Here is a 49,648-nt window from a genome sequence, read left to right on the forward strand (position 1 = left end):
ATCAGTTATACTAGTAGACATGGGTAAGGTCTCCTCTTCTTAGTTTTTGTCGTGATTAACTAAAGGGTAGGATAACCTTACCTTTCCTATTTATTCATCTTACACAGACTATTGTACGTCATCTTTTCCTGAGCGGATTTGGCTAGGCTGGAGCGCTTTTTCCCATTTCCGAGCGGATTTAGCTGGGCTGGAGCGCTTTTTCCTTTTTCCGAGCGGATTTGGCTTTGGCTGGAGCGCTTTTTCCCATTTTCGAGCGGATTCAGCCTAGGTTGGAGCGCTTTTTCCCATTTTCGAGCGGATTTAGCTGGGCTGGAGCGCTTTTTCCCATTTCCGAGCGGATTTAGCTTAGGTTGGAGCGCGTTTCTTCCTTTTTTCCATATTAAAAGATGCATCTCCAGGAGATGCATCTTTTAATATAACTATTAGTCTATTATTCTGTTACAAATTCCGTTAATTCGACATTTTCCTCAACGCCTAATGGCTGAATTACGACACCATTTTCATCTACGCGTCTAATGTCTGCGCCTAGGTTGGCTAATTTGGATACAATGTCAACGTATCCGCGGTCTAGGTGTTTTAATTCTGTAACACGTGTATAACCTTCACTTACAAGTCCTGCTAAAATAAGTGCTGCCGCTGCACGTAAATCTGTAGCTGCTACTTCTGCACCTTGTAATTTAGAAAGTCCTTCAATAATTACGCTACGGCCTTCAATTTTGATATTTGCATTCATACGGCGGAATTCTTCTACGTGCATGAAGCGATTTTCAAATACTGTTTCCGTAATAACACTTGTTCCTTTAGCACAAAGCATTAATGCCATCATTTGCGATTGCATATCTGTCGGGAAGCCAGGATGTGGTAATGTCTTAATGTCTGTGGATTGAATCGAATCGGAACCAATAACGCGTAAACCGCCATCCTCATCAATGACTCGAACATGCATTTCCTCTAGTTTTGAAATAACTGAGCTTAAATGTTCACGTACTGCATTTTCTATTAGAATGTTTCCATTCGTTATCGCAGCTGCTACCATAAATGTTCCTGCTTCGATACGGTCTGGAATCATAATATGCTCCGTTCCGTATAGCTTTTCCACCCCGTTGATACGAATTGTCTCTGTTCCAGCTCCTACAATTCTTGCGCCCATTTTATTCAGGTAGTTTGCTAAGTCAACAATTTCAGGCTCTTTTGCTGCATTTTCAATAACTGTTTTTCCTTCTGCTAATGCAGCTGCCATCATAATGTTTTCTGTAGCTCCTACACTTGGCATATCTAAATATATTTTCGCACCTTGCAGGCGACCATTTGATTTTGCTTCTACAAAACCATTGCCAACATGAATGTCAGCTCCCATTGCTTCAAAGCCTTTTAAGTGTAAGTCAATTGGACGTGATCCGATTGCACAGCCACCAGGCATAGCTACCTTTGCGTGTCCATAGCGGGCTAATAATGGTCCCAACACAAGCACGGACGCACGCATTTTTCTTACATATTCAAATGGGGCATGTGTTTCTAATGTTTCAGAAGCATCTATCGTTACTTCTTTTTTTGTTGAATCAAATTCCACATTGGCATTTAAATTGCGAAGTACTTCATTAATTGTGTAGACGTCTGCTAATACTGGCACTTCTTTGATAATGCTTTTTCCTTCGCTAGCGATTAAGCTAGCAGCAAGTACAGGTAGGACTGCGTTTTTAGCACCTTCTACGCGAACAGTGCCTTCTAACTTCCGTCCCCCACCAACGATGATTTTTTCCATGTCATAAATCCCCTTCAGAATCTAATTTCCCTATTATTAATATTCATTGATCAGGATAGGTGTTCCAATCATATAATTCATTTTCCCATGACGATCAGCAACAGCGGCAATTTGCACATTTTTTGGGTCATCTTCCATGTAATAAAATTGCTTCCATGTCTTCGTGTACCCGTATGTACTTTTTTTAATCGTGGAATTCTTTATATTGTCATAATTAGTCGATATATGCTTTATATTGAAATACGTTTTTGCTTTATTTATGAATACATCGTGATTCATTATACCACTATCTTGGACAGAGAGACAAGTATATAAATGTGACTCTTTTGTTAAATAGTTCCTTAGTATATTTGTTTTTTCTTCGCGATACTTTTGGCTTATATGATTATCCCAATCCGTTCCATGCATAACGATAATTACTTCTGCTGATTCACGCTTATCTATAGGAAGGATCACCTTATATAATACGTCAAAGGTATCTTTTTTGTGACGACTCTCAAAGGTGTGCTTTATACGGTTCTCATCCTTCTCCTCATGGGATATATGCGTTTCTTGCAGACCTTGTACAATCTCTTCTGCTCGCTGGCTATCCATCTGTTCTTTCATGGTAACTTCCCAGAAATTCATTTCTAGGTCATATTCATTCGCAAACGCAGCCAAGTCTTCCATTTCATCATTCTGAATAGGCTGGCTAAACGCTTGGTTTACAAAGAAAGAAATAATAAGCAGCAAACAAATAGCTTGCTTCCTCAATGCAATAGGCTTTTGTTCAGGGCTAGGGGATTGTTGCGTAAAGGGAATTTGAAAACTTGTAAGGAATCTATGAAACATGAAAAAAACCTCCTATCAAATCTATTAATCTTAGTTTTGACAGAAGTTTTTATATCAATACATCCTTATAGAAGAAAAAAGATATGTTAAATCGCCTGACCATTGTAATATATCTAGAAAAAATCTGCTGACTCCTGTACCAATAACAATTGTTATAAATAAAAGAAAAACTCTCGCTTCGGCTGCTCTTCCCTTTTTAAAAATTGATTCAATGCGGATCGCGGTGACGACTTTCCACGTAAGATATATAAACATGATATGTGAAAATATACTAATCAATGCCATTTGTTCCATTGAAAACATAGCAATCTCCTTTCTGCATACGTTGGTTTGAAAATAAATTTTAACGTCCTTTGCGTAGCTGCATAGCTAATATCCATTACGAATAGTAGTGTGGAGCCATATTCTTTATAAGTAATCAAACAGCACTGTGTCTTTTGATTTTCTTACATGTATGAAGAAACGTATGAATGCTGTCTTTTATTGTTGAATTATATTATCATGTTATAATTTCCCGGGAAATTATAACATGATTCGTTCTATTTCTGCTTTAAGAAACGCATTTTAGAAATCTTGATTCTGTCACAACTAAAATAAACTCCCTATCCATCATTTGGGCAGGGAGTTTATTGCGTATTTTTATTTTCAGCTTATTTCTTATGAATTTGCGACATCTAGACGGTTGATTGCTCGTTTTAATGCAAGTTCAGCACGAACTCTGTCTATTGTATCGCTATTATCCTGAAGACGTTTCTCTGCACGCTCTTTTGCATTCTTTGCACGAAGAACGTCAATATGATCAGCAGTTTCAGCAGACTGTGCTAGGATTGTAACTTTATCAGGCTGCACTTCCATAAAACCTCCACTGATTGCAACTAGCTGTGTATCATCGCCTTTTTTTAAACGAGCGATACTAATCTGTAATGGAGAGACAAGCGGAATGTGTTTTGGGAGAATACCAATTTCACCGGATTCCGCTTTACAGACAACCATATCAAAGTTATCTTCTAGAATCGGACCTTCAGGAGTGACGACACTTACTGCTAATGTACTCAATGTTTACCCCTCCTACAGCTGGCTAAAAAGCTGAAAGGATGATACATCTTAGATGATGTTAAAAATTCCATCAAACACCCATTCTTTATGAATCATCCTCAGCTGTCAATTATTCCGAAGCTTTTGCTTTTTCAACTACTTCCTCAATTCGTCCAACAAGACGGAAGGCATCTTCTGGAAGGTCATCGTACTTTCCTTCAAGAATTTCTTTAAAGCCTTTAACCGTTTCTTTTACCGGAACATACGAACCAGGTTGCCCAGTGAATTGCTCTGCAACGTGGAAGTTTTGCGATAAGAAGAATTGGATACGACGTGCTCGAGAAACAACTAACTTGTCTTCATCACTTAATTCATCCATACCAAGAATTGCGATAATGTCTTGCAATTCACGGTATTTTTGAAGTGTTTGTTGTACTTCTGTCGCAACTTGATAATGTTCTTCTCCAACTACTTCTGGATCAAGTGCACGAGAAGTGGATGCTAATGGATCCACGGCAGGATAGATTCCTTGCTCAGAAAGCTTACGATCTAAGTTTGTCGTTGCATCTAAGTGAGCGAATGTAGTTGCCGGTGCTGGATCTGTATAGTCATCGGCAGGAACATAAATTGCTTGAATCGATGTTACGGAGCCTTTATCTGTAGATGTGATACGCTCCTGTAATTGTCCCATCTCCGTAGCAAGTGTCGGCTGATAACCAACGGCTGACGGCATACGTCCAAGAAGTGCGGAAACTTCAGAACCAGCTTGCGTGAAACGGAAAATGTTATCGATAAACAATAGTACGTCTTGTCCTTGTTCATCACGGAAATATTCTGCCATAGTAAGACCGGTTAATGCAACGCGCATACGCGCACCAGGCGGCTCGTTCATCTGACCGAATACCATCGCTGTTTTTGCAATAACTCCGGAGTCACTCATTTCATAGTAAAGGTCGTTTCCTTCACGAGTACGCTCTCCTACACCTGCGAATACTGAGATACCGCCATGCTCTTGAGCGATGTTATTGATTAATTCCTGAATTAGTACGGTTTTACCTACTCCTGCTCCACCGAACAGACCGATTTTACCACCCTTGATATATGGTGCCAGTAAGTCTACAACCTTAATTCCAGTTTCCAAAATTTCAGTTTCTGTAGAAAGATTCTCAAATTTTGGCGCTTCACGGTGGATTGGATCTAAACGAGTACCAGCTGGAAGCGGCTCATCTAAATCAATTTTTTCACCTAAAACGTTAAATACTCGTCCTAATGTAACATCTCCAACCGGAACAGAAATTGGTCGACCCAAATCTTCTACTTCTGCTCCACGCTGGAAACCATCTGTTGAGGACATAGCAATTGTACGAACACTATTATCACCAAGGTGAAGTGCTACTTCTAGTGTTAAATCTCCAGCTTCACCATGGACTACTAATGCATTATTTACAGCAGGGAGCTGGCCGTCTTCAAAACGTACGTCAACAACCGGTCCCATAAGCTGTGTTACGCGTCCTTTCGTCATCTGTTTCCCTCCTGACTTACTCTACCTGTACTATTCAAGCGCTGCTACGCCACCAACAATCTCTGTGATTTCTTGGGTAATAGCTGCTTGACGTGCACGGTTATATGAAAGTTCTAAATCACCAATTAACTCATTTGCATTATCTGTTGCACTGCGCATTGCTGTCATACTTGCAGCATGCTCACTGGCCTTCCCATCAAGCAATGCACCAAAAATCAAGCTTTCTGCATATTGCGGTAAAAGTACTTCTAGGATTTCCTCCTGATTTGGTTCAAATTCATAATTGGAAGTGGATGCCCCTTGTTCACCTAAATCTGCAATTGGTAAAAGCTGTTTATTTGTGACTACCTGTGAAATGGCGCTTACGTAATGGTTATAAATAATATGAAGTTCATCAATTTCTTGATTGATATACATTTGTACAGTTTCAGAAGCAAGGTTTTTCACATCTGCGAATGTAGGGTGGTCCGGCATTCCTAATATACTTTGAGTAACTGGAAGACCACGTTTACGGCAGAAGTCATACCCTTTTCTCCCAATAACAATAATCGTATATTCGTCTTTACTCGTATGTTTCGCTTCAATGTTATTTACAAGACTTTTTAAAATATGACTATTATATGCACCAACCAAACCGCGGTCAGAGGTAACAATTAAATAGCCCGTTTTCTTTACTTCCCGTTTAACAAGCATTGGATGTTGTGCGCCTGTATTGGAATTCGCAATACTGCTCACTACTTCCTGCAGCTTATCAGCATAAGGAACAAACCCGCGGGCATTCTGTTCTGCCTTGGACATTTTGGATGCTGATACAAGCTCCATTGCTCCGGTGATTTGTTTTGTTTTTTTCGTCGAGTCAATTCTTCCTTTTAAATCTCTAAGTGATGCCAAGCTTTTCACCACACTTTCCTATAAGGAATGCGGGCCGAGTATTCTTTCGGCCCATCTCATTTATTCACGGACATCTTATTGATTAGATGGTAAGAATGTTTTCTTGAAGCTTTCGATTGCTCCACTGAACTCTTTTTCATCCGGCAAGTTTCCTGTTTCACGGATTGTTGTGAAAATATCATTTTGATTATTTTCAATCCAAATATTCATTTCTTCTTCAAAGCGCTGAATATCTTCTACAGGAATATCATCTAAGAATCCTCTTGTTAATGCATAGATAATCGCAACTTGTTTTTCTACGGCCATTGGTTTATGCAGGCCTTGTTTCAATATTTCAACCGTGCGTTGTCCACGATTAAGTTTTGCTTGTGTTGCTTTATCAAGATCGGAACCGAATTGCGAGAATGCCTCAAGTTCACGGAATGACGCTAAATCTAGACGCAGTGTACCAGCAACTTTTTTCATTGCTTTAATCTGTGCGGATCCACCTACACGAGATACAGATAAACCTGCGTTAATCGCTGGACGTACCCCTGAGAAGAATAGATCGGATTGTAAGAAAATCTGACCATCTGTAATAGAGATAACGTTGGTAGGGATATACGCTGCGATATCTCCTGCTTGTGTCTCAACAAAAGGTAATGCCGTTAAAGAACCGCCGCCTTTTGCGTCACTTAATTTAGCTGCACGCTCTAATAAACGTGAATGCAGATAGAATACATCCCCTGGGAATGCTTCACGGCCTGGCGGACGGCGTAATAGTAAGGAAAGTTCACGGTAAGCTACTGCTTGTTTAGATAAATCATCATAAACAACAAGAACATGCTTCCCGTTATACATGAATTCTTCCCCCATAGCTACACCTGCATATGGTGCTAAGTAAAGTAATGGAGCTGGGTCAGATGCACCTGCAGTTACAACAATTGTGTAATCTAATGCACCATGTTTACGGAATGTTTCAACTGTAGCACGGACAGTCGACTCTTTTTGACCAATCGCTACATAAATACAAATCATATCTTGGTCGCCTTGGTTCAAAATCGTATCCACGGCAACGGTTGTTTTTCCTGTTTGACGGTCACCGATGATTAATTCACGTTGTCCGCGTCCAATCGGTACAAGGGCATCAATCGCTTTAATACCTGTTTGTAATGGCTCATCAACGGATTTACGATCCATTACACCTGGTGCTGGAGCTTCAATTGGTCTCGATTTAGAGGTTTCAATCGCTCCTCTTCCGTCAATTGGCTGTCCAAGCGGGTTCACCACACGACCTAAAAGTTCCTCACCAACTGGCACTTGCATAATACGGCCTGTACGACGAACTTCGTCACCTTCTTTAATATCTTGGTAAGGCCCAAGAATAACGATACCTACATTGCTTTCCTCTAAGTTCTGAGCTAAGCCCATTACCCCATTGGAAAACTCAAGCAACTCACCAGCCATTGCATTGTCAAGTCCGTGTGCACGTGCAATCCCGTCCCCAACTTCAATAACTGTTCCAACATCAGTAACTTCTATGTCTGAATCAAAATTTTCAATTTGCTTTTTTATCAGCGTACTAATTTCTTCAGCATTAATGCTCATACCATTTCACCCCTATCATCATTAATTAGCAGACACAATACTACGGGAGATTCGATCTAGCTTCCCTTTCACCGTACCGTCATAAATCGTATTTCCTACTCTGATTTTTATCCCGCCAAGAATGGCCGGATCAACGATATTGGTGAGTTGAACTGCATTTTTTCCTAACCGGACGGCAAAAGAACGCTCTAAATGTTTCTTTTCATCATCCGATAATTTTCGCGTCGAATAAACTGTAGCATCTGCCATTCCTTTTGCATCATTTACTAAAGAAATGAATTCGTCGATAATGGTTGGAATGATCGATATCCGATGGCGATCGATAAGTAATTGAAGTGTATTCAAAATGGGCTTGTCTAACCCTTTAAATGCATCAACTACAAGTTCTTTCTTTTTCGCATTATCAAACTTTGGATGCGCTAGGAATTTAGCTAATTTCTTATCATTTTGAAAAACAGGCTGTACGACTTTCAACTCATCGACAAACTGTTCTAGCTTTTGTTGTTCTAATCCGAGGCTGAAAAGAGCATCTGCATAACGTTTAGCAACTACTACATCACTCATCGCTCTTCTCCTACCTCTTTAATGTACTCGTTGATTAATTTCTCTTGATCTTGCTCATTTAATTCTTTCTCAATAACTTTGCTTGCAATCAATACAGATAGAGATGCCACTTTATCTTGTAAAGCTTGAATTGCTCTTTCTTTCTCGTTTTGGATATCTGCTTGAGCAGCTTCCTTAATACGGTTTGCTTCCTTCTTGGCGGATTCAATAATCTGCTCCTCTTGCTTGATACCAGCAGACTTTGCATCTTCAATCATTTTTTGAGCTTCTGCCCTGACCTGATTTAGCTGTTCAGCTGCTTCTTTAGAAGCTTTTTCAGCCTCAGCTCTGCTTTTTTCCGCTTCTTCGATTTCACTCGCCACATATTGCTCGCGTTCTTCCATTTTATTCATTAATGGACCCCAAGCGAATTTTTTCAATAAGGCAAGAAGTACAATAAAGAAAAATAGCTGAACTACCATATCTGGCCAACGCAATCCGCCGACACTTGCACCAACTGCTAATAAATCAATGTATGAATGCACGAATTCCACTCCTTTCGCTAAGACATTATCCTGAAATAGAGACAACTCTATTTCATTTATTAAACACGAAAACTCGTATTACTTGCTTGTTTGCATAAAGGAATGGCGAAGATTCTCTCTGAGATGAACTTCGCCATTATATTTTTGGGGAATCAGACGCCCATTACATGACCATAAATGCTATAACTACCGCAAGGATTGGTACAGCCTCAACAAGTGCTACCCCGACAAACATTGTACCCATAAGCGGACCTCTTAATTCTGGTTGACGTGCGATTCCCTCCACTGTTCTACCTACGATTAAACCGTTACCTACACCAGCACCTAGTGCCGCTAAACCTATTGCTATACCTGCTGCTAAAGCTCCCATGAATAATTTCCTCCTTTTTTATGTGTAAAAACAACTTATATTATTTATTTAATGGTCTGCACTCACTTTATGAGACATATAAACCATTGTTAACATAACAAATACAAACGATTGAATGGCGCCGATAAACACACTGAATCCTTGCCATGCGAGCATTGGTATTGCTGCTCCAAGAAAACCGAATGCACTGGTAGTTGCCCAGCCTACCAATAGACCTAAAAGAACTTCACCTGCATAGATATTACCAAACAGACGAAGACCTAATGTTAAGGTGTTTGTGAATTCTTCGACAATTTTAAATGGCAACATAAACGGCACCGGACTTACATATGTCTTTAAGTATTCTTTTGTACCTCGAACTTTTATACCGTAGTAATGTGTCAATAAAATAATCATTGTTGACAGTGTTAGTGTAAGACCCGCATCTGCAGTAGGAGATTTCCACCATAAATCGTGTCCAACCACTCCAACAGTAGCTACTCCGACAAGGTTACTCACTAGGATATAAAAGATGAGTGTTAGTCCAAGCGGAAGAAAAACTTTTCCTGTTTTCCAATCCATATTGTCTTTTACAATGCCCCGCACAAACTCTACTGCCCATTCCATAAAGTTTTGCATCCCTTTGGGTTTCATTTGCAGTTTTCTGCTTCCCCATACACAAAAAACGAAAACAATAAGGGACACCATAAAAGTCATAAACACATTTGATAGATTTAAATCAGCACCCGGTATCCCAAAGATATCATGTACTATTGGATTTTCATGATCCAAGATTATCACCCCTTTACTAAAACTATTTGTAAGTAAAAATGGAATACTGGAAGGACTAGTCTTCTTTTCGGTTACGTATGACGAATTGATAAACGATGATATCTATTGTCATAATCAAGTAAGAAGAAACAATCCCAAAAATTACAGCATACAGATGAAAATACGCATCAAAACGTATAGCAACGACAACTGCTAAAACTGCGGCAGCCATCCTGGAAAAAGTACCTAAACCAGTTCTAGGTTTTTCGCCTGCTGCAATTGTTCTGCCAAGTTTTTCTGACTTGTATTGCAGTAACCACAAGTTATAAAGACTAATACTACTACCTAGGATTAAACCGAGAAAGATTCGGGTATAGGGTAGAAATCCAGCGCAAAGTACTAAAATTGCTAACCAATAAAGCATCCATTTTCGCTGACGGGTAATCATACTATCAAAATTAGACATCAATGCTGTTTCACTCCTAATGCTGCCCGTCAACTAGATACATTACTATTAGAACCATAGACTTGCATCCGTTTTCAATCAAGTTGGGGAATTTCTTGCTAGGCAATACTACTTGTAGTCTTAGATGCGGAGGTGTTCCATACTATTTGCATCTATGTATAGAAGGCAGAGAAATGCACATAGCATATTTCCAAAAAATCTGCAAATATAAATGGGCTCTATCTGCTCTTTCCTTTGCTCCACACTAAGTAAGTGTACAATACGCCTGTAAGAGTTGTCAACGAGTATAAGACAATCTATAAAGTATTTCTAAACCCGTAATAAATTGCTTCAAATCAGGCTTTAGCCTTATTAAATAAGCATTTGTGAAGCCGTTTTCTAATCAACAGCTTCACAAATGCTTCCAGTTCAATTTGACATTTTTGTGAACTCAGCATTATTGCTAGAAAAAAGTGTCAAATTTAAGGTTTTTTACTCTATAAAGACTATCGTTTCCAATTGATCAAACTCCCCATTCTCAAGCTCGACTGTGATGAGGGCAAGATAGTATCCAGAGGGCCCTGCTTCTTCCTTGCTGAGAACTCCTTCACGCATTCCTTCTTCAAGCTTCCCTTCCTCTAGCAGCTTTCGTTCAAATAATAACGTTTCCGGATGATACAAATTTACTTCAAGGCTCTTCACAGGTTCTGTCACATAATATTGGTACTTATATTTCCCATCTTCAAAAGGTTCCATATAGAATTCAAAGCCTGCTGTTTTAGGCTGGTCTGCTTCTTGGTTCACAATAATGTATGGTAATGCATAGCTTTGATCCGCTTGTACAAGATTTAGCCAGCCTTCATGAACACCTTCTTCCAACCTCTCTCGATTCACGGATAGCTTTAAAGGGATTTCCTTTTGTTCATTCGGTTGGATTGTGAAAGATTGCGGAAGGTTCCAAATTAATCCGTCTTTCCGCTCAGGCGTCTCAAAATGATAGGTTTGAGCAGTTTCTGTCTTATTTTCAATGGTCACAGTTTCGGTAAACTCCTGTTGATAACGATCCAGTTTGCCGAATTCTAATTGGGGATCATAAATAATTGCAGGCGTATCCATAGCAGCATCTATTTGCAGGAGACCCATCCCTTGAATCGTTGCGTTTAAGCGATCACCGTTTTCTTCAAAAGGCTTTGCGGTTGTTTTAAGTGCACCGATAAGTTGTTCATTATTCCAGTTTGGGCGGGCTTCTTTCAACACTGCAAAGGCTCCTGCGATATGAGGTGCGGCCATACTTGTGCCATTCATTGCTTGATATCCACCCGGAACTGTACTCCAGATTGCCGTACCCGGGGCTGAGATATCCGGTTTGATTCCCCACTGGACTGTCACCGGACCACGAGAACTAAATGGAGCGATAGTCAACGCAACCTCTTTTTGAGCCGAATCCATATAGTAAGACCCTTGAGTGATATTTGACTGTATCCATTCTCCTTCTTTTTGCTGTATGGAGGCAACTGGAATAGTTATAGGCTGCCGATTATTTTCCACAGATGCTTGGATTGGGCCAGGCTCCGAATTATAAATTATTAAAGCTTCCGCACCTAATTCTTCCGCTTGGATTGCCTTTTCAAAAAAAGGGATGTCGCTGCGTTTTGTTATCGCAATTTTTCCATGTAAAGAGCTTCCTTGTTCTGCATTGTCCATATCTACTAGTTGATAGGAATTATCCAATTCCCAAGGAGGTGCTCCTATCGCTTCTATCAAAGGAATTTCTTTCTCTTCAAACGTGTCACGAAGAACCGGTTCATCTTGAGCTGTCGTTGCTGCTCCTACCGATACGGACTTATTCGCTGTAGCAGGAGAGCCAACTGTCCATGCACCCGGTCCACTATTTCCATTAGCTATCACGACAATCGTTCCGAGTTCACTCGCACGATTAACGGCAATACTCGTCGGATAATCTGGAACGTTCACGTTATTTCCTAATGAGAGGTTAATGATGTCCATCCCATCTTCCATTGCCTTTTCCATTGCAGCCAATACTTGAACGGTTGAGCCTGATCCTCCTGGACCCAATGCACGATACGCATAAATTTCTGCATCCGGGGCTACTCCTTTGATATCTCCATCGGCAGCAATGATTCCCGCCACATGGGTTCCGTGTGAAGTGGGATGTCCTTCCTCTGGCGTGGTCTCCATCGGCTCTTCATCAAAATCAACCACATCATAGCCACTTTGATAATTCTTTTGTAAATCTGGGTGGTTATAATCTACACCTGTATCAATAACGCCTACTTTTACACCTTTTCCCGTATAGGATGTTGTGTTCAAATCATACGGTTCAGGCTGAGAGGAATCCTTTTTTTCAATAACATCTGCAGTATGTTTCGAAAGAGGTAAACTTTCATAGGTCTGAACCTGGTGGAATGTCTTCACTTGTTCTATCGATCCCAGCTTGCTTAATTGTTCCATCTTCCCCTCTACTGCTAATCCTTTAAAGAGAAGGTCATAGACAGCCACAATTTCGATAAACGGATGATAGGTCTCTATTTCTTCTTTTACATCCTCAGGGTCTCCTTCTACTTCAATAATGAGTGTCTGTTTTTCATCTTGTGCATAAGTAGTCTCCTCTACTTGAATAGGCAAAATTACTCCACAGATGATAACCGTGCATAGCAACTTTTTCCACATAACATCCCCACCTTTGTAGAGTAGTTTTCGAGGATACCAGTTATTTTATGCAAATGATGTTGGTTTGAAAAAAATATCCACAGCTTTCGTATAAAATGTCTGTTGTTTGATGGCGGCGGGTTATCCACAACAGAAGAATTGGAAAGAAGAGGACTCGCTCTTATTACATAAAAAAACAGACTGATTATATATCCAGCCTGTTTTTTTATCTTCTTTATTTCGTTCCAAATAGACGGTCTCCTGCGTCCCCAAGACCAGGGATAATATAGGCATGTTCGTCTAAACGCTCATCTAAGGCAGCTAAGTAAATATCCACATCTGGATGCTCTTCTTTTACTGCTTCCACGCCTTCTGGTGCTGCAATAAGACACATTAAACGAATGTTTTTCGCACCTCGTTTTTTTAGAGCACCAATCGCATCATTTGCAGATCCGCCAGTCGCTAACATTGGATCAATCACAATTAGTTCGCGTTCTGCAATATCATTTGGTAATTTTACATAATATTCTACTGGTTTTAACGTTTCTGGGTCACGGTATAAACCAACATGTCCAACTTTTGCCGCCGGGATTAATTTACGTACTCCGTCAACCATTCCTAAGCCTGCACGAAGAATTGGTACAAGTCCAAGCTTTTTACCAGCCAACACCTTTGATTTTGAGGTTGTTACTGGTGTTTCTACCTCAACCTCTGTTGTTGGTAAATCTCTTGTAATTTCAAACGCCATTAGCATTGCAACTTCGTCTACAAGCTCGCGAAATTCTTTTGTTCCCGTATTTTTATCACGAATATACGTTAATTTATGTTGAATTAACGGATGATCAAATACAAAGACATTTCCCATGTCAGATCACTCCTTAAATTATATATCGTTCAAATTGTACTGAAAATCAAGTATGCTTTCAAGTCAATCCTCTTATGGAATTATTAATAGTTTATTTCAAAAATTATAATTTTCCTTGTGGGGGGAAGATTTTTGAGGATACGTTGGATGGGAGCGGCCTGTATTTGATCGGGGACTTGGATGAAGTGGAGCGGTTTAACCTTATTTTCGAGCGGGGGCTGGATGGAGTGGAGCGCTTTTTCTTGTTTTCGAGCGGATTCTAGGATGGGTGGAGCGCTTATCCTTGTTTTTGAGCGCATTCTAGGGTAGGTGGAGCGGGTATTCTTGTTTTCGAGCGGAGGCTGGATGGAGTGGAGCGCTTATTTTTATTTTCGAGCGGACTCTAGGCTGGACGGATTGCTTTTTCTTTTGAGAGGATTCTAGGCTGGGCGGAGCGCTTTTTCTTGTTTTCGAGCGCATTCTGGCTGCATGGAGCGCTTATCCTCGTTTTCGAGCGGACTCTAGGCTGGACGGAGCGCTTATCCTCGTTTTCGAGCGGACTCTAGGCTGGACGGAGCGCTTTTTCTTTTGAGAGGATTCTAGGATGGGTGGAGCGCTTATCCTTGTTTTCGAGCGCATTCTAGGTTGGGTGGAGCGCTTTTTCTTCTTTTGGAGCGGATTCTAGGATGGGTGGAGCGCTTTTTCTTCTTTTGGAGCGGATTCTAGGATGAGTGGAGCGCTTATCCTTGTTTTCGAGCGCATTCTAGGATGGGTGGAGCGCTTATCCTTGTTTTCGAGCGCATTCTGGCTGCATGGAGCGCTTTGATCTGTTTTCGAGCGGGGGTTTTGACTAGCTATATTAAAATCCACAGAGTGCTTGGCTCTGTGGATTTAGGTTATTGTGAGAACTTATTTATATAGTGGGAATTTCTCTGTTAATGCTTGGACGCGTTCTTTTGCTTCTTTCAGTTTAGCTTCATCTTCGTGGTTTTTTAATGTCAGTGAGATGATGGCTGCTATTTCCTTCATTTCTTCTATACCAAATCCGCGCGTTGTTACTGCAGCTGTTCCAATACGAATTCCGCTTGTTACAAATGGGCTTTCGGTATCAAAAGGAATTGTATTTTTGTTTGTTGTTACGCCAACGTCATCTAATGCTTTTTCTGCTACTTTTCCTGTAAGGTTTAGTGGTGTTACGTCTAAGAGCAGCAGGTGATTGTCTGTTCCGCCTGAGACAATGCGGATACCTTCTTCTTTTAAAGCTTCTCCAAGCGCTTTGGCGTTTTCAATGATGTTAGCTGAATAAGTCTTAAAATCATCTGATAGGACTTCTTTAAAGGAAACTGCTTTTGCTGCAATGATATGCATTAAAGGTCCGCCTTGGATTCCTGGGAAGATTGCTTTATCGATTTTTTTCGCATATTCTTCTTTACAAAGAATCATACCGCCGCGGGGGCCACGTAATGTTTTATGCGTTGTTGTTGTTACAAAATCAGCATATGGTACTGGGTTTTCATGATGCCCTGTAGCAACTAACCCTGCGATATGCGCCATATCCACCATTAAATAAGCACCTACAGCATCGGCAATTTCTCTGAACTTTTTAAAATCAATGCTTCTTGAATAAGCACTTGCACCGGCAACAATCAGTTTTGGTTTTACTTCTTTTGCTTTTTCAAGAACAGCATCATAATCTAGTTTTTCTGTCTCTTTATCCACACCGTAATCAGCAAAATTATATAAACCACCGCTAAAGTTAACCGGGCTTCCATGCGTTAAATGACCACCGTGGTTTAAATTCATTCCTAATACAGTATCTCCTGGTTCTAGGAAGGTAAAATAGATTGCCATATTCGCTTGTGAACCGGAGTGAGGCTGTACATTCGCATGGTCCGCTCCAAATATTTTTTTCGCACGTTCTCTAGCAAGATTCTCTACAATATCAACATATTCACAACCGCCATAATAACGTTTATCCGGGTAACCTTCTGCATATTTATTCGTAAGTATGGAGCCCATTGCATCCATTACCGCTTTCGATACAAAGTTTTCGGATGCAATCAGTTCGATTTTATTCTGCTGACGATCCTTCTCCTGCTGCATTGCCTGAAAAACTTCATTGTCTGCTTGTTTTACATATTCCATCATTGTGCACAGCCTCCTATTTTAAGGTAAAATGTGAAGATTTATTATTATTTGTTGTCTTTTAAGGAATAAAGAATCCAATCTATTATCTAGACGGATTCTCCCCATAAAATGCTCGATGACCGCCAATTAATTTTGGACGGGTTCGGGCAGCTCGAATTCTGGCATGACCAATTGTACGTTGTTCTAATTTTAACGGAACTGCAACGGCTTTTAAGTGCATGCCAATCATTGTTTCACCAATGTCTATTCCAGCATGCGCGCTGATATTTTCAACAACGACAGGGTTTTCCATTTGCTTATATGCATAGCTTGCCATCGACCCTCCAGCTTCTGGAACAGGAACGACCGCTACTTCTTCCAGGCCATACCGTACTGCTGTCTGGCGCTCTACGACAAGGGAGCGATTTAAGTGCTCACAGCATTGAAAAGCAAGATGGACACCTGTTTGTTTTTGAAGCTTTGCTAGCTGCTCATAAATGTTTTTGGCAATTCGGGTACTGCCGCTTGTTCCAATTGGATGCCCTGCTACTTCACTTGTAGAACAACCAATTACAACAATTTCATCTTTATGCAAGCAGTCCGTATCCAGCCATTGATTCATCACTTTCTCTATATCATTGGTTATCATCACGACACCTCTACTAGTAATCCTTTAGATTCGTTCGGCACAACAAATAATAGAACTATCTATAGCATACCACGATTTTTGAGAATTTACGATACATCTTGTTGATAGGTTTTGTGATTTTTATTAGAAATCTTCATGGTAGGAACACTTGCAATTTCCTTGTTTTGCTTCACCTTAAATTGTCTGATCTGCTGCCTTAAACTTCCTGCATGTTCTTCCATCTGCCGAGCTAATTGATCCACTTGTTCCATTGTCACGACTTGTTCTTGAATAGCTGCATTCACCTCTTGCGTACCAGCGGATGTTTCCTGAGCAATGGCAGCTACTTCTTGAGATTGATAGGCCGTATTTTGAATGGATTGCATCTGTTGTTCTACTAATCCATAGATTGTATCAATTTGGGTAGCTGTCTCTTTCACCGTCGCACCCATTTTCGCAATCGTGCGGTTCGTATTTTCTCCACGATTAACTTCTTCCCGTGAGGACTTCACATTCGTATTAATTTTTGCTGCAACCTGCTTCACATCATTTTGAATAGAAAGTAATAGCTCGGAAATGTCTTTCACAGCTTTTCCACTTTGATCCGCCAGTTTCCGGACCTCTTCCGCAACCACTGCAAATCCTTTTCCATGTTCCCCGGCACGAGCCGCTTCAATAGACGCATTTAGCGCTAATAAGTTGGTTTGTTCTGCTATTTCACCGACTAATGTGATAATTCCTTCCACTTCCATCGTGCTCTGGCGTAAATGATTCATATCTTCTAAAGAGACCTCTTGCTCCACTGCGATACGCCCAATCCCTTCCACTAATTGTTTCACTACACTTTGTCCCTCTTCTAACATGTTAATCATAGCATTGGATTGTTCCTTGGATGCTTCTGCTTTATTCTGAACTTCTCCAGCTAATTCCGTTGCTATTTCAATCGATTCCACTGTTTCCTGCGTAGCGCGTGATGAATTCTCTGCTCCGTTAGAAATTTCGCTGATTGATTCTCCAATAGCTGTTGCATGCTGTGTTGCCTTATTTGACGCTTTCTTCAATTGGTTAACCGTTTCATTCGTCTCTTCAAAATGCTGGTCAATATTTGTGACCATTTTATTTAAACTTTGCAGCATACTGTTTACAGCGACAGATAACGATTTAATTTCATCATCCGATTTCGGGATTTCTACTTGTATCTCCAGATTACCTTTGGCAGCCTCCCCGGTTACTTCCTCTAATTTTTGCAAAGGCTTCGTAATCCATCTTGCTGCAAAGAAGGCAAGGATTCCAGACCATATGATGCCTAATAGTAATGTGATAATCACAAAGACTTGCTGCGATATATTGGACCACGACTGTATGTAGCCAAATAAAACATAGATAAAAATCGCACTTGTTGAGTAGGTAATAACCGCTAAAATGGTTGTAAACACAACAAGTTTTAACCGTAGACTAAACCGATATTTGTTCCCCATTAAACCTTCCACTCCCTTAGTAACCTTTTCGCTTCATTGCAAGTGATTATACGACTTCAGCCTTTAAGCAGCGGAAAATAACCTTTAGCGGGCGGAAAACATTCCAACGTGAAAGCACTCCCTGCATAAGCGTTTTCAAAACATGCGCTTGTACTGCTCGCACTTCCTTCCACTCCGATATGGAATGTTAACGCTGGGAGGACAACCATTTGTCAAGACACGCTTCAATTTCTTCCTTCGTCTCTAGATAATACGCTATCGGTCCGCCGAATGGATCTGCAATATCCGAATGTATCAGCTGTCTTTTTAAATAATTAATTTTTTCAAACTCTGGTTGACATAACTCGAACAGGAGCTGATTACGTTTTCCTGGATCCAAGTCTGCATCGTATTTTTGTAAACATTGCTCTCTTTTTTCTTCCAAATCTGCATAGGCCATTTCTAATTGATTCCATATTTCTATATCGGCACCTAGTGCAAATTCTTTAAGTGTATATGTTTTCTTTCTATGTTTTGGGTAGTCTGTCCACAGCCTTTCCTTATGGGAAACTGTCATGGTAAGGATAAGATCAGCCCATTGCACTAATTCTTCACTGATTGGGGAAGCTTGATGATTTATTTCAATACCTTGTTGTTTTAAGACTTCCGTGGTTTGATCGCTTGCTGGGGCGCCTGGTATAGCCGTCATTCCACAGGACTTAACGTTTATATCTGCTGGTGCGCGATGTTTTAATAATGCCTCTGCCATTGGGCTGCGACAAGTATTTCCCGTGCATACGAATAGTACATTCATAGGTATATCCTCCTGTTTGTTTATCTTGTTCCATTTCTAGTATGGAAAAAATCATTTTTCTTATCATATCATGGTTTTTGATAAACAATCCACAAGCGTTTCTAGCTGGAAGTTATGTTCTTACCAGTAAGAATCGTGCAGGCTGGACAGTTGTTATTCTTTTTATAGGTTATCCACAGACTTTGGTATTGACCCTAAAAAATAGCCAAGCTTTACGCCTGACTTGTTAAAGGAGCTATTTTTCATTAGCTGAATAGCATATATATCCCGAAGCTGCATAGAATGCTTCCCCCGAGGATTTCGCTGTAGGTTCCAAGGAATCTTTGCAATCGTCTTCCCAGTAATAGGCCGATCCATGTAAAAAAACAACTTACGATGCCAAAGATAATCAAGGTAATGATAATCGTTACGCCAGAGATTCCTAAGCTGAATCCGACCGTAAAACTGTCCAGGCTGACGCTGAATGCAAGCATCCATAGTCCGAAGCCAACAGGCTGCCACCGGAAGTCATCGGATGTATGAAAAGCTGAAAAAAACATGTGTGCTCCGATAAAGAATAACAGTATTCCGGATGCAAAGGCTGTCCATTGTCCAACTTGTTCAGATAAAGCGTGCCCAAGCAACATGCCAACCATCGGAAAGAGCATATGGAAGCTACCGATTACCAACCCAATGATAGCAATCCGTCTCAATCGCATCTTATTCATTCCCAGGCCTAAGCTTATGGAGAACGCATCCATGCTTAAACCAATTGCGAGCAAAGCTAGTGAAAGTAATTCGGTAGAAAAAAACATCCATACATCCCCCTCTGAAGCATGCTTGTACAATTTATGCTTCACCTGCAGATAATATGAATGTGTTTTCTCATTTCTAAAAAAATATCAACACAGCCAGCGAAATCCTGCGCCTTTATTATCCTTCAATGACACGGTCCGCGGCTTTTCGCAAGCGATTCATTACGGCCTGGCCAATTCCTTTTTCGGAAAATGTTTCGCAAATAATTTTATCCACATTTGCTTGCTTAAAAAATCTTAACCCATCGTATAGAGAGGAAGCAATTTCTTCTATGGATTCCCCGAGTAAATGAATAGGTGCATTTGCTTGGAATAATTCAGCTGTTTGATTGGAAAGAAGCAGACCAACTCTATTTCCAGCTTGTTTTTCTTTATCCACAAACTCTTTCATTGCTTCTCCAGAGCCTGTAAATAAATAGAGCGGAACTTCTGGTGCATAGTGTTTATATTTCATTCCGGGAGCTTTTGGGCGATTTACCGAAGCCGTTGCAAGGCCTGGATCCATCATTACCGTACCAACCTCTAGCTCTAATTGTTCTTTTGTAACACCGCCAGGACGCAAAATAATCGGCACGTCTCCTGTGCAATCAATAACCGTTGACTCTAAACCAACACCAGTTTGTCCACCATCAATTAATCCAGCAATGCGACCATTTAAATCCTCATACACATGGTTCGCTGTAGTCGGACTTGGTTTTCCTGAAACATTTGCACTCGGAGCCGCAACTGGACGTCCGATTGTCTCTAGTAAATGAAGGGCAATCGGATGACTGGGAATTCGTACACCAATCGTTGACAGGCCTGCTTTTACATTATCAGCACAGGAATCATTTGCCGGTAAAATATATGTTAAAGGACCAGGTGAAAAGGCCTCTATTAATGTATACACATAATCCGGGATATTTGTGACAATTCCCTCTAGCTGCGCCACTGATGCCACATGGGCAATCAACGGATTATCTTGCGGGCGCCCTTTTGCTTCAAAAATTTTACGGACAGCTGACGCATTGGTAGCATCCGCCCCAAGTCCATAAACTGTTTCTGTCGGAAATGCAACCACATCCCCTTCCTTTAACATGTCTGCTGCCTCTTGGATATCTTTTTTTATTATATTGATTGAATTTATTTTCCATACTTTTGTGTGCATAACGTTCCCTCTTTTCTACGTTACTATTTTAGTTGATGCACACAAGAAACGCAAAGAAGGGGATAATTCACCACATTTATACACATTATCCACAGTTTTTATCCACAAAAATGATATTGCTCACAAACACCCTCTATTTATACACAGCAAGTTGTGAATAGTGTGTATAATTTTATCTTGACAAATGCAAAAATAATCGATTGTTGTTATATCAAGTGTTTTCGTTTCTGATTACTTATCCATATTTTAAGAAACCTGATACGCCCACCAATTCCCTGTTTTTTCTGACTTTATCCCTTTAAAAGTGACATCGCTTTCTCTTTTGAATTGTAGAGACTCTAGGAGGATATCCACAACTGGGCTCTGGTTATGCACATATACACATTTTATGTTGTTTTTTCGGGCAATAATGAGGACAGACTCAAAAACAACGAATAACTTTTGCACATGTTCCTTGTTTAAATGCAGCTGTTTAAGCCAGTAAGTCGACTCATCCAGCCTTTCCAGATCAAAACAGCCCTCAATTCTACCGTTTATCTCTATCACATAGCTTTGACCTGTTAATTTTTTGCCGATAGCCATTTCATTATTGTGAATAAATTCCTCAACCAACTCTAGTTTTGCTTCCTTCACTTGATAGATTTGCATATTCTTATCCTCCATTCATCGAGTTTTAAGGGGTTACCCGTATGCGTGACCATCATTCCCTCTCCAGAAAATCTATTCATGCCGGGAAAATAATGGTCACTACATTTTCCTGATTAAATCAAGCTAGATTTAGCCAGAAATACATCCCGCTAAATTAGATTCGTTTCCCTATAAGGATATGCCTCTATGAAATAAACTATGACAACCCTAACCATTTAAATAAAAAGAATTCTACTTTTACTTCTTCCTCTTCTACTTTTTCTTCTTTTTCTTCTTTCTCTGCTTTTTCATCATCACTTGCTACAGATGTTCCGTTAAAGAAGTCTAAAAAGCATAGCGGCGGGAACAATACACACCACCAGTTAGAGCCAGTTCCTTCACCTATGGTTACTAGAATCGCTTCATATTCACCCGCTGGATAAAGATAGTTTCCATATAATTTCGCTGGAAATGATATATTTTCTCCATATTCTAGTTCAAAATCTTCCTGGCTATTCTCTTTTTCCAGTGTGTCTTGGACCACTTCTTCCAGTTCTGGAAGCCGGTCTTGAATCAGCTGTCTTGCCTCTTCAATATCATCAATATCTTTCACCCATTCCGTAATGACTTCATTCACCTCGTCACGGACCTTATGTTTTAAATTTTGGTCTTTATCGCTATCACTATTTGCCAGAATACGCAGTCGGATTGCTTCATCCGGGATGACCTGATAGTCTAACTCTTTATTCTGCAGCTCTTTCGCTGTACTAATCACAGGAATAATCGATAATAATAAAAATAAAAGTGCTAATGTGCCCCATAATTTTTTCATTAAAAAAATCTCCCTTCCACCTATCTAGAAGATAGTGTGGACAAGGAGATTTCTACTTATACAAGTTTCATAGAAATATATATTTAAAATCAAGGTATATTTTCTTGCATTTTTGGAAAGGTGCTAGCTTAAATTCGTTGCAAGCACCATCCGATTTTTTCCGTTAATATCCTGCTTGATTTCCACATGACTAGCAGGAAATACTTGCTGAATACATTTTTTAACAAGCTCACCTTGTGTATAACCAATTTCAAACGCTAGTAAAGTTTCTTTTGTTAAAGGCATCTGTTTCATTTGGTCGATAATCCGATGATAAGCCGCCATTCCATCCGCTTCTGCAAATAATGCTAACGCTGGATCAAAATCACGAACCGTATCACTCAGCTCAGATGCCTCTGATTTTGCAATATAGGGCGGATTTGAGACAATCACATCAAACGGCGTCATTTCATTCATAAGCGGGGATAAGAAGTTACCTTGCAAAAAGGAAACAGCTGCATCTAATTTTTCCGCATTTTGTTTAGCAACCTGCAGTGCTTCATCAGAAATATCTGTAGCAAATACCTCCGCATTATCCACTTCCAATGCTAGTGTAATGGCAATAACTCCACTGCCCGTTCCTATATCCGCAATCCGTACGTGTTCTTTTTTCCGCGTGAGATACTCCTTCACCGCAAGTACAAGCTCTTCCGTTTCTGGTCTTGGGATTAATACATGCTCGTTAACCTGAAAGGACCGGCCATAAAATTCTTCATAACCCGTCAAATGTTGGACCGGGATTCCCGTTTCTGCATGCTTTTTTATATCTGCTTTTATAATTTCGAGTTTATCCTCAGGGACCGGTTCCCGCAAAGAAACGAGCCATTCCTGTTTGGATAATCCCAAATGATGTTTGATTAAAATCTCAGCGACTTTCGGTTCTCTATTTGCTTCTTGTAAAAAAAGAGAAGCCCAGTTAAGGACTTCATAAATTTTGGTTTGGTTCATGAATTATTCACCAATCTGTTCTAATTTTTTAGCCTGTTCTTCCATCACAAGCGCATCGATAAATTCATCGAGCTTTCCTTGCATAATCTGGTCCAGCTTCTGAATGGTTAAGCCAATACGATGGTCAGTTACGCGATTTTGCGGGTAATTATACGTCCGTATCCGCTCTGAGCGATCTCCTGTACCAACCGCTGATTTACGATTTTCATCATATTCTGCCTGTGCTTCTTGTTGGAATTTATCATATATACGAGCACGTAATACCTTCATCGCTTTTTCTTTATTTTTTATTTGTGATTTTTCATCCTGAATCGATACGACAATCCCTGTAGGTTCATGCGTTAAACGAACCGCAGACATGGTGGTATTTACACTTTGCCCGCCCGGCCCGCTGGAGGCAAATGTATCAACACGGATATCCTTCTCATGAACATCTATCTCTACTTCTTCTGCTTCAGGGAGCACAGCAACTGTTGCAGTCGAAGTATGGATACGTCCGCCAGATTCTGTTTCTGGAACACGTTGGACACGATGTGCACCATTTTCATACTTCAGTTTAGAATAAACATCTGAACCATTAATCATAAAGATAATCTCTTTATAACCGCCAACCCCTGTGGAGCTTGCTTCCATCACGTCTATTTTCCAACCTTGACTCTCTGCATATCGGGAATACATTCGATATAAGTCGCCGGCAAATAAAGCAGCCTCATCTCCACCAGCGGCACCGCGAATTTCCATAATAACGTTCTTATCATCGTTTGGATCTTTTGGAAGCAGGAGAATCTTCATTTCGTCTTCTAATTCTTCTTTTCTCGAAGATAATTCAGATACCTCCATTTTTGCCATTTCCAGCATTTCATCATCCAAATCGTCTTCCATCATTTCTTTCGCATCTGAAAGTTGTGAGGTAACTTCTTTATACGCACGATAAGCTTGAACAACGTCCTCTAATCCAGCTTGTTCTTTCGAATATTCACGCAGTTTTTTTGTATCGCTAATAATTTCCGGGTCACTTAACATTTCATTTAATTTATTATACCGATCTTCTAGTGCTTGCAAACGATCTAACACAAGAATACACCTCTTTCTCCATAACAGTCTTATTATATTATAAGGGGAGAACTGGGTCAATTGCACCTTTCCCATGCCTCAGGTTTAAAGAACTTTTTTACCGCTAATAAAAAGGCTCTTCACCAAAACCTATTGTTGACAAACTAAGCTAAATTGATAATGGCAGCCGCTGCGACGGGTTTTTCTGCGGGGTCTCCACACTGGGACTGGGACTGCGATTACTCGTCCCATAGAACACTGTTGCTAGCTAGTTTTCCACTACTATATTTATTCATATCTTTCAACCATTAATTTTGATGTTGATCCAATAAAAATGATTCCTTATCGTTATTTATTATTTCACTTAATAAGACAAGTTATCATCTAACGCTAGCAGTCTAATTCTCTAATCTGAATAAAAAACAAATAGCAAGGTGTTACAGGCATATTTTCACTTATCGATCTATGCGTAGGCTTCGTTTGCCAAATTACCTTTCCCTACAGTGGCGGATTAGCATGGCATTTACGACAGACTGGATAATAGGAATCGTTTCCACCTATATGGATTTGTTCACCTGAATAGACAGGGGTTCCATTTTCATCTACACGTAAGTTCATGATCGCTTTTTTCGCGCAAAACCAGCAAATCGTTTTCATCTCTTCAATTTTGTCTGCATAAAGTAAAAAATACTTACTTCCCTCAAATAATTCATTTTGGAAGTCATTTTTAAGCCCGAATCCCATCACAGGAATATCAAGTTTATCCACAATATTAGCTAACTGTAAAACATGTTCTTTCTCTAAAAATTGTGCCTCATCTACTAAAACACAATAGGGCTTCTTTTCGCATTTATTTACAACATCGTATATGTTTGTTTCTTCAAAAATCGGAAGTGCTTTTCTTTTAATTCCTATTCTGCTTGAAACATAACCCACTTCATCTCTATCATCAATGCCTGGAGTAAAAATTAAAACGGATTTATTCTGTTCTTCATAGTTATGAGCTACCTTTAATATTTCTACCGATTTCCCGCTATTCATAGCTCCGTATTTAAAATATAACTGTGCCACAAGCATCCTCCCCTTTATCTTTTTGTTTCAATAAGTATATAGCTCTTCACCAAAATCTTAGGTTAACAAATTAAGTTTGATAAATAGCGACCGCTACGTAAAAACACTACGCTTTCCGTGGGCTTGTCCTCAGCCTCCTCGAAAAAGAAGACCGCTTTTTCTGCGGGGTCTTCACACTGCGCATTCCCACAGGAGTCTCCGTATTTTTCCTTCGCTAGCTAGTTTTCACAACCGTATTTATTCATGTATTTCAACCATAGATTTTAGTGTTGACTCAAGTATATTAAGTTACATTTTTTTGAATGGGAAACGAATTGCGTCCCCATCTGTCCGTTGTAATACAGCAGATAATTTTCACAATAAAAACGGACATTTTATTCTTTATGTCAAATGAAAAACATATCTATTTTTTCATACCAGATGGCCTTTAAAAGTAAAAAAACAGGCAACATTTTGCCTGTTTTTTTAAGATTCAATTCCTTACAAAAAACCTCTTTATACGGCATAGTTCCGATAAAACGGATATTGCTGTAATAAGTCAGATTATTAGTTAAGGTTATATTTTTTCTTAAAGCGATCCACACGTCCACCGACTTTGTCAGCTTTTTGCTTACCAGTGTAGAATGGATGTGAATCAGAGCTGATTTCAACTTTTAATAGAGGGTATGTGTTACCATCTTCCCACTCAATTGTTTCGTCTGATCCTTTTGTTGATCCGCTTAAGAACTTGTAATTCGTGCTAGTATCTAGAAAAACAACTTTTCTGTACTCTGGATGAATATCCTTTTTCATGTTCTTCCACTCCTTTTTGCCCTGAGTCCCTTGGAAACAGAGTTATTGCAAGAGTCGTCAGAGATGCTTGTGCATCCTATCTAAACTCACACAGAAAGATTATAACAGTCTATAGAATGAAATGCAATAGCAGTTATTAACAAAAGACCAAATCACGTTGCATCTTTTACGAACGGTTTATCCCTTTTCTTTTCATTTCTTCTTCCATTTGTTGTAAAAATTCTTCATTATTCTTAGAGCTCTTCAGACGTTTTAAGAAACGATCCAAGAAGTCGTTCGAATCTTGCATGGTTTTACGAAGCAGCCACATTTTATCTAAATGTGATTTTTCTACTAGCAGCTCTTCTTTCCTTGTTCCTGAACGCAGGATATCAATAGCTGGGAAGATTCGACGGTCAGCTAGGTGACGATTTAAGTGAAGCTCCATATTCCCAGTTCCTTTAAATTCTTCATAAATGACGTCATCCATACGTGAACCTGTATCTACCAATGCTGTTGCTAAGATTGTGAAGCTGCCACCTTCTTCAATATTCCTCGCTGCTCCAAAGAAACGTTTTGGACGATGGAAAGCTGCTGGGTCAATACCACCAGATAATGTACGTCCGCTTGGAGGAATAACTAGGTTATAAGCACGAGCTAGACGTGTAATACTATCCATTAAAACGATGACATCGCGTTTATGCTCTACCAGTCGCATCGCACGTTCTAAAACAAGTTCAGATACTTTAATATGACTCTCTGGCACTTCATCAAATGTTGAAGAAACGACATCTACATCTTTAGCTACAGAACGTTCAATATCTGTTACTTCCTCTGGACGTTCATCTACTAGCAGGATAATCAGTTTGGCATGCGGATGGTTTTTGGAGATACTGTTTGCAATTTCCTTAATCAGCATGGTTTTACCTGCTTTTGGCGGAGCAACAATTAAACCACGCTGCCCAAAGCCAACTGGTGTCATTAAATCCATGATTCGTGTCGATAATTGTTTTGTTTCTGTCTCTAATTTAATTGGACGGTTTGGATAAAGTGCCGTTAATGCAGGAAAATGCACACGTTCTTTTGACGAATCGGGATCTTCATCATTTACAGCATCTACATGCAAGAGACCGTAGTAACGCTCATTTTCTTTTGGAGGACGGACCTTTCCTGATACCTTATCTCCATTCCTTAAATCAAAACGGCGGATTTGAGAAGCAGAGATATAGATGTCCTCTGCACTCGGAGAATAATTAATCGGGCGCAGGAATCCAAATCCTTCAGAAGGAATAATTTCTAAGATTCCATCCATAAATAAAAACCCGTCTTTTTCTGCTTGCGCTTTTAATATTGCAAATATTAACTCTTTCTTTGTCAGCTTTGCATAATAAGAAATCTTATAATCTTTTGCAAGTGCATAAATTTCTTTTAATGTCATTGTCTCTAAGCTAGAGATTGTCAGTGTTGCCATTAAATCACCACGCCTGTTCTAGGTTCTTTTTATATTTTCATGTTGGAAGCATCCGTAAAATTCCTGTTCGCCAATCATAAGGATAACTTTTGATATGCAGATGACAATAAAAACAGGATACTGCGGATATTTTCAACTTGGTCTATTCATATTCTATAGCTTTGTTACACCGCTATATTGTCCTCATTTCAACAATCCTCTTATTTTGTATACGCTTCACATAATATAGATTTAGAAAAAGTCTATGTGAAAATCTAGTTAAAGCTACTGATTTTCCGCATCTAACACCATTGTTTGGTAGCTTATCAGTCATTTCATTTTATATGTGCTAATTTAAAATCTCATAACCTCGCGTTTTACACTTACTTCGCCTCTTCTTAACTCTAGAAATACGCTTTTTTTAACCTGATTACCCTATATATGTGGAAGGAATACTAAAGAAGACTTGCCTTGTTCAACAGAAGCATTTAGAAGTTATTATCCTGTTGTAACGTCTATCAAAATGACATATCAAAGTAAAGAGTGATTCCCATTCGAGAACTGTTCATCAAGAGAAGCTAGACATTATCAACCTGGTTCATTGAATTGAACAAATAACCATTTTAGTAGAAGACGTAATCGCCAGATCCCATTTTGAAGGGTGAACGAAAAGTTCCACTGTATGAAGGTTCATTTCACATTCCATTGTCAGACATTTAATCAAATCTTGGCTTTATTAAACATCTATTATCATACTCTTTTACCGGTAAAGATTCAATACACTTTTTTGTCAAATTAGAGGAATTATTGTATCCATTTGTAAACGACTTTAAAATTCCACCTCAAGATTCAAAAAAATTAAGATATTCAGGCGGGCTGTTCTAAATTTGGATGTTATTTTTGAAGATTAGCGTATAGTACTTCGCTCTGGGGTTTTAAAGGATTGATTAAAATGATACATCAATATAAAGAGCTTTTGATTATCTGTCAAAAACTCCCCTAAAATACAATGAACCCTCCTATTTTAAAGTTTCATGATCTAATTCGACATTATTCATGTTTATGCATCAATTTGTCGAAGGATTATTTCGGGATCGCTAGATATTATATAATAAAAGAGAAGGGGAAGTCTTCTCTTTTATTATACACACACCTTTTTAAGTGTGCTGGTCTTGGAAGATTTCTGATTCCGTCATTTCTTCTCTCCAAATCGTTGCTCCTAAAGAAGAAAGCTTATCCGTTAAACTCTCATAGCCACGATCAATATGGTCCACACCGGTGATTTCTGTTACACCCTCTGCAAGCAATCCTGCTATCACAAGCGCTGCTCCAGCACGGAGGTCACTAGCTTTTACTTTAGCGCCTTCTAATTGCACCGGTCCGGAAACAATCACAGATCCACCTTCAACTTTTATTTCAGCATTCATGCGGCGAAGTTCGTCGATATGCTTCAAACGCGCAGAATAAATTGTATCTGTAATAAGGCCTGAATTGTTTGCTTGCGTTAATAAGGTGGTGAAAGGCTGTTGTAGGTCTGTCGGAAAACCTGGATAAACAAGCGTCTTGATATCCACGCTCTCTAAAGATTTATTCCTAGCCACATATAATTGATCATTATGGGATTCGATATTAACATTCATTTCCCGCAACTTTGCGATTAATGACTCCATATGCTGCGGAATAACATTGTCAATGACAACTTCTTTCCCCATTGCAGCAGCTGCAATAGCATAAGTCCCAGCTTCAATACGGTCAGGGATAATCGTATGCGTACAGCCATGTAAGGAAGGTACTCCATCAATACGAATCACATCGGTGCCAACGCCCTTAATTTTCGCACCCATATTTGTTAATAACGTTGCAACATCAATAATCTCGGGTTCTTTTGCAGCATTTTCAATAATGGTCTGTCCTTTTGCTTTTACTGCTGCAAGCATAATATTGATCGTAGCACCAACACTGACAACATCCAAATAAATACGTGCGCCTCGAAGTTCTTTGGCACGTAAATAAATGGCTCCCTGCTCATTTGTTACCTCTGCGCCAAGCGCTTCAAAGCCTTTAATATGCTGGTCAATCGGACGTGGACCTAAATAACATCCTCCAGGCAACCCAATGACTGCTTTATTAAATTTCCCAAGCATTGCTCCCATGAAATAATAGGATGCCCGAAGCTTTTTGACTCTCCCATTCGGCAATGGCATAGCTATCATCTTCTCCGGATGAATCGTCATGTCCTGACCATCTCGGGAGATTGTTCCACCAATTTCTTCCAACAAAGCACCTAATGTGTCTACATCAGAAATATTAGGCAATCCCTCAATTGTCACCGTAGAATCCGCAAGTATGGCTGCAGGCAATAGAGCTACTGCACTATTTTTTGCACCGCTGATATGAACCTCTCCAGATAGTTCATGTCCACCCTCAATTAATAACTTTTGCATGTAAAAACCTCGTTCCTATGGAAGTGGATGTATCACTCCACAAGTTGTTTATCACGGAAAATTATCCGTAAGACGCCTTATTTTAAATAAGGCGGGAGATCGAAGCGAACTCCCTAAATTCATGTAGGGAGGATAGCAAGAAATCCTCACCAAATGAAGTTCCATTGTATAAGCTGCTTCTTCAAATAGATCAGTTCTCCACCAAAATCGATGGTTGAAAACAAGGTTACGTAGTCTTCTCACTGGGATCGGGGCTAGGACTGGGACTGCGATTACTCGCCCCACCGAAAAGCGTTGGGATTACTCGTCCCATCATAAACCTTGTGTTTACTCGCCCCTGTAAACCATTGGTTCGATACCATATTTATTTCTTTATTCCAACACTAGCGATTTTGGTGTTGATTGACCCACTATTTCTAACCTATTTATAGTGTTTGTCTTTTTTCCAACTCTATACAATTAATTTTGTTTATTCCAATCTGCTAAGAATTTTTCAATTCCTTGATCCGTTAATGGGTGTTTTACTAAGGATGATAAAACGTTAAATGGAATGGTTGCAATATGCGCCCCGTTTAATGCAGCTTCTGTTACATGAATCGGGTGGCGGATAGATGCCGCGATAATTTCTGTTTGGATAGAATGACGATCAAAGATTGCAGCAACATTTGCAATCAATTCCATGCCATCTTGTCCAATATCATCTAATCTTCCTAAGAATGGAGATACATAGGTTGCACCTGCTCTAGCTGCCAGCAATGCTTGGTTCGCATTAAAGATTAATGTTACATTCGTTTTAATGTTTAAATCACTAAAAGCTTTAACCGCTTTCAATCCTTCTAGTGTCATTGGAACTTTCACAGTAATATTGGGTGCAATCGCAGCAAGTTCTTTCCCTTCTTCAATCATGCCTTCTGCGTCTTCAGAAATAACTTCTGCACTTACAGATCCAGAAACTTCTTCTGTAATTTCACGCAAGCGATCATGGAAAGAAACGCCTTCTTTTGCTACTAAACTCGGATTTGTTGTAACACCTGCTAAAATACCAAGTTTATTTGCTTCTCTAATGTCCTCAATATTTGCTGTATCGATAAAAAATTTCATCTACCATTTACCTCCCTAAAATTTTTAACAAAAGCTGCACCATTGGTACAGCTTTTGCCGATTATCTATGAACTAAATCATTCATGCTTTATTGGAAGAACCGAATTCACGCATTTTACCAATTACTGTTTCTTTAATAGCTGCAGTACCTGGTCCTAAATATTTACGAGGATCATATAATTCAGGTTTTGCTTCTAAAGTTGCACGAATTGCTGTTGTTTGAGAAATTTGGTTCTCTGTGTTTACATTGATTTTAGCAGTTCCTAAAGAAATTGCTTTTTGAATATCATGTGTAGGAATTCCGGTACCACCATGAAGTACTAATGGTACACTTACTAAATCTAAGATTTCTTTCATTTCTGTAAATCCTAGATTTGGCTCTCCCTGATATGGACCGTGAACAGAACCTAAAGCTGGAGCTAAGCAATCAACATTCGCTTCCTTAACAAGACGTTCGCACTCTTCTTTGTCTGCATAGTTAATTCCGCCGATGACACCATCTTCTTCTCCACCAACAGTACCAACTTCTGCCTCAACAGATACGCCATGGATATGAGCAAGCTCAACCACTTTCTTTGTTAATGCAATATTCTCTTCAATTGGTGAATGAGATCCGTCAATCATGACAGAAGTAAACCCTGCATGGATTGCTTTTGCACAGTTCTCAAAGCTAGATCCGTGATCCAAATGGATTGCAACAGGTACCGTTGTCCCATAAGATTCCATCAAAGATTTAACCATAGCAACTACCACATTGTAGCCGCCCATATATTTTCCTGCACCCTCAGAAACCCCAAGAATTACTGGTGAATTTTCTTCTTGTGCTGCTTGGAGAATAGCTTGGATATATTCTAGGTTGTTAATATTAAATTGACCTACTGCATATCCGTTCTCTTTTCCTTTTTCAAGCATTTCTTTCATTGATACTAAAGGCATACCAAGTTCCTCCTTCAATTTCATACGCATGAATCTGTCTGTATTCATTACTATATAAGAATACCAATTCCATAGCTTAATCGCAACATAGTAGTTACGATTCCTTATTTTTTCTTTAAAATTTCCTCGGCCATATTACTTAACTTTGCTACATCAAAGGGTTTTGAAATGATTTTATCTGGTAAATTTCCACTCATTTCTTGTTTTGCAACTTCTGGGAGTCCACTAATTACAATAATTTTCGTGTTTATTTTCATTTTTTTGATCTTTTGTATGACAGTATTCCCATCATAAATAGGAATTTGATAATCCAAAATCACTAAATCGCAAGGAGTTTTTGATAAATAATCGATTGCTTCTTTGCCGTTAGCTGCTAATGAAGTGCGATAGCCAGCTGTTTGAAAAACTTCTTGAAGTAACATACGAATTCCTATTTGATCATCAACAATTAGGATTGATTTTGTCATACTCACCCTCCGATATTATCTTTTTGAATTATTTCTCTGTAGTTTAAAATTCGATAAATCTTATTATTCTCCTGCTTACTAAGTTATGTACCCTCTTTTTTGGCGTTGATCCTCTTTTTCTTCGGGGGCTCCACACTGGGACTGGGACTGGAACTGCGGTTACTCGTCCCATCGAAGAACTTTTGCGGTTACTCGTCCCATCGAAGAGCTTTTGCGATTACTCGTACCATCATAAATGTTTGCTGTAATTTTATACTAACACAAAAAAACGAGGATATTCACTCATTTAATGAATACCCTCGTTTTTTAACTTTATTTAATGATTATTTTTGATGATTGACTGCTGCACCAATAAATCCTCTAAACAGTCCTTGGGATCTCGTTGGGCGAGATGTAAATTCAGGATGGAATTGACATGCAATAAACCAAGGATGGTCTTGGATTTCAATTGTTTCTACAAGGCGTCCATCTGGGCTTGTACCTGAGAAAACAAGACCTTTCTCTGCCATTTGTTCACGGTACGCATTATTAAATTCATAACGATGGCGGTGTCTTTCTTCTACAACATCCGCTCCGTCATAAGCTTCTTTTGTTTTTGTACCATCTACTAATTGACATGGATATACACCAAGACGCAATGTACCTCCTAAATCTTCAATATCTTTTTGCTCTGGCAACAAGTCAATAATTGGATGTGGTGTCCCTGGATTAATTTCTGCAGAGTGCGCTCCTTCTAATCCAACCACATTTCTTGCAAATTCAACGGTAGCTAATTGCATACCTAAACAAATCCCGAAGAACGGAATTTTATTTTCACGTGCATAACGAATCGCATGAATTTTACCGTCAATTCCTCGGTTACCAAATCCACCAGGCACAATAATACCATCTACTTTAGATAGTTCTGTCTCGATTTCTTCTTCTGACAGCTGTTCAGAGTTAATCCAATGGATATTTACATTGGCATCAAAATCATAACCAGCATGTTTCAATGATTCAACCACAGAAAGATAGGCATCTGGAAGTTCTACATATTTACCAACTAATCCGATCTCTACTTTTTTAGATAAGTTGCGAACTTTGTTGATAAGTTTTTTCCAATCATCCATATCCGCTTCTTGGCAATCTAATCCGAAATGATTGCAAACAATCTGGTCCATATTTTGTTCCTGTAAAGCAATCGGAACTTGATAAAGTGTATCTGCATCAAGCATTTCGATAACTGCTTTTTCGTTAATATCACAGAATAAAGCAATCTTTTCTTTCATTTCTTTTGTAATGGTTTTTTCTGTACGTAACACAATAACATCCGGCTGAATTCCTAGAGAACGCAATTCTTTTACACTATGCTGTGTAGGCTTTGTTTTAACTTCTCCTGCAGCTTTAATGTAAGGAACAAGCGTACAATGCACGTACATCACGCTATCTCGGCCTACATCACTTTTGATTTGGCGAATGGCTTCTAAAAATGGTAAAGACTCAATATCCCCTACGGTACCGCCAATTTCTGTAATAACCACGTCTGCACCTGTAGCTTCTCCGGCACGGAATACTTGATCCTTGATTTCATTGGTAATGTGTGGAATAACTTGTACCGTCCCACCAAGATAATCTCCATGGCGTTCTTTACGGATAACGCTGGAATACACTTTACCTGTAGTAATATTGCTGTATTTATTTAAGTTAATATCAATAAAGCGCTCGTAGTGTCCTAAGTCTAAATCTGTTTCTGCTCCATCTTCCGTAACAAATACTTCACCATGCTGATAAGGACTCATGGTCCCTGGGTCTACGTTGATATACGGATCAAATTTTTGAATCGTTACTTTTAATCCACGATTTTTTAATAAACGTCCCAATGATGCTGCTGTAATTCCTTTTCCAAGCGATGATACTACGCCACCAGTTACAAAAATATATTTTGTCACTTGTCCTCATCCTTCTTTCTTTATTTTATATGTTTTTCATTTAAATAAATTTGGTCGTTCTTTGGAATGTATTATCCTTTCCTTATCTTTTACATTGATAATGAAAGTTATAATGATAATATTGTTTTACTTCCTTTATTTTCTTATCTAACAAGAAAAGCGTTTCCCCCTCTCACTCCTGGGGGAAACGCTTTGTAATTATATTCAAAGAGCCCAATAAAGATTCTACTGTTAGTCCATGTAAAAGTCAAGCATTGAAATGACATGATTCACATTTGATTAAATGAAAACCTCTCTAAGACGGAGCGGCGCAACTTCCCTATTTACTAAAAATAGCTGGAACATATCGGGATTATACCAAACTGGTTTCAGCTATTCAGCAGCTTCATAGGGCTTCCCTTTTAAAGGTGAACTGGACGGCTCCCGTTTTATATCGGTCCTAGCGGTCGTCCTCGTCATCATAGTCTAATTCATCCAGATCATCTTTACCAATGACATCATCCACTTCGTCTTCAAGCTCATCCAGATCGTGGTCTTCTAAATCATCATCAAAGTCACCTAGCACATCATCAATATCTTCATCTGTGATATCTAAATCATCATCAATTTCGATAGCTGGGTCCACTGCTTTTTTCTTCTTTTTCTTCTTCTTTTTCGTTGGTTCATCTGTAATTTCTTCTTCTGCCTGTTCTACTGGATACCAGCTCTTTAATCCCCACATGCCAGATCCTAGAGTTAAAAAACGTCCATCCACATTCATATCTGTGTAGAACTGCGCAATTAAATCTTTCCGTTCTTCTTTAGAAAAATTCTTTACATCTGCTATTTTTGCAAATAAATCTTGAAAAGGTATAGCTTTATTTTCTTCTTTTAAAATCATGGAACCTAATTCAATCATGGAAGTATGGTCGATTTCTTCTTGTGTCAATTCTTTCACGCTCACGTTCAATGCACTCCTTTAAAAATATAATCAAGGTTAAAATACCTATCTATGCTACAAATGATTATTTTTTTGCCATTTAGTCACAATAAATCTATTTTACATTATAAACATATTGAATTGCAATTATCCAACGAAAACTCCAAGATATATCGTTGAAATAAAAGGAACGTGAGCAGGAACTCTCCTATCTGGTATTCTTTTAAATAGCTTACATATTGCGACGATATTGTCCGCCAACTTCATATAGGGCTTTGGTGATTTCTCCCAGACTTGCATAACGGACGGTATGCAATAATTCTGCAAATATATTCCCATTGGAAACTGCCGTCTCTTTTAATCGTTTTAACGCTTCCTTTACGTGACTCTGGTGCTCCGACTGAAAACGTCTTAACTCATTAATTTGATGCATTTTTTCCTCTTCAGATGCACGAGCGAGCTCCATGGAATCAATTTCTTCTTCTGATGGCGGGTTTGGATTTAAATAGGTATTTACACCAACAATCGGCAATTCTCCGGAGTGCTTCTTCCCTTCATAGTAGAGCGATTCCTCTTGAATTTTGCCGCGTTGATATTGGCGCTCCATTGCACCAAGTACACCGCCACGGTCGTTCATTTGTTCAAATTCCTTTAATACAGCTTCTTGCACAAGGTCTGTTAACTCCTCAACAATAAAGGCCCCCTGCAAGGAGTTCTCATTTTTTGTCAATCCAAATTCCTTATTAATAATCATTTGGATAGCCATTGCACGCCGAACAGATTCTTCGGTTGGTGTCGTAATCGCTTCGTCATAAGCATTGGTGTGTAATGAATTTGTATTGTCTTGAATGGCTAATAACGCTTGCAGTGTTGTACGAATATCATTGAAAGCAATTTCTTGTGCGTGCAGAGACCTTCCCGAAGTTTGCACATGATACTTTAGTTTTTGACTGCGTTCATTCGCACCATACTTTTCCCTCATGGTAATTGCCCAAATTCTACGCGCTACTCTGCCAATCACGGTATATTCCGGATCTAAACCATTGGAGAAAAAGAAGGACAGATTCGGAGCAAACTTATCAATATCCATTCCTCTGCTTAAGTAGTATTCCACATAAGTGAATCCATTCGCTAATGTAAAAGCTAACTGTGTAATTGGATTAGCACCTGCTTCTGCAATATGATAGCCGGAGATAGATACAGAATAATAATTACGGACTTTGTTTTCGATAAAGTACTCCTGAATATCGCCCATCATCCGCAGCGCAAATTCTGTTGAAAAAATACATGTATTTTGCCCTTGATCTTCTTTTAAAATATCTGCCTGCACTGTGCCGCGAATAACAGAAATGGTATCTGCCTGGATTTTATGAAATTCCTCACTCGTTGGCTGGCGTCCATTTTCCTCGGTGAATTTATCTACTTGCTGGTCAATCGCTGTATTAAAATACATCGCCAAAATAATTGGCGCCGGCCCATTAATCGTCATGGAGACGGAGGTTAACGGATCTGTTAAGTCAAAACCGCTATAAAGCTTTTTCATGTCATCTAGTGTACAAATATTTACACCACTGTTCCCAACCTTCCCGTAAATATCTGGACGCTCTGCCGGATCTTCGCCATATAATGTCACCGAATCAAATGCGGTAGATAGCCTTTTCGCTTTTTCTCCTTTAGAAAGATAATGAAAACGGCGATTGGTTCGCTCCGGGGTCCCTTCCCCGGCAAATTGCCTTGTCGGGTCTTCGCCTTTTCGTTTAAATGGGAACACGCCCGCAGTATAAGGAAAAGTGCCAGGAACGTTTTCCCGCATCAACCAATAAAGACGGTCTCCCCAATCATGATATTTTGGCAATACGACTTTCGGAATCTTTAAACCGGATAAAGACTCTGTTGTTAAATCCATTGTAATTTCTTTATCCCGTACTTTAAAAGTAAATGTATCGCCAAGATAGCTTTCTTTTAGATTCTCCCAATTGTCTAATAAACGCTTGGCCTCCCCGTCTAATTGCTGTTCATAGGCAGCCATCATTTGATCCAGGGAAGCCGCTGCTTCTCCATCTACTTCTTCCCTCGCACCTTTTAATTGGTAGAGCTTGGAAGCAATTTCTCTTTGTTTTTCAGCACGCTTATCATAATTGCGAACATAGGAAGCGATTTCTCGCAAATAATGTCTGCGCTCATTTGTAATAATTTGATTTTTCTTTTCTGAAATCACATGACGTTGAAAAGCGACCTCTTCTCCCCAATAATAAGCTTCATTTATTCGATCAATCAGTGAGGCAAACAACGCATCGGTACCTTCATCATTAAATTGACTCGCTATTGTACCGAAGATAGGAAACTTTGTCTTATCCTCATGAAATAACATATGGCTCCGTTCGTATTGTTTTCGAACCTGATTAAGGGCATCCTCTGATCCTTTTTGTTCAAATTTATTAATTACAATAAAATCGGCATAATCAATCATATCGATTTTTTCCAATTGTGTTGGTGCACCGAATTCAGCTGTCATGACATACATGGATAAATCTGTAATATCCGTAACCGCTGCATCTCCCTGCCCAATCCCGCTCGTTTCTACAAGAATTAAGTCGTAACCAGATGCACGGACAACCTCTATGGCGTCTTGAATGGAGGCAGAGAGCTCCGTGCCTGAGTTTCTGGTGGCAAGGGAGCGCATATAAACCCTGTCAGAAAAAATAGCATTCATGCGAATCCGGTCTCCGAGTAAAGCACCACCTGTTTTTCGTTTGGATGGATCAATCGATAAAATAGCAATTTTCCGCTCGGGAATTTCGTTCAAAAATCTGCGGATGAGTTCATCTGTTAAAGAACTTTTCCCGGCGCCGCCTGTTCCTGTAATCCCGAGTACCGGAATTTTTTTCTCTTGATGATCAGAGAGTTTTTCTAATACTTGTTTCTTTGTTTCCTCATCTCCATTTTCCATTAAAGTGATAAATTTGCCGATTGCTAATCGACTTCCTTCTCTTAAACGCACCAAATCTTTGTCTATATCTATCGGCGGGAGAAAATCACATTTTTCCAGCATCCGATTAATCATCCCTTGCAGACCGAATTTTCTTCCGTCTTCTGGAGAAAATAGCCAAGCAACCCCATAATCATGAAGCTCTTTGATTTCACGAGGCAGAATTGTCCCCCCTCCGCCACCTACTACTTGAATATGTGCCGCATCTAATTCCTTCAGTAAATCAATCATATACTTAAAATATTCCATATGGCCGCCCTGGTAGGACGAGATGGCGATGCCTTGCACGTCTTCCTGAATCGCTGCATAAACAACCTCTTCTACAGAACGGTTATGTCCAAGATGAACTACCTCCGCACCACTCGCTTGCAATATACGCCGCATAATATTTACCGATACATCATGCCCATCAAATAAACTGGATGCGGTTACAAAACGAATAGGATGCGTCGCCAAATAGCGTTCTTCTGTCATGCTATTTCCTCCTCTTCTCGTAAATCTCGAAATAAAAAGGAATAATCCTCACTTTCCATGATACGTTTATAACCAAAAATCAACTTGTTGCATTTGCAAATCTACATATTCATCAATCGTAAATTCTTTTTGGATGAGCCAGCGACGAAAGCACCACATATGTCCGCCGACAACAATATTGTTTGCTAAAAAACGAATCTCTCGGTGATCCAGTTCTTCCCCTAAAGAAATAATCAGCAGTTCCTCCATCATCCGGACAACGTTCTGTTCTTGTTCCAGCACAAATTGACGCTTTTCTTTCTTTAAGGATTTGGTTTCTTGATAAAGCATTAAAATTTCCGGCTGGATGGTGTCCATAAAATAAAAATATTGTCGAATAGCCTGCCGCAAGCTTTCCTTCGTTGGGTTCTCGACCGACATGGTTTCGGTCAGCTGATCACGTACTTGATCATGTACAAATTCGCAAACGAGAAAAAGAACATCTTCCTTTGTTCGAATATATTCATATAACGTACCAATACTGAACCCGGATTCCTTAGCAATCTCTCTCGTTGTCGTACGATGAAATCCTTTCTCCTTAAATAGACGCATCGCCCCTTCAATAATTTGCTTCCTGCGTCTCATGACTAAGTCTTGGTCTTTTACAGAAGAACGAATTTGGTCCTCACTCATCTCCCAACCTCCTTTGAAAACCTTTGAAGCCTGCGATTTAATCCTTACTTTTACTTTGTAAGCATTCTGCCGATAACCAGTCGTTGGATTTCATTTGTTCCTTCGTAAATCTGTGTGATCTTTGCATCGCGCATGTAACGTTCCACCGGATAGTCTTTTGTGTATCCATATCCTCCAAATACTTGCACAGCTTCTACCGTGATGCGCATCGCAGCATCCCCTGCGAATAACTTAGACATAGCAGATGCTTTTCCATAGGGTTTTCCTACAGATTCAAGCCATGCAGCTTGATAGGTTAATAGACGAGCGGCTTCAATTTCGGTTGCCATATCTGCCAGCTTAAAAGATATGCCTTGGTTAGCAGCAATCGGCTTGCCAAATTGCTCTCTTTCCTTTGCATAAGCCGCGGCTGCGTCTAGTGCGCCTTGTGCTATCCCTAAGGCTTGCGCAGCAATTCCATTTCTTCCCCCGTCTAAGGTAGTCATCGCAATTTTAAAGCCGTCTCCCTCTTCCCCTAATACATTTTCTGCCGGGATGCGACAATTTTCAAAAATTAGTTCTGTTGTTGGCGAGGAACGAATACCAAGTTTTTTCTCTTTTTTTCCAAAAGTGAATCCTTCTGTTCCTTTTTCAACGACAAAAGCTGTAATCCCTTTATGCTTCTTCTCCGCGTCTGTTTTTGCAAATACAATATAAATGTCCGCTACGCCGCCGTTAGTAATCCATACTTTACTTCCATTCAATATATAATCAGAGCCCTCTTTTTTAGCCGTGGTTTTCATAGAAACAACATCACTGCCAGCTCCCGGTTCAGATAATGCGTAGGCACCCAATGCTTCCCCAGTTGCAAGCCGCTTTAAAAAATTTTGCTTCTGTGTTTCATTTCCATATTTGTAAATGGGCCAGCTTGCTAAAGATAAATGGGCAGAGAGGGTAACTCCCGTGGAAGCACAAACACGTGATAACTCCTCCACCGCAATCACATAGCTTACATAATCAGCACCAATTCCGCCATACGCTTCTGGCCAAGGGATGCCTGTTAATCCCAGTTCTGCCATTTGATCAAATATTTTTCTGTCAAAGCGTTCTTCTTCATCTCTTTCTGCTGCTGTCGGCTCTACTTCCTTTTCCGCAAAATCCCTAACCATCTTCCGCAGCATTTCTTGTTCTTCCGTTAATTGAAAATTCATCTCTATCTCCCCTTCAACAGCTCTTTAGAAATTACGATATGTTGTATTTCATTTGTTCCTTCATAGATTTCCGTCACTTTCGCATCACGGAATAACCTTTCAACAGGATAATCCTTGGTATACCCGTAACCCCCGTAAATTTGTACAGCTTCAATCGCATTTTGCATTGCTGTTTTGGTTGCGGTCATTTTTGCCATGGAAGTCTCTTTTACACAGGTCTGACCTGCTTCAATCTGTTTCGCAGCTTGATAGGTTAATAGCTTAGCTGCCTCCACATTTGTTGCCATCTCTGCCAGTTTAAAAGCAATTCCTTGGTTCGCTGCAATCGGCTTGCCAAACTGTTCTCTTTCTTTTGCGTAAGCGACCGCATAATCTAAAGCAGCTTCTGCAATACCTAATCCCTGTGCAGCAATGCCGATTCTTCCAATATTTAAATTGGCCATTGCTATTTTAAATCCTTGCCCTTCTTTTCCAAGCAAATTTTCTTTGGGAACAAGACATTGATCAAAAGTTATTTCAACGGTGCTAGAACCTTTTAATCCCATTTTCTTTTCGTTTTTTCCGATGTGGATACCGGGACTGTCCCTTTCCACAATAAAGGCACTGATTCCGTCTCTTTCTTCACTTGTTCTTGCAAAAGTAATAAATGTATCCGCGTATCCCCCATTCGTAATAAATACTTTGGAACCATTGAGTACATAAACATCATCTACCAGCTTGGCGGTGGTTTTTAACCCGCCTGCATCGGACCCTGAATTCGCTTCTGTTAACGCAAAGGCACCTAAATATTCGCCAGAAGCAAGCTTGGGGATATATTTCTTTTTTTGTTCTTCTGTCCCAAAATATAAAATTGGATTCGTTCCCACAGAAGTGTGCACAGATAAAATAACGCCGACAGTTGCACTGACTTTCGATAGTTCGTGAATCACCCGAATATAGGAACTAAAATCCATGCCAGCTCCTCCATATTCTTCTGGTATAGGAATTCCCATTAAGCCGAGTTCTCCCATTTTCCTGATAATTTCTTTTGGAAAACGGTCTTCCGTCTCCATTCTTTCAACTTCCTTTGCAATGTCCTCACGCGCAAAATCTTGAACCATTTTGACTAACATCTTTTGTTCTTCTGTCAGCGAAATTATCATTATGCACACCCCTTTATATCAGTCACTGTATGTGTAAAATCCCCTGCCTGTTTTTTTGCCGAGTCTTCCTGCTTGCACGTATTGCCTCAGAAGCGGGCATGGGCGATATTTACTGTCGCCAAAACCATCATAAAGAATTTCCATAATGGATAGGCATGTATCCAGCCCAATGAAATCTGCTAGTTGTAATGGTCCCATCGGGTGATTCATCCCCAGCTTCATAACTTGATCCACGTCTTCTATGCTGGCAATACCTTCAAAAACGGTATAAACCGCTTCGTTAATCATTGGCATTAGAACACGATTCGAAACAAAGCCTGGAAAATCTTTTACTTCCACATCCTGTTTCCCTAGCGCTTCTGTCAGATCTTTCACCGTTTGGTACGTTGCTTCACTTGTTTCCAATCCGCGAATAATTTCCACCAGCTTCATGACTGGAACCGGATTCATAAAATGCATCCCAATAAATTGTTCTGCCCGCTTGGTAACAGCTGCAATTTCCGTAATTGGCAAGGAGGACGTATTGGTTGCAAAAATCGTGTGCTCAGGTGCAAGTTTATCCAGCTTGCGGAATACTTCCTGTTTTACTTCCAGATTCTCCACCACTGCTTCAATAATAAAATCTGCGGTTAGTGGTTTTTCATCTAGTTCGCCAACTACCTGGAGACGTTCCATTGCCTCCCTTTTTGAATCCGTTTCCATTTTACCTTTAGCAATATCTTTATTAAAAATATTTTCGATATACTGCTTTCCCCGTTCTAATGCTTCTTTATTGTTGTCATACAATTGCACTTGATAGCCGGAACGGGCAAAAACGAGCGCAATTCCTGCACCCATTTGCCCTGCTCCGACAACCATTACTTGTTTTACAGTCATGATAAGCACCTTCCCTTTAATTTGCTGGTACGTCAATTAAAATAGCGTCTCCCTGACCTCCGCCGCTGCAAATTGCTGCAATGCCTTTTCCGCCACCGCGGCGTTTTAATTCATGAATCAGTGTTAGGATAATCCGATTGCCACTTGCACCAATTGGATGCCCTAGTGCAACTGCTCCACCGTTGACATTGATTTTCTCCTCATCAATATCTGCAATTTGGCCACTGGCAAGCGCAACGACAGCAAAAGCTTCATTGATTTCATAAAGATCAATTTCTTCTTTGGATACCCCTGTTTTTTCTAATAAACGGTTAATGACTAAACCCGGTGTTTGTGGAAAATCCTTTGCTTCCACTGCTACTTCTGCATGGCCTAAAATCGTTGCCAGCGGTGTTTTATTTAACTCTTTCGCTTTTTCATCCGACATGACAACGACAGCACTCGCTCCGTCATTCACCCCAGGCGCGTTTCCTGCTGTAATCGTACCATCTTTATCAAATGCTGGTCGCAATGCAGCCAGCTTTTCAACAGATGTCCCTTTTCTTGGCGCTTCGTCTTGACTGACAACAATTGGCTCTCCTTTGCGGACTGGAATCTCAACTGGAGTAATTTCATCCGCAAACTTCCCTGATTCGATAGCATCAATCGCACGTTGATGACTCCGATATGCCCATGCATCTTGACGTTCTCGGGTAACTTTAAAGGAAGCGGCTGTGTCGTTTCCATAGTTCCCCATATGGTTTCCTGTAAAAGTACAAGTGAGGCCATCGTGAATCATTAAATCTTGCACCGTTTTATCCCCCATCCGGTTTCCCCACCTTGCGTCAGGAAGGATGTACGGAGCATTGCTCATACTTTCCATTCCACCAGCAACGATGACATCTTCTTCGCCTAAACGAATAAGCTGATCCGCTAAAGTGACACTGCGTAAACCAGAGGCACAGACCTTATTAATTGTTTCGGTTTTGACTTCCCAAGGGAGGCCCGCTTCTACCGCCGCCTGCCTTGATGGAATTTGCCCTTGGCCTCCTTGCAGGACCGTTCCCATAATCACTTCATCTACTTCAGCACCGTCTAATGCTGCTCGTTCTAAGGCAGCTTTAATTGCTTTCGCTCCTAAATTAACTGCGGTTAATGGGGTTAATGCTCCTCCAAATTTCCCAAAAGGGGTACGTGCCCCAGATACAATGACTGACTTCCTCATATAATAGCCTCCCTTTATGTTTTGAGCGAACGCTCGTTCAATGAGCAGCAGAAAGTATAGAGAGGAAATTCGTCCCCCCTCTATACCCTTATGCTGTTTTTTCTTCATTTTGATCCAAAACGGACAGTGCCAGAATCTCCGCAACATCCATAGTACTAATATCCTCTTCCACTTCTTTTGCTTTTGTGCCATCACTTAACATGGTTAAGCAATATGGACATGCACTTGAAATCATCGATGGCTGTACTTGCAATGCTTGCTCTGTACGTGCCACATTAATCCGATTTCCAGTTGTTTCTTCGGTCCACATTAAACCGCCACCTGCGCCACAGCACATGCCATTTTCACGGCTGCGTTCCATTTCTACCAGTTCCAAGCCTGGAATAGCTTTTAAAATTTCTCGCGGTGGGTCATAGACCCCATTATATCTTCCTAAGTAACAGGAATCATGGTATGTTAATCTCTCATTAATCGCCTTATTCGGCTTCAGCTTCCCTGACATGACAAGGTCATACAACAGCTGTGTATGGTGATATACCTCTGCTTCAAATCCAAAGTCAGGGTATTCGTTCTTAAATATATTGTACGCATGCGGATCGATTGTGACAATTTTAGTGACGTCATGCTTGGTAAATTGTTTAATATTTTTCTCGGCAATTTCTTGGAATAAAAACTCATTCCCGATACGTCTTGCAGTATCTCCAGAGTTTGCTTCTGTATTTCCTAAAATCGCAAAGCTAACACCCGCTTCATTCATTAATTTCGCAAAACTGAGGGCAATTTTCTGACTGCGGCTGTCGAAAGACCCCATGGAACTGACCCAAAATAAATATTCAAAAGATTTATCTTCCTTCTTTAATTCTTTTACGGTCGGAATGTATACAGATTTATCTTCGTCACGCCATTTGATACGATCTTTTTTCGATAACCCCCATGGATTACCTTGGCGTTCAATATTCATGACAGCACGTTGAATATCAGAATCCATTTTCCCTTCTGTCATAACTAAATAACGCCGCATATCAATGATTGTGCCAACATGTTCATTATTTACAGGACAAGCATCTTCACAATTTCGGCAGGTCGTACATCCAGAAAGTTCTTCTTCCGTAATCACATCTCCAATTAAGCTCATGCTCTCAACAGCTGCAGCTGCTTCGTGACTCCCAGCTGCTTGATTGCCAGCAGATCCGGAAAAAGCATAGGAAGGAACCCAAGCAGATTTACCAGTAACGGCTGCTCCTTTTTCTGTTAAATGATCACGAACTTTAATCATAATATCCATTGGTGAAAGCATTTTTCCTGTTCCAGCAGCTGGACAAACATCCGTACAGCGGCCACACTCTACGCACGCATAAAAATCTATCATTTGATGCTGTTTGAAATCTTCTACTTTTCCGACACCAAAAGCAATTTCTTCTTCACTTTCTTCCTCCGTATCTTCTATATCAAAATCGATTTTTTCTAATTTTCCAGGTACCTTCTTGCTCAAGAATACATTGATTGGTGCAGCAATTAAGTGTGCATGTTTAGACTGTGGTACGTACACTAAGAAAGTAAGCAGGGTTAACGTATGTACCCACCAGGCGATATAGAACAGGACCATCGCTGCATCCGCAGATATCCAGCCAAATAATGCCGCGAATAGACTGGCAACTGGCTCTGTCCATGCTAATTCATGTCCTTGCCATATAAGCGCCATCCCATTTCCAAATAACACAGAAATCATCAACGTTCCGATAAAAATAAGTACAAGTCCTGCTTTCAAGCCTCTTTTCAAACGGACAAGTTTCTCCATGTAACGACGATAAAATGCCCATACAACCGCAACTAAAATCATTAATGTAACGAGTTCTTGAAAAAAGACAAACCCTGGATAAAACATGCCAAACGGTAGGTGATTTCCAGGTGACAAGCCTTTGATAATCATATCAATGGCTCCAAATTGGACAAGGATAAAGCCATAAAACATCATGACATGAATGGTACCTGATTTTTTATCTTTTAATAGTTTCGATTGCCCAAATACATTTTTCATAATGCGTTTGATTCTTAGCTTTATCTCTCCATCAAACTCTGATTTTTTCCCGAGTCTAATATAAGCAACCCGTGTCGCGATGACCTTCGCAAATAAGAACAGTGCATAGACCGTCACAACTAAAAATGCAATCCAATTAATAATAAGAAATGTATCCAAGACCCTTCCCCCTCTTTTTTATTATAATACAAAGTGTTAGCGTTTTCATATTATAATAAAAAAATATTCTATCTCTACTTTAAAACATGAATGAACATTCAGTCAACCTATTTAGGGGGAAATGCGATAAATTTTATAATACATCAAAGTTATTTATAAAAAGCAGAGAAAACTTGTGATTTCAATCATAAGAGGAATCAGTATTGACTACTCGCATTTTCCGGCTATGCAGGGCCTGATTTAGTTTAAGCCCAGCATAAAAAATTTTCTCAAGCTGTTTTAAGGAAGTCATCATATTTTCTAATACTTCCTCTGCTGCTTAATTTTCTCCTTGGTTCTCTTAGAAGCAGCATCAAGTGGTGTCGTCTTTTCACCATTTAACCGTTGGGACTGCGATTACTCGTCCCATCAAAACCGTTGGGACTGCGATTACTCGTCCCATCAAAACCGTTGCTCTTCTGCAATTAATAACTTTTCCTTTAAATTAATCATTGCTTCTCTTCTCTCAAAAGCATCAATGCTCATAAGAACAAAATCTCCTTTCGTTTTTAGTAATCTGCACAGATATTTACGCTTATTCCGATAAAAGCTACTCACGGGAAGCTTTGTTATAAATCAAATTCAGCTACAAAAAAAGAATCTTAAACAAATAAGTATTATTATATTCAAATACATTTTTGAGTATACACATATTACAACACTTCCAACGCCTAAAACAACACACCATTTATCTCATTTGAATATGAAATACACAAAAAACCCGCAGAGTAATCATCCATTCTCTGCAGGTTTTTTTAATTTTATCTTCTATTTACATTTTCTCCGGTGCGGCTACGCCTAAAATTGCTAAGCCATTCGCTAATGTTTGACGGACAGCTTTCATTAAAGCAATTCGCGCACTGGTACGCTCCAGGTCATCGGCATCTAATACTTTTTCTGCGTTGTAAAAACTGTGCAAAGCAGTTGCAAGTTCGAATACGTATTGTGTCACCTTATGCGGCATTTGTTTTTCTGCTGCATCGGTAATAACCTGAGGAAGCTCTCCTACTTTTTTAAGGAGATCCAGTTCTTTTTCCGCTGTTAATAGGGATGCATCAAATGCTTTCTCTGTTGCAAAACCTTTATTTTTCGCTTGTTCAAGCATTGTACAGATACGTGCATGGGCGTACTGAACATAATAAACTGGGTTATCATTGGATTGCGATTTCGCAAGGTCCATATCAAAATCAAGCTGCGAGTCATTCGAACGCGCTACAAAATAATAACGGACTGCATCGATACCTACTTCATCCATAAGCTCTCTTAAAGATACAGCTTTTCCTGTACGCTTACTCATTTTGACTTTTTCGCCGCCTTCAAACAGGTTTACCATTTGAATAATCTTCACGGAGAATTTATCAACCGGATAACCTAATGCTTGAAGTGCTGCGCGCATTCTAGGGATATAACCATGATGATCCGCTCCCCATACATTAATAATTTGATCGAAGCCACGGTCTAATTTATTTTTATGATAAGCAATATCAGGTGTTAAATACGTATAGGCACCGTCCTGCTTCACGAGCACACGGTCTTTATCATCGCCGAACGCAGTTGTCTGAAACCATAATGCGCCGTCTTTTTCATACGTATGGCCGCCGTCTTCCAGCACTTTTAAAGCATGATCAATTTGATTATTTTCAAATAAGGAACGCTCAGAGAACCAGCTATCAAATTCAACACGAAAATCCTTTAAGTCATTTTCAATATTGCGTAAAGAAGCCTTTAAACCATACTCTTTAAAATAATCCAGACGCTTCTCATGAGTTTCTTCTTCCCACGCATTTCCTTCTTCTTTTACAAGTTTTTTAGCAATATCAATAATTGCCTGTCCGTGGTACCCGTCTTCTGGCATGTCGACAGGTTGACCTAATTCTTGAAGATAACGAGCTTCTACGGATAAGCCCAAATTATTAATTTGGTTTCCGGCATCATTAATATAATATTCTCTTTCCACTTCATAACCAGCAGCAGCAAATAGATTGCATAATACATCACCAAACGCTGCATTACGTGCATGACCTAAATGAAGGTCGCCAGTTGGGTTTACAGAAACAAATTCGACTTGAACTTTTTCGCCGTTCCCATCCTTAGAAGTACCATATGCATCTCCTGCTTTTAATACTGTTTCAATGACTTCGCCTAAGAAATCCTGCTTCATATAGAAGTTAATAAATCCAGGGCCAGCAATATCAATCTTTTCAACCGATGCTTCCTGCTTATCTAATTTTGCTATAATCTCATCTGCGATTTGGCGTGGTGCTTTTTTAGCAATGCGTGCTAGCTGCATCGCAATATTTGTAGCAAAATCTCCATGTGCTTTATCTTTTGGTTTCTCTAAAATAATATCCGGGATTGTATCTTCTGTCGCAAGTTCAGCAGCGATCACAGCTGCATGAATTTGTTCTTTTAAAGTCTCTTCTGTTTGCGCTAGTACATTCATTTCTTATTTCCTCCTTGAGAATTGCAACTTGAGCTGATGCTTACGTTCTAATTGTCCATTCAGCTTCATTGTATAATTGATTTCAAGCATCCGCGGCATGGTATTCTCCGTAAAAGTAATAGATTCGGAATAAGTTTCCATATGAATATTGCCATGCATATGCTGATAAATGTTTTCTGTTTTTTGACCCGATTGAAACTGCTGATTCATTTGGATTGCGCCTGTGCGTCGAATGGAAACACGTTCTGGCCGAATGGTAATCATATTTTGAATCGTTCCAGCTTCTTCGATAACCTCTTCGTATTTTAATACATCGATGTCACCTTTTTTAATCCATTCTCCTGCAACAGACTGTTCTTGTGTCTCCTGCTCATCTGAATCCATATCATAAATCACTGTTTTTAAAGTAATATTTACTTTTTCAGAATTTTGTTGCATAGATGCCCCTTCATTCATTGAATTTATATAATGTACCTATTATAGCGATAAATCCTTAATCGTGCTATGTCATGGGTTAATCAATTGTTTTGTCACTTACTTGTATATTACACCCACTTATCCACAGGTTGTATGCAGATGTTTCCCTTTTTATTTGCTATCAATTATAACATAACAAAAAAGCGAGGTCTTCTCTTTTTGGAGTTTTATAAACCACATTACGACAATTAAACCACCATATAAAAATACACCAACAACACCAATTTTAGCTAAAGTTTTACTAATCATTAAGATTATGAACTTATGAGATAAAAAAAACAAATAAAGAGAGGAATCACCTCTCTTTATCCCCTAATATAACATACATAGGTGGCTCAGTATTTTCGTCATCGTAAGCACCCGATCTGATTAAATGCATGCGCTTCATGACATATTCCTTCACTTGCATGTGTTCTGGTCGTTTCATATGTTCAAATTCTTGTTCATAAAACCCGTATACTACGCCAGTATGCAAATCCAAAGCATCAATAAATCTTTCGTCGTCTTCATCGATAAATGGAATTGTTATTTTGAAACTCTTTTTACTCAAATTAAAACCTCCTTGCCATATAAATACGACAAAGAGGTGTGATTTTC

At 39.7% G+C, this 49,648-nt stretch carries 43 protein-coding genes; all 43 read right to left on the reverse strand.

Going from position 1 to position 49,648, the window contains the following annotated elements; genetic code table 11:
• Positions 1-430: 430 nt before the first annotated feature.
• Positions 431-1,762 (reverse strand): UDP-N-acetylglucosamine 1-carboxyvinyltransferase, encoded by a 1,332-nt coding sequence (gene murA / locus KI343_RS16330; protein WP_212927494.1) that lies wholly within the window; start codon positions 1,760-1,762, stop codon positions 431-433.
• Positions 1,763-1,798: 36 nt separating this feature from the next.
• Positions 1,799-2,593, reverse strand: a complete 795-nt coding sequence (locus KI343_RS16335; RefSeq protein WP_212927495.1) for a YwmB family TATA-box binding protein — start codon at positions 2,591-2,593, stop codon at positions 1,799-1,801.
• 54 nt (positions 2,594-2,647) lie between these two features.
• On the reverse strand, positions 2,648-2,896 hold the full coding sequence (locus KI343_RS16340) for a DUF1146 family protein (RefSeq protein WP_212927496.1): 249 nt from the start codon (positions 2,894-2,896) through the stop codon (positions 2,648-2,650).
• A gap of 354 nt (positions 2,897-3,250) precedes the next feature.
• On the reverse strand, positions 3,251-3,649 hold the full coding sequence (locus KI343_RS16345) for a F0F1 ATP synthase subunit epsilon (RefSeq protein ID WP_212927497.1): 399 nt from the start codon (positions 3,647-3,649) through the stop codon (positions 3,251-3,253).
• 109 nt (positions 3,650-3,758) lie between these two features.
• Positions 3,759-5,150: a F0F1 ATP synthase subunit beta gene (gene atpD, locus KI343_RS16350; RefSeq protein WP_212927498.1), complete on the reverse strand. Its 1,392-nt coding sequence runs from the start codon at positions 5,148-5,150 to the stop codon at positions 3,759-3,761.
• 30 nt (positions 5,151-5,180) lie between these two features.
• On the reverse strand, positions 5,181-6,041 hold the full coding sequence (gene atpG / locus KI343_RS16355; protein ID WP_212927499.1) for an ATP synthase F1 subunit gamma: 861 nt from the start codon (positions 6,039-6,041) through the stop codon (positions 5,181-5,183).
• A gap of 75 nt (positions 6,042-6,116) precedes the next feature.
• Positions 6,117-7,628 (reverse strand): F0F1 ATP synthase subunit alpha, encoded by a 1,512-nt coding sequence (atpA, locus tag KI343_RS16360; RefSeq protein ID WP_212927500.1) that lies wholly within the window; start codon positions 7,626-7,628, stop codon positions 6,117-6,119.
• Between the two features lie 21 nt (positions 7,629-7,649).
• The gene (locus tag KI343_RS16365; RefSeq protein WP_212927501.1) at positions 7,650-8,192 is read right to left on the reverse strand and encodes a F0F1 ATP synthase subunit delta; all 543 of its coding nucleotides are present in this window, start codon (positions 8,190-8,192) and stop codon (positions 7,650-7,652) included.
• Positions 8,189-8,716 (reverse strand): F0F1 ATP synthase subunit B, encoded by a 528-nt coding sequence (locus KI343_RS16370; RefSeq protein WP_212927502.1) that lies wholly within the window; start codon positions 8,714-8,716, stop codon positions 8,189-8,191. The genes KI343_RS16365 and KI343_RS16370 overlap by 4 nt, the downstream gene beginning before the upstream one ends.
• 163 nt (positions 8,717-8,879) lie before the next feature.
• A complete protein-coding gene (atpE, locus tag KI343_RS16375; RefSeq protein ID WP_080872372.1) occupies positions 8,880-9,086 on the reverse strand; it encodes a F0F1 ATP synthase subunit C in 207 nt (68 codons plus the stop codon).
• 48 nt (positions 9,087-9,134) lie between these two features.
• Positions 9,135-9,857, reverse strand: a complete 723-nt coding sequence (gene atpB, locus KI343_RS16380; RefSeq protein WP_212927503.1) for a F0F1 ATP synthase subunit A — start codon at positions 9,855-9,857, stop codon at positions 9,135-9,137.
• A 55-nt stretch (positions 9,858-9,912) separates the two neighbouring features.
• Positions 9,913-10,302, reverse strand: coding sequence for an ATP synthase subunit I (locus KI343_RS16385; RefSeq protein ID WP_212927504.1), 390 nt, complete (start codon positions 10,300-10,302; stop codon positions 9,913-9,915).
• A 471-nt stretch (positions 10,303-10,773) separates the two neighbouring features.
• Positions 10,774-12,972: a S8 family serine peptidase gene (locus KI343_RS16390; RefSeq protein ID WP_212927505.1), complete on the reverse strand. Its 2,199-nt coding sequence runs from the start codon at positions 12,970-12,972 to the stop codon at positions 10,774-10,776.
• Positions 12,973-13,186: 214 nt separating this feature from the next.
• Entirely contained in the window at positions 13,187-13,816 is a 630-nt protein-coding gene (gene upp / locus KI343_RS16395; RefSeq protein WP_212927506.1) for a uracil phosphoribosyltransferase, read from the reverse strand.
• Positions 13,817-14,704: 888 nt separating this feature from the next.
• The gene (locus KI343_RS16400) at positions 14,705-15,940 is read right to left on the reverse strand and encodes a serine hydroxymethyltransferase (RefSeq protein ID WP_212927534.1); all 1,236 of its coding nucleotides are present in this window, start codon (positions 15,938-15,940) and stop codon (positions 14,705-14,707) included.
• Positions 15,941-16,025: 85 nt separating this feature from the next.
• Positions 16,026-16,571, reverse strand: a complete 546-nt coding sequence (locus KI343_RS16405; RefSeq protein WP_212927507.1) for a TIGR01440 family protein — start codon at positions 16,569-16,571, stop codon at positions 16,026-16,028.
• An 86-nt stretch (positions 16,572-16,657) separates the two neighbouring features.
• On the reverse strand, positions 16,658-18,028 hold the full coding sequence (locus tag KI343_RS16410) for a methyl-accepting chemotaxis protein (RefSeq protein ID WP_212927508.1): 1,371 nt from the start codon (positions 18,026-18,028) through the stop codon (positions 16,658-16,660).
• Between the two features lie 187 nt (positions 18,029-18,215).
• Entirely contained in the window at positions 18,216-18,821 is a 606-nt protein-coding gene (locus KI343_RS16415; RefSeq protein ID WP_212927509.1) for a low molecular weight protein arginine phosphatase, read from the reverse strand.
• 245 nt (positions 18,822-19,066) lie between these two features.
• Positions 19,067-19,615, reverse strand: a complete 549-nt coding sequence (locus KI343_RS16420) for a manganese efflux pump MntP (RefSeq protein WP_212927510.1) — start codon at positions 19,613-19,615, stop codon at positions 19,067-19,069.
• A 118-nt stretch (positions 19,616-19,733) separates the two neighbouring features.
• Entirely contained in the window at positions 19,734-20,762 is a 1,029-nt protein-coding gene (locus KI343_RS16425) for an L-threonylcarbamoyladenylate synthase (RefSeq protein ID WP_212927511.1), read from the reverse strand.
• Between the two features lie 246 nt (positions 20,763-21,008).
• Positions 21,009-21,410, reverse strand: a complete 402-nt coding sequence (locus tag KI343_RS16430) for a hypothetical protein (RefSeq protein WP_212927512.1) — start codon at positions 21,408-21,410, stop codon at positions 21,009-21,011.
• A 196-nt stretch (positions 21,411-21,606) separates the two neighbouring features.
• On the reverse strand, positions 21,607-22,221 hold the full coding sequence (gene spoIIR, locus KI343_RS16435; protein ID WP_212927513.1) for a stage II sporulation protein R: 615 nt from the start codon (positions 22,219-22,221) through the stop codon (positions 21,607-21,609).
• A 123-nt stretch (positions 22,222-22,344) separates the two neighbouring features.
• Positions 22,345-23,208, reverse strand: a complete 864-nt coding sequence (gene prmC / locus KI343_RS16440; protein ID WP_212927514.1) for a peptide chain release factor N(5)-glutamine methyltransferase — start codon at positions 23,206-23,208, stop codon at positions 22,345-22,347.
• Positions 23,209-23,211: 3 nt separating this feature from the next.
• Positions 23,212-24,282: a peptide chain release factor 1 gene (prfA, locus tag KI343_RS16445; protein WP_212927515.1), complete on the reverse strand. Its 1,071-nt coding sequence runs from the start codon at positions 24,280-24,282 to the stop codon at positions 23,212-23,214.
• Between the two features lie 477 nt (positions 24,283-24,759).
• A complete protein-coding gene (locus KI343_RS16450; RefSeq protein ID WP_212927516.1) occupies positions 24,760-25,332 on the reverse strand; it encodes a thymidine kinase in 573 nt (190 codons plus the stop codon).
• 546 nt (positions 25,333-25,878) lie between these two features.
• Positions 25,879-26,124, reverse strand: a complete 246-nt coding sequence (locus tag KI343_RS16455) for a type B 50S ribosomal protein L31 (protein ID WP_077602262.1) — start codon at positions 26,122-26,124, stop codon at positions 25,879-25,881.
• A gap of 166 nt (positions 26,125-26,290) precedes the next feature.
• Entirely contained in the window at positions 26,291-27,574 is a 1,284-nt protein-coding gene (gene rho / locus KI343_RS16460; RefSeq protein ID WP_212927517.1) for a transcription termination factor Rho, read from the reverse strand.
• A gap of 1,136 nt (positions 27,575-28,710) precedes the next feature.
• Positions 28,711-29,997, reverse strand: coding sequence for a UDP-N-acetylglucosamine 1-carboxyvinyltransferase (locus tag KI343_RS16465; protein WP_212927518.1), 1,287 nt, complete (start codon positions 29,995-29,997; stop codon positions 28,711-28,713).
• Positions 29,998-30,456: 459 nt separating this feature from the next.
• Positions 30,457-31,098, reverse strand: a complete 642-nt coding sequence (gene fsa / locus KI343_RS16470; protein ID WP_212927519.1) for a fructose-6-phosphate aldolase — start codon at positions 31,096-31,098, stop codon at positions 30,457-30,459.
• 81 nt (positions 31,099-31,179) lie between these two features.
• Positions 31,180-32,034, reverse strand: a complete 855-nt coding sequence (gene fba / locus KI343_RS16475) for a class II fructose-1,6-bisphosphate aldolase (protein ID WP_212927520.1) — start codon at positions 32,032-32,034, stop codon at positions 31,180-31,182.
• Positions 32,035-32,138: 104 nt separating this feature from the next.
• Positions 32,139-32,501 (reverse strand): response regulator, encoded by a 363-nt coding sequence (locus tag KI343_RS16480; RefSeq protein ID WP_212927521.1) that lies wholly within the window; start codon positions 32,499-32,501, stop codon positions 32,139-32,141.
• 323 nt (positions 32,502-32,824) lie between these two features.
• The gene (locus KI343_RS16485) at positions 32,825-34,429 is read right to left on the reverse strand and encodes a CTP synthase (protein WP_212927522.1); all 1,605 of its coding nucleotides are present in this window, start codon (positions 34,427-34,429) and stop codon (positions 32,825-32,827) included.
• Positions 34,430-34,868: 439 nt separating this feature from the next.
• Complete coding sequence (gene rpoE / locus KI343_RS16490; protein WP_212927523.1) at positions 34,869-35,372, reverse strand: DNA-directed RNA polymerase subunit delta; 504 nt, start codon at positions 35,370-35,372, stop codon at positions 34,869-34,871.
• A gap of 208 nt (positions 35,373-35,580) precedes the next feature.
• Positions 35,581-38,811, reverse strand: a complete 3,231-nt coding sequence (icmF, locus tag KI343_RS16495) for a fused isobutyryl-CoA mutase/GTPase IcmF (protein ID WP_212927524.1) — start codon at positions 38,809-38,811, stop codon at positions 35,581-35,583.
• A 66-nt stretch (positions 38,812-38,877) separates the two neighbouring features.
• Positions 38,878-39,483, reverse strand: coding sequence for a TetR/AcrR family transcriptional regulator (locus KI343_RS16500; RefSeq protein ID WP_212927525.1), 606 nt, complete (start codon positions 39,481-39,483; stop codon positions 38,878-38,880).
• A 50-nt stretch (positions 39,484-39,533) separates the two neighbouring features.
• Entirely contained in the window at positions 39,534-40,673 is a 1,140-nt protein-coding gene (locus KI343_RS16505; protein ID WP_212927526.1) for an acyl-CoA dehydrogenase, read from the reverse strand.
• A gap of 2 nt (positions 40,674-40,675) precedes the next feature.
• Entirely contained in the window at positions 40,676-41,815 is a 1,140-nt protein-coding gene (locus tag KI343_RS16510; protein WP_212927527.1) for an acyl-CoA dehydrogenase, read from the reverse strand.
• Positions 41,816-41,833: 18 nt separating this feature from the next.
• Positions 41,834-42,691: a 3-hydroxyacyl-CoA dehydrogenase family protein gene (locus tag KI343_RS16515; protein WP_212927528.1), complete on the reverse strand. Its 858-nt coding sequence runs from the start codon at positions 42,689-42,691 to the stop codon at positions 41,834-41,836.
• Positions 42,692-42,707: 16 nt separating this feature from the next.
• Positions 42,708-43,895 (reverse strand): acetyl-CoA C-acetyltransferase, encoded by a 1,188-nt coding sequence (locus tag KI343_RS16520; protein WP_212927529.1) that lies wholly within the window; start codon positions 43,893-43,895, stop codon positions 42,708-42,710.
• A gap of 88 nt (positions 43,896-43,983) precedes the next feature.
• Positions 43,984-46,092, reverse strand: a complete 2,109-nt coding sequence (locus KI343_RS16525; RefSeq protein ID WP_212927530.1) for a heterodisulfide reductase-related iron-sulfur binding cluster — start codon at positions 46,090-46,092, stop codon at positions 43,984-43,986.
• A gap of 811 nt (positions 46,093-46,903) precedes the next feature.
• Positions 46,904-48,574 (reverse strand): arginine--tRNA ligase, encoded by a 1,671-nt coding sequence (argS, locus tag KI343_RS16530; RefSeq protein WP_212927531.1) that lies wholly within the window; start codon positions 48,572-48,574, stop codon positions 46,904-46,906.
• A gap of 3 nt (positions 48,575-48,577) precedes the next feature.
• Entirely contained in the window at positions 48,578-49,012 is a 435-nt protein-coding gene (locus KI343_RS16535) for a YwiB family protein (RefSeq protein ID WP_212927532.1), read from the reverse strand.
• A 334-nt stretch (positions 49,013-49,346) separates the two neighbouring features.
• Entirely contained in the window at positions 49,347-49,601 is a 255-nt protein-coding gene (locus KI343_RS16540; RefSeq protein WP_212927533.1) for a hypothetical protein, read from the reverse strand.
• Positions 49,602-49,648 lie beyond the last annotated feature (47 nt).

It is taken from the genome of Oceanobacillus sp. J11TS1 (assembly GCF_018333215.1).
Taxonomy (GTDB): Bacteria; Bacillota; Bacilli; order Bacillales; family Amphibacillaceae; genus Oceanobacillus.

What these genes read in the sequence shown, in the direction of transcription:
- murA (WP_212927494.1), bottom strand. Translation starts at nt 1,762, where the DNA reads ATGGAAAAAATCATCGTTGGTGGGGGACGGAAGTTAGAAGGCACTGTT.
- KI343_RS16335 (WP_212927495.1), bottom strand. Translation starts at nt 2,593, where the DNA reads ATGTTTCATAGATTCCTTACAAGTTTTCAAATTCCCTTTACGCAACAA.
- KI343_RS16340 (WP_212927496.1), bottom strand. Translation starts at nt 2,896, where the DNA reads ATGTTTTCAATGGAACAAATGGCATTGATTAGTATATTTTCACATATC.
- atpD (WP_212927498.1), bottom strand. Translation starts at nt 5,150, where the DNA reads ATGACGAAAGGACGCGTAACACAGCTTATGGGACCGGTTGTTGACGTA.
- atpA (WP_212927500.1), bottom strand. Translation starts at nt 7,628, where the DNA reads ATGAGCATTAATGCTGAAGAAATTAGTACGCTGATAAAAAAGCAAATT.
- KI343_RS16365 (WP_212927501.1), bottom strand. Translation starts at nt 8,192, where the DNA reads ATGAGTGATGTAGTAGTTGCTAAACGTTATGCAGATGCTCTTTTCAGC.
- atpE (WP_080872372.1), bottom strand. Translation starts at nt 9,086, where the DNA reads ATGGGAGCTTTAGCAGCAGGTATAGCAATAGGTTTAGCGGCACTAGGT.
- KI343_RS16385 (WP_212927504.1), bottom strand. Translation starts at nt 10,302, where the DNA reads ATGTCTAATTTTGATAGTATGATTACCCGTCAGCGAAAATGGATGCTT.
- KI343_RS16390 (WP_212927505.1), bottom strand. Translation starts at nt 12,972, where the DNA reads ATGTGGAAAAAGTTGCTATGCACGGTTATCATCTGTGGAGTAATTTTG.
- upp (WP_212927506.1), bottom strand. Translation starts at nt 13,816, where the DNA reads ATGGGAAATGTCTTTGTATTTGATCATCCGTTAATTCAACATAAATTA.
- KI343_RS16400 (WP_212927534.1), bottom strand. Translation starts at nt 15,940, where the DNA reads ATGGAATATGTAAAACAAGCAGACAATGAAGTTTTTCAGGCAATGCAG.
- KI343_RS16405 (WP_212927507.1), bottom strand. Translation starts at nt 16,571, where the DNA reads ATGATAACCAATGATATAGAGAAAGTGATGAATCAATGGCTGGATACG.
- KI343_RS16410 (WP_212927508.1), bottom strand. Translation starts at nt 18,028, where the DNA reads ATGGGGAACAAATATCGGTTTAGTCTACGGTTAAAACTTGTTGTGTTT.
- KI343_RS16415 (WP_212927509.1), bottom strand. Translation starts at nt 18,821, where the DNA reads ATGAATGTACTATTCGTATGCACGGGAAATACTTGTCGCAGCCCAATG.
- KI343_RS16420 (WP_212927510.1), bottom strand. Translation starts at nt 19,615, where the DNA reads ATGTTTTTTTCTACCGAATTACTTTCACTAGCTTTGCTCGCAATTGGT.
- KI343_RS16425 (WP_212927511.1), bottom strand. Translation starts at nt 20,762, where the DNA reads ATGCACACAAAAGTATGGAAAATAAATTCAATCAATATAATAAAAAAA.
- KI343_RS16430 (WP_212927512.1), bottom strand. Translation starts at nt 21,410, where the DNA reads ATGCAAATCTATCAAGTGAAGGAAGCAAAACTAGAGTTGGTTGAGGAA.
- spoIIR (WP_212927513.1), bottom strand. Translation starts at nt 22,221, where the DNA reads ATGAAAAAATTATGGGGCACATTAGCACTTTTATTTTTATTATTATCG.
- prmC (WP_212927514.1), bottom strand. Translation starts at nt 23,208, where the DNA reads ATGAACCAAACCAAAATTTATGAAGTCCTTAACTGGGCTTCTCTTTTT.
- KI343_RS16455 (WP_077602262.1), bottom strand. Translation starts at nt 26,124, where the DNA reads ATGAAAAAGGATATTCATCCAGAGTACAGAAAAGTTGTTTTTCTAGAT.
- rho (WP_212927517.1), bottom strand. Translation starts at nt 27,574, where the DNA reads ATGGCAACACTGACAATCTCTAGCTTAGAGACAATGACATTAAAAGAA.
- KI343_RS16465 (WP_212927518.1), bottom strand. Translation starts at nt 29,997, where the DNA reads ATGCAAAAGTTATTAATTGAGGGTGGACATGAACTATCTGGAGAGGTT.
- fsa (WP_212927519.1), bottom strand. Translation starts at nt 31,098, where the DNA reads ATGAAATTTTTTATCGATACAGCAAATATTGAGGACATTAGAGAAGCA.
- fba (WP_212927520.1), bottom strand. Translation starts at nt 32,034, where the DNA reads ATGCCTTTAGTATCAATGAAAGAAATGCTTGAAAAAGGAAAAGAGAAC.
- KI343_RS16480 (WP_212927521.1), bottom strand. Translation starts at nt 32,501, where the DNA reads ATGACAAAATCAATCCTAATTGTTGATGATCAAATAGGAATTCGTATG.
- icmF (WP_212927524.1), bottom strand. Translation starts at nt 38,811, where the DNA reads ATGACAGAAGAACGCTATTTGGCGACGCATCCTATTCGTTTTGTAACC.
- KI343_RS16500 (WP_212927525.1), bottom strand. Translation starts at nt 39,483, where the DNA reads ATGAGTGAGGACCAAATTCGTTCTTCTGTAAAAGACCAAGACTTAGTC.
- KI343_RS16505 (WP_212927526.1), bottom strand. Translation starts at nt 40,673, where the DNA reads ATGAATTTTCAATTAACGGAAGAACAAGAAATGCTGCGGAAGATGGTT.
- KI343_RS16510 (WP_212927527.1), bottom strand. Translation starts at nt 41,815, where the DNA reads ATGATAATTTCGCTGACAGAAGAACAAAAGATGTTAGTCAAAATGGTT.
- KI343_RS16515 (WP_212927528.1), bottom strand. Translation starts at nt 42,691, where the DNA reads ATGACTGTAAAACAAGTAATGGTTGTCGGAGCAGGGCAAATGGGTGCA.
- KI343_RS16520 (WP_212927529.1), bottom strand. Translation starts at nt 43,895, where the DNA reads ATGAGGAAGTCAGTCATTGTATCTGGGGCACGTACCCCTTTTGGGAAA.
- argS (WP_212927531.1), bottom strand. Translation starts at nt 48,574, where the DNA reads ATGAATGTACTAGCGCAAACAGAAGAGACTTTAAAAGAACAAATTCAT.
- KI343_RS16535 (WP_212927532.1), bottom strand. Translation starts at nt 49,012, where the DNA reads ATGCAACAAAATTCTGAAAAAGTAAATATTACTTTAAAAACAGTGATT.